This is a genomic window from Variovorax sp. Soil_C_33 (assembly GCF_057656935.1).
On the sequence record NZ_JBDGJK010000016.1, the window covers coordinates 2,974 to 58,644 of the forward strand.

The window sequence follows — 55,671 nt, forward strand, 5'->3', positions numbered from 1 at the left end:
CCGGCGGCGGTGGCGGTGGTCCCGGCGGCGGTGGCGGTGGTCCCGGCGGCGGTGGCGGTGGTCCCGGCGGCGGTGGCGGTGGTCCCGGCGGCGGTGGCGGCCCTGGCAGATAACTGCCAACAGAAACGGCCGCCGCGCCCTGAATCGTGCGCCGGATCGCCGGTCCGTCAGGGCGTCACGTCACGATCTCTCACGGCGCCTATTTCGCCTTCATTCAGATAGGCACGAACCTTGGCCGAGCAACTGCCAACGGCCTTGACGGCTGCACGCAACTCCGCTTCGGTGCAGCCCAGACTCATTGCCCAATCGCAGATCTCATCGTCGTGCTCAAGCGAGATGAGGTTGCCGACGGCCTTCACGGCCTCGCGCAATTCCTCTTCGGTGCAGCCCAGGCTCATCGCCCGCTCGCGGATCTCATGGTCCTGTTCGAGCGAGATGAACTTGCGCTCGTAGCCCGTCGTGGTGGTGTCGTCAGCCATTGGATCTCCCGTTGTTTTAAGCGACTTTCAATCGAATGAAGGCCGCCGAGGTAGACCGTCGACGCTTTTGGCTGAGGGCGACTTTCCTACAGCAGGGTCTTGCGAACATTCTCTCGGTCAACCACCCAAGCCCAACTGCTCGCAAGCGGCCGCTCGACCTGTTCGTTACGCCCTACAACTGGCAGAAGATCAGCTTCATCGCCGAATCGTTCCTCGTGTAGTTGGGCCCGGGCCGTGTGAAGACCTCGTCGAGCAGCACGAGGTCTTGCATCTTCGCCACGTCGAACAAGGGCTCGCGCTGGGCGCCGCCCTCGATCTGGTGCACGCGAAGCAGTTCCGTCCCCTTGGCACCGACGCCGTAGCACTGGGGCTCGGCCAGACGCGTTCGGCCGTGGTAAGAGAAACGCAGTCTTCGCTTCTCCAGGATCGATTGGGCGATGACGGGATTCATGGTCCTGGCTCGGCCGACACTACTTGCGCGCAAACAGCGGCTGCTCGAAATGCGCGACGCGCGTGGTGCGCCCGGCGATGCACAGCTCGCGGAACTGGTAGAGGAAAGCCGCCGTCGGCGCCGCGATCCAGGTGTCTCCGACCGGCATGCGCAGCACCGGGTGCACGCTGTCCTCGATGGGATCGAGCAGCGGCGCATCCGCACGCATGAACTCGGCGACGGGGATGCGATGGATGCTGGCGACCTCCGCTTCGCTCGGCACCAGCTCGCGTGCGGCACCTCCCCAGACGACGACCGGCGTGATCGCGAAGCCGGAGCGGGTGACGAAATCGTCGAGCCGGCCGAGGATCGCGCTCTCGTCGAGCTCGAGGCCGACTTCCTCGTGCAGTTCGCGCAGCGCGGCCTGTTCCGGCGACTCGTCGCCGTCGATGCTGCCGCCGGGCAGCGCCCACTGGCTTGCGTGGTTGCGCATGTGGGACGGGCGCCGGGTCAGGAGCACCGCGGCGTCGCGGCTCCACGTTGCAGGTGCGCGAAGCCCCGGCAGCGCTGCGCCGGTGCCTTCCTCGACGATCGCCAGGGCGACGGCCGCACGCCGGGAGCCGGGCAAGGCGCTCAGTGCCTGCCGCTCGAAGCTGCGAAGCCGTCCGGCGATCAGGGCATGCAGCGTGTCATCGAGCAGCATCGATCACTCCCGAGGTTCCAGCGCGGCCAGCAGCTGCGCCAGTCGCGCATCGAGCGCCGCCAGGTCCGCCGACTTGATCGACGCAAGCAGGCGCTGCTCGTTGTCCACGTGCGCCTCCACGGCGCGATCGATCAGCTTCAGGCCGGCGGGCGTGAGCTGCACCAGCGTGCTGCGCGCGTCCTCGCGGCTGGCCAGGCGCTTCACGAGGCCGCGGGATTCGAGCCCCTTGAGTCGATGCGTCATGGTGCCCGAGCTGATCATGAGCGACGAGAAGAGGGCGGTCGGCGCCAGGCAGTAGGGCGCGCCGGAGCGCCGCAGCGTGGCCAGCACGTCGAATTCCCAGCGCGTCATGCCGAAGTCCGAGAAGCACCGGTCGAGCTCGCGCTGCAGCAACGCCGCGCAGCGCTTGATGCGGCCGATGGTGCCCATCGCGCCCACGTCCAGGTCCGGCCGCTCGCGGCGCCACTGATCGAGGATCGCGTCCACCGCGTCCGCCGGCCGCTTCTTCGCACCCATCGGCAAAGCCCCATTTGTCTTGAAGTCAAGATTATCTGCTAGGCTCCATTTATCTTGAACTGAAGACAAATTCGATGCGCATTGCACAAGGCTCCATCGCCTGGACCGACGTCCTCCTGACCGGCCTGGCCCCGGCGATCTGGGGCTCGACCTACATCGTCGCTACCGAGCTGCTGCCGCCCGACCGGCCCTTCACCGCGGCCCTGCTGCGCGCACTGCCGGCCGGGCTGCTGCTGGCGCTGTACTGCCGCCGCCTGCCGGCACGCGGCGAGTGGGGCCGACTGATCGTGCTGTCCGCGCTCAACATCGGCTTCTTCCAGGCGCTGCTCTTCGTCGCCGCCTACCGGCTGCCCGGCGGACTGGCGGCGGTGGTCGGTGCGATCCAGCCGCTGCTGGTGATGGGCCTCGCCTGGGCGCTCGACCAGCGCCGGCCGCCGCAGCTGGCGGTCGCCGCCGCGCTGCTGGGCATCGCCGGCATGGCGGCCCTGCTGCTGTCGCCGGGCACGGTGTGGGATCCGGTCGGCATCGCCGCGGCCCTGGCCGGCGCGGCCTGCATGGCGGCCGGCACCTACCTCACGCGACGCTGGCAGCCCGCGATGCCGGTGCTGGCGCTCACCGGCTGGCAATTGCTGCTGGGCGGACTGATCCTTGCGCCCATGGCCTGGGCCATCGATCCGCCGCTGCCGGTGCTGAGCCGCACGCACATCGCGGCCTATGCCTATCTCTCGATCGTGGGCGCCTTGCTGGCCTATGCGCTGTGGTTCCGCGGCATCGCGCGGCTGTCGCCGGTGGCGGTGTCATCGCTCGGGCTGCTGAGCCCGCTGACCGCGGTGATCCTGGGCTGGGCGCTGCTGGGCCAGGCGATGCGCGGCCTGTCGCTCGTCGGGCTGGTCGCGGTGCTGGCCAGCATCCTGGCCGTGCAATGGGCCATGAGCCGCCGGGCCCTTCCCAAGGCGAACACCGCAGCGCGCAGCGCGGAGGTGACTTAATGAGCCCGCGTTGCAGGACCCGCGCTGAGTTCAGCTCTCTTCGACGAAGGCTTCCTCGCGCTTGGCCTTGACCGACGGCATGAGCACGATCACGAGCAGCAGCGCCGCCGCGATCAACAGGCCGGCCGAGATCGGACGCGTGACGAACACGCTCCAGGTGCCGCGCGAGAGCAAGAGCGCGCGCCGCAGGTTCTCTTCCATCATCGGCCCGAGGATAAGCCCCAGCAGCAGCGGCGCCGGCTCGCAGCCGAGCTTGATGAAGGCGTAGCCCACGATGCCGAAGACCGCAACCATCCAGACGTCGAAGGTGTTGTTGTTGGTCGAATACACGCCGATCGCGCAGAACAGCACGATGGCGGGGAACAGCCAGCGGTAGGGAATGGACAGGAACTTGATCCAGATGCCGATCAGCGGCAGGTTCAAGATCACGAGCATCGCGTTGCCGATCCACATCGAGGCGATCAGGCCCCAGAACAGCTCGGGGTTGCTGGTCATCACCTGCGGACCGGGCTGGATGTTGTGGATGGTCATCGCGCCGACCATTAGCGCCATCACCGGGTTGCCCGGAATGCCCAGCGTCAGCAGCGGGATGAAGGAGGTCTGCGCGCCGGCATTGTTCGCGGACTCGGGCCCGGCCACGCCGCGGATGTTGCCTTGTCCGAACGGAATTTCTCCCTGCTTGAGCTTGAGTTTCTTCTCGAGCGTGTAGGAGGCGAAGGCCGACAGCAGCGAGCCGCCGCCCGGCAGGATGCCGAGCGAGCAGCCCAGCGTCGTTCCGCGCAGGATCGCCGGCACGATGTTCTTGAAATCTTCCCGGGTCGGCCAGAGCCCATGCACTTCGGCCGTGTAGACCTGTCGATCTTCTTCGGGCTTCGACAGGTTCGAGATGATCTCGCCATAGCCGAACACGCCCATCGCGATCGCGATGAAGCTGATGCCGTCGGTGAGCTCGGGGATGTCGAAGCTGTAGCGCGCCACGCCCGAGTTCACGTCGGTGCCGACCAGGCCCAGCAGCAGGCCGAGGATGATCATGCAGATGGCCTTGAGCAGCGAGCCCGAGGCCAGCACCACCGCGCCGATCAGGCCCAGCACCATCAGCGAGAAGTACTCGGCCGGGCCGAACTTGAAGGCCAGCTCGGTCAAGGGCGGCGCGAAGGCGGCCAGCACCAGCGTGGCCACGCTGCCGGCGAAGAAGGAGCCCAGCCCGGCGGTCGCGAGCGCCGCCCCGGCCCGGCCGCGCTTGGCCATCTGGTGCCCGTCGATCACCGTCACGACCGAGGACGATTCGCCCGGGAGGTTGACCAGGATCGCGGTGGTGGAGCCGCCGTACTGCGAGCCGTAGTAGATGCCCGCCAGCATGATCAGCGCGGCCACCGGCGGCAGCGCGTAGGTCACGGGCAGCAGCATCGCGATGGTGGGCACGGGCCCGATGCCGGGCAGCACCCCGATCAGCGTGCCCAGCAGGCAGCCGACGAAGGCATAGGCGAGGTTCTGCAGCGTGAAGGCGGCTCCGAAGCCGAGCGCCAGATTGTCGAGAAGTTCCATGGTGCTTTCGCTCTCAGCCGCTGACGAAGGTGGGCCAGACCTGGAACTGCAGGCTGAGGCCGAGGATGAAGGTGAGGTAGCTGCCGATGGCCAGCACGGTCGCGAGGATCAGCGCCGACTTGATCGGGAAGTTCTTGGCGGCGCGGCTCGCGACGAGCACCAGCGCATAGATGGCGGCGATCAACCCCATCGCCGGCAATCCGATGGAGGGCAGGCCGCCGAGCAGCACGCCGAAAACCAGATTGGCGCCGATGATGAGCGCGAGCGGCTTCCAGGCGATCCTGCCGATCGGCTCGCCGTCGGCGGTGTCGACGGTCACGGCACTCGCGATGACCAGCAGCCCCAGCAAGGCCAGCAGCGTGCCGAGCATGAGCGGGAAGTAGCCGGGGCCCATGCGGGCGCCGGTGCCGATGTTGTAGTTGGTGGCGCCGATGGCGAAGGCGGCGCCGACGGCGCAGAACATCAGGCCAGAGAAGAGGTCCTTTTGACTCTTGATCTTCATGAATGGATTTCCGTGAGATGAAGCGTTGGAACAAGCCAGCGGCCGGAACCCGGGGGGCACCGGGCAGCCGAGGTCGTTGCGGGCGTGCGCCGGCAACGACCACGCGAGCGCGCACACCGAAGCCATCGAAGCGCGGCCCATTTACATCATGCTATGAGGTTTTATACATCACATCATGAGTAATTACCCTGCCGGCGGGCGCGATCGGCTTGCTACATTCGGCGCATGGAAGAGGAGCAGGTCACCAAGCAGCGCCTGGAAGCGCTTTCCGAGTTCAGGTTCAGGCTGCGCAGCTTTCTGCGTTTCAGCGAGGACGCGGCGCGCGATGCCGGCATCACCGTGCTGCAGTACCAGCTGCTGCTCCATACGCAGGGATTCCCGGGCCGTGAATGGGCCACGGTGAGCGAGATCGCCGAGCGCCTGCAGGCGCAGCCGCATGGCGTGGTCGCGCTGGTCTCGCGCTGCGAGGAGGCCGGGCTGGTGCGGCGCAAGCCGAGCACCGTGGACCGGCGCCAGGTCGAGGTGCACCTGCTGCCCAAGGGCCGCAGGACGCTGGCCAAGCTCGCGACCGCGCATGCGGACGAGCTCGAGGAGCTGGCCGAGGCGGTGCGGCTCGCGAGCGGCCTGCGCGGCGTCGGCGCCAAGCCGTAAAGCGCCCGCGTCCGGGCGCAGCTCAGGCCAGGAGCGTATCGAGCAGCCGCGCCACGTGCAGCGCTTCGCGCTGCGCGCCGTCGGCGATCTGGTGGCGGCAGCTGGTGCCGTCGGCGACGATGATGGCGTCGGGGTTCTTGCGCACCGCGGGAAGCAGGCTGGCCTCGGCCATCTGCATCGACACTTCGTAGTGCGAGGCCTCGTAGCCGAAGCTGCCGGCCATGCCGCAGCAGGAGCTTTCGATCAGCTCCGGCTTTGCATCGGGAATGAGCCCCAGCACATCGAGGATCGGGTTCACGGCGCCGAAGGCCTTCTGGTGGCAGTGGCCGTGCAGCAGGATCGGCTTGCCCGCCGGCTTGAGCGCCAGCTTGAAGCGGCCGGCCTTGGCCTCGCGCGCGATGAACTCCTCGAACAGCAGCGCTTCCTTCGCGACCGTTTCGGCCTTCGCGCCCAGGCCCATCACCAGCGTTTCGTCGCGCAGCGTCAGCAGGCAGGAGGGCTCGAGGCCGACGATCGCGACGCCGGCCTCGGCCAGCGGCAGCAGCGCATCGACGAGCGCGCCGGCGCGGGCCTTGGCCTCGTCCACCATGCCGCTCGCGAGATAGGTGCGGCCGCAGCAGTGGTGGCCGCCGTCCTTCTCGACCGTGTGCAGCAGGTAGCCCGCGGCCTTGAGGACGCGCGCCGCGGCGAAGGCGTTCTCGCTTTCGAAGGTGCCGTTGAAGGTGTCGACGAACAGCACCGCGACCTTGCGTCCCACGCAGGCGGCGGCAATGGCCATGTCGCGGTTCACGAACATCGATGCATCCTCGGCGCGCCAGAAGGTGTCGCTGCGCCATGCGGGCAGCGAGCGCTTGGCCGAGAGGCCCAGCAGCCGCTCGCCGAGCCAGGCCGCGCCCGGCACGCGGTTGCGCAGGTTCATGAGCCAGGGGAAGCGGCTCGCGGCGTGCGCGTAGTCGGGCAGCCTCGCGATCAGCCGGTCCTTGAGCGTGTGGCCATGTCTCTTCTTGTAGTGGGCCAGGAACTCGATCTTCATCTTCGCCATGTCGACCCCGGTCGGGCAGTCGCGCTTGCAGCCTTTGCAGGAGACGCAGAGGTCCATCGTTTCGTACATGGCCTCGCTGGTGAAGGCCTCGGGGCCGAGCTGGCCGGAGACCGCGAGGCGCAGCGTGTTGGCACGGCCGCGCGTGAGGTGCTTTTCGTCGCGCGTGGCGCGGTAGCTGGGGCACATGGTGCCGGCGTCGAACTTGCGGCAGTGGCCGTTGTTGTTGCACATCTCCACCGCCTTGGCGAAGCCGCCGGTGGCGTCGCCGCCGGTGCCGGGCGCAGTGGTCTCCTCCGTCACCGGATCGGCCTGCACGTTCCAAGCCGACCAGTCGAGCACGGGCACGAGTGGGATGCGCCTGTAGGGCCGCGGCGCCGACGGCGGCGCGAAGCGGAACAGGGCGCCGTCGTCCATCTTCGGCGGGTCGATGATCTTGCCGGGGTTGAAGAGGTCGATCGGGTCCAGCTTGTTCTTGATGGCGCGGAAGGCCTCGTTGATCGCGGGGCCGAACTGCCATTCGATCCATTCGCCGCGGCACAGGCCGTCGCCGTGCTCGCCGCTGAAGGCGCCCTTGTACTTGCGCACCAGCTCGCTCGCCTCTTCGGCGATGGCGCGCATCTTCGCGGCGCCGTCGGTGCGCATGTCGAGGATCGGGCGCACGTGCAGCGTGCCGACCGAGGCATGCGCATACCAGGTGCCGCGGGTGCCGTGCTTCGCGAACACCGCGGTCAGGCCGTCGGTGTACTCGGCCAGGTGCTCGAGCGGCACCGCGCAGTCCTCGATGAAGCTCACCGGTTTGCCGTCGCCCTTGAGGCTCATCATGATGTTGAGGCCGGCCTTGCGCACTTCCCACAGGTTCTTCTGCGCCGCGTCGTCGGGCATCTGCACCACGCTGCCGCGCAGGCCGAGGTCGCCCATCAGGTCGGCCAGGTCCTTCAGCTTCGGCAGCAGCCAGGCCTTCTCGCTGCCCGAGAACTCGACCAGGAGGATGGCGGCGGGCCGGCCGATCAGCGCGGTCTCGACGGTGGACTTGAAGGCCGGGTTCGCGAGGCTCAGCTGGATCATCGTGCGGTCGACCAGCTCGACCGCGGTCGGCCCCAGCTTCACGATGTGCTGCGCCGCATCCATCGCGGCATGGAAGCTCGGAAAGTTGACGATGCCGAGCACCTTGGCGCGCGGCAGCTCCGAGAGCTTGAGCGTCAGGCTGCGCGTGTAGGCCAGCGTGCCCTCGGCGCCGATCAGCAGATGCGCAAGATTGACGCTGCCGTCCTGCGTGTAGGGCTTCTCGCTCTGGTTGTCGAAGATGTCCAGGTTGTAGCCGGCGACGCGCCGCATCACCTTGGGCCAGCGCTCGGCGATCTCGCTGCGGTGCTGACGCGCGAGCTGCTGCACGTGCAGCGCGATGTCGCTTGCGCGCGCGCCGAGCGCCGAGACCGGGCCGAAGTCGACCAGCTCGCCGTCGGACAGCCAGGCGCTGGCGCCCGCCACGTTGTGGACCATGTTGCCGTAGGCGATGGAGCGCGAGCCGCAGGAGTTGTTGCCGGCCATGCCGCCCAGCGTGGCCTGTGCGCTGGTCGAGACGTCGACCGGGAACCAGAGCCCATGCGGCTTGAGCTGCGCATTGAGATGGTCGAGCACGATGCCCGGCTCCACCGTGGCGCGGCGTGCCTGGACATCGAGATCGAGCAGGCGCCGGAAGTACTTGCTGTTGTCGATGACCAGCGCGGCGCCCGTGGTCTGGCCGCACTGGCTGGTGCCGCCGCCGCGCGCGAGCACCGGCACCTTGAGATCGCGCGCGATGTCGATCGCCGTCGCGATGTCGCGCTCGGTCTTCGGCACCAGCACGCCGGCCGGCATGATCTGGTAGATCGAGGCGTCGGTCGCGTAGCGGCCGCGCGAGGCGGCGTCGAACAGCACCTCGCCCTCGGTCTCGGCGGCCAGGCGCCGTGCCAGCGCCTCGCACGTTTCGTTGGGCGGCAGGACGGTGCCGGCTGGCTGGAGATGGCTTGCGGGCTCGATGCGCATGAGTTCCGATTCAGTTCTTCGCCGTCTGGATCTTGGCCGGATAGATCTCGCCCGCGCGCAGCAGCTCCAGCACGGTGTCGCGCTTGCGGTTGAGGTGCTCGATCATCAGCGTGCGCATCGCGGCCGCGTCGTGCGCGGCCAGGGCCTCGACCATGCGCTCGTGCTCGGCCACCGCGTTCTTCCACTTGGCCTCGTTCTGGTTGGTGCGAAAGCGCAGCGACTGCACGCGGGCGTTGATCGAACGGTAGGTGCTCGCGAGTACCGGGTTGCGCGCCGCGTCGTTGATCGCGGTATGGATGCGCGCGTTGATGCGGTAGTAGCCCGAGAGGTCGCGGCGCGCGAAGCAGGCCATCATTTCGTAGTGCAGCGCGCGCAGCTCGGCGAGCTCCTCGTCGGTGATGCGCCGGGCCGCGAGTTCGCCCGACATGCCCTCGAGCGCGGCGAGCAGCTCGAAGGTGTTGATCACGTCCGCCTCGGTGAGCTTGACGGCCACCGCGCCGCGGTTCGGCAGCAGGTCCACCAGGCCCTCGGCCGCCAGCAGCTTGATGGCCTCGCGCAGCGGCGTGCGGGAGACGCGCAACTGCGCGCTGAGCTCGCGCTCGTTGAGCTTGGCGCCGGGGGCGATCTGGCCTTCGACCAGCATGGTGCGCAGCCGCGAGGCCACCTGGTCATGCAGCGCGAGGCGGGAGATTTCAATGATTTCGGCCATGGAATGCATTTTGAATGCAAATAGTGACCCACTCAATCGAGGTGACTAGGGGTTACCGAGCACAACAGATTGATTTTTGCATGCAAAACTGAAAAAGAAAGGACAGTCTCGCATGCTTCAACTCGACTTCCATCCCACCGGCAGGCACTTCCTGCAGATCCCCGGCCCGAGCCCGGTGCCCGACCGCATCCTGCGGGCCATGAGCCTGCCCACCATCGACCACCGCGGCCCCGAGTTCGGCGTGCTCGGGCTGCAGGTGCTCTCGGGCATCAAGAAGATCTTCAAGACGAAGCATCCGGTCGTCATCTACCCCTCCTCGGGCACCGGCGCCTGGGAAGCGGCGCTCGCCAACACGCTGAGCCCCGGCGACCACGTGCTGATGTACGAGACCGGCCACTTCGCCTCGCTGTGGCAGAAGATGGCAACGCGCCTGGGCCTCACGACCGAGTTCCTGGCCTGGTCGGGCAGCGACGAGCATCTGCCGCATGCGCCGAGCTGGCGCCGCGGCGTGCAGGCCGACGTGATCGAGGCGCGCCTCGCCAAGGACACGGAGAAGAAGATCAAGGCCGTGTGCGTGGTGCACAACGAGACCTCGACCGGCGTCACTTCCGACATCGCCGCCGTCCGCAAGGCCATCGACGCGGCGGGCCATCCGGCGCTCTTGATGGTGGACAGCATCTCGGGCCTTGCGAGCGCCGATTTCCGCCACGATGAGTGGGGCGTGGACGTCACGATCAGCGGCTCGCAGAAGGGCCTGATGCTGCCGCCGGGCATCAGCTTCAACGCGCTCTCGCCGCGCGCGCTGGAAGCATCGAAGAGCGCCAAGCTGCCGCGCGCCTTCTGGGCCTGGGACGAGATCGTGGAGATGAACAAGGACGGCTACTGGCCCTACACGCCCAACACCAACCTGCTCTACGGCCTGGCCGAGTCGCTGGACATGCTGCTCGGCGAAGGCCTGGACAAGGTGTTCGCGCGGCACCAGCGCTGGGCCGCCGGCGTGCGCGCCGCGGTCGAGGCCTGGGGCCTGCCGATCCAGTGCGCGGACCCGGCCGTGTACTCGCCGGTGCTGACCGGCGTGATCACGCCCGAGGGGGTCGATGCGGATGCGCTGCGGCGCCTGATCCACCAGCGCTTCGACCTCTCGCTCGGCACGGGACTCGGCAAGCTCAAGGGCCGCATGTTCCGCATGGGCCACCTGGGCGACAGCAACGACCTCACGCTGGTCGCGATGGTGGCCGGCGTCGAGATGGGACTGAAGCTCTCGGGCGTGAAGCTCGCGGCGAGCGGCGTGCAGGCCACGATGGACCACTTCGCGAGCCACGCGGCGCCGGCGGCATTGCAGAAGGCCGCCTGAGCCCATTCATTCACCCAAAAGGAGACCGACAGATGCAACGACGTTCCCTCATCCAGGCCGCGGGCGCGGCCGCGGCGGTCACGCTCGGCGTGCCGCGCGTGTTCGCACAGGAATGGCCCAACGGACCGGTGCGCATCGTGGTCGGCTTTCCGCCGGGCGGCGGCACCGATGCGCTGGCGCGCGTGGTGGCGACCAAGCTGTCGACGATGTGGAACCAGTCGGTCATCGTCGAGAACAAGGGCGGCGTGGCGGGCGTGCTCGCGGCCGAGTACGTCTCCACGCAGCCGAGCGACGGCAGCACGCTGCTGATGGCGCACATCAACAGCCATGCGCTCGCCCCCACCCTGCAGCCCAAGCTGCGCTACAGCGTGGAACGCGACTTCGTGCCCATCGTGCTGGTCGGCGTCACGCCCAACCTGCTGATCGCGAGCCCGACGCAGAAAGCGGTGACGGTGAAGGACATCGTGGCGCTCTGCAGCGCGGAGCCGGGCAAGGTGAGCTTCGGCTCGGCCGGTGCTGGCTCGGCGCAGCACCTGGCACTGGAGATGTTCAAGCTGCAGGCCAAGGTCGATGCGCTGCACGTGCCCTACAAGGGCAGCGGGCCGCTGCTGGCGGACCTCATGGGCAGCCAGATCCAGTACAGCTTCGAAACCATGACCGCGGCCACGCCGCATGTGAAGAGCGGCAAGGTGATCGGCGTGGCGCAGACGCGCATGAAGCGCGCCAAGGGCCACCCGGCCATTCCGACCATGCAGGAGCAGGGCTTCGACGGCTTCGAGGCCACCACCTGGTACGGCCTCGCCGGCCCCGGCAAGCTGCCGGCCGGCATCGCCGACAAGATCAACCGCGACGTCAACACGGTGCTCGCGATGCCCGACGTGCAGGAACGGCTCGACACCTACGGCGCCGAGGACGGCGGCGGCTCGCGCGAGAAGTTCAGGCAGTTCATCGCCAGCGAGATCACGAAATGGGCCAAGGTCGTCAAGGACGGCAAGGTCAAGGTCGACGCATGACGGGGCTGGCAGAGGCGCTGGCCTCGGCCTGGCGCGAGGGCCGCGCGCTGGAGGCCGTCGCATGGCAAGACAGCGTGAGCGATGCCGCAGGGGCCTACCGCGTGCAGGAGCACGTGGCGGCGGCGATGGGGTGGTTCGACGATGCGGCCGTGCCGGGCCACTGGAAATCGGGCGGCCCCTCGCGCGACGCCGCGCTCACGCATGCGCCGTTGCCGCCGGCCGGCGTGCGCGCGAGCCCCGCGCAATTCGCAGACATGCACTTCAACGCGCCGGGCATCGAGGCCGAGATCGCATTGCGGCTGGGCGAAAGCGTGACGCCCGAACGCGCTGCGGCGCTCACGCCGCAGAACGCTTCAGCAGTGGTCGATGCGATGGCCGTCTCGATCGAAATCGTCGACTCGCGCTGGAAGGACCCGGCGCAGGCGTCGGCCTGGCTGCGTCTCGCCGATCAGCAGTCGCACGGCGCGCTGGTGCTCGGCACATGGATTCCCTACGCCGCGCGCGACTGGGCGGCGCAACGCTGCGAGACGCGCATCGGCGCGCGCGAGCCGGTGCTGCGCACCGGGACCCATCCGCTGGGCGACCCCGTCTGGCTGCTGCCGGTCTGGCTCCAGCACGCGACGCGCGACGGCACCACGGTACCCGCCGGCACCGTGGTCACGACGGGTTCGTGGGTCGGCGTGCTGCCGGTTGCGCGCGGCGAGGCTGTGGCCGTCGAATTTCCCGGCATCGGTCGCGCCGAGGCCAGGCTCTGAGACCCCCCTTGCTCAGCCCAGCTCGAAGCTCGTGATGCCGTAGAGGCGCTGCAGCTCGCAGGCCGGCGCAGGTCCTGCGTACATGCGTGCCGTCTCGAACACGCTGCGCAAGCCTTCGGCCCGTGCCAGCGCCAATGCGTCGGCATTGGGCACGGGCACGTCGAGGTAGACGATGTCGCCCTCCGGCACGCTGTCGCACAGCGCGGCATAGAGGGCGCTCGCGACCGACGGGCTGTCCGCCGCCAGCGGGCCGATCTTGTGGCCCTCGCGGCAGCGCCGCACCAGGCCCCATCCGGCGAGCCAGCCCTGTTCCATCCACGCCAAGCCGGTCGCGTCAGGCACCGCGATCCAGGCGCGCAGGAAGGCCTCGCGCGGCGCCGGAAAGATGCGGCGGTCGTCGGCGCAGAGTGCCGCGAAGTCAACTTCGCCAAGCCCGACGATCGGCGCGTCCCCGGTGCGGGCGGTGCGCCGGGCCGCGCCGGCGAAACGGATGTTCTGCCATGCCAGCGAAAAGCCGCTCTTGCGGTAGTTGTGCTGCTGCGCGGGCACGCCGTCGAGCCCGACTACATGGCCCGCCAGGCGCGCCATGCCCTTGGCCCAGAGCCGGCGGCCGATGCCGCGTCCGCGCCAGTCCGGTGCCACGATGTACAGGCCGATGAAGCCGAAGCGCCCCACATAGGAGACGGCGCCGATGCAGCCGACCGCCTCGCCTCGATGCTCAGCGACCAGGAAGCCGCCCGGGTCCGCCGCGTGGAAGCATCCGGCGTCGTGCAGCCCCGGGTTCCAGCCCTCGCGCGCAGCGAACTCGATGACGAGCGGCATCTCGCTCTGCCGCAGGGTGCGGATCGCGATGTCCATTCAGTGCCCGAGGCGTGTCAAGCCGGAGGCTCTTCGTTCCAGGTGGCGGGGTCGACGGCCTTGGGCTCGCTCCACAGGCAGGGGCCGCACATGGTGGCGAGATAAACCAGCCTCTCGGACTTCATGCCGGCCACCACCGGCGTGGTGCCGCACACCTCGCAGGCGTGCGCGTAGTCGGGGACGTAGCGATCGATGGAGGTGATGGGATCCATGGCGCGGATGATCGCGCATTTCGCGCCGCGCTGTCACTGCGTCGGAGGGCGTACGGCCCGGTGCCGGCGCGTTAGGATCGCCCATGAAAAAGACATTCCAGCTTCACATCGAAGGCAAGAACCCCGACCGGGTTCTGGACGCCGTCAAGCACGAGCTTCGCAAATACGTCAAGCGCGAACGGCGGCGCGATCTGCCCGAGGGCGCGGACTTCTGGGACTTCGACTGCAGGTTCGGTGCGACGCCCGAAGCGGCCGAGCCGGTTCACCTGTCGGCACTCACGGCGCTGGTCGACGGCGTGGCGAAGGAGGGCGGTGCGCAGTTCTATGTCGAGATCCTGGCCAAGCCCGGCCATCGGCGCAGCCGGCCAGCGGACGCGAAGGACGCAGAACCCGACCCGGCCGCCCCATGACGACCATCCAGGCGCGGCGCCGCTTGATCGTGGTCGCGCTGCTGTGCGTGGCCGTCGGCGGCGCGCTGCTGCGGCAGTTCGCGGCGCCGGGATCGACCGCGCGCGACATCGGCACGCTGCTGATGGTGCTGTGGCTGCCGGTGATTGGCAGCGTCATCGCCTGGCTCATGGCGAAGCGGCGGCGCAAGGCTCCCGCGGCCGATCCGTCGGGTTTCGAGGCCAAAGGCGTATTCCATCCGCACGCCCTGGTCGAACTCACGCTGCGCACATCGCAACTGCCTTCGGAAGACACGCCCATCGCCGAAGGGGAGCACCGTTGCGCGCTGGTGGTGGACAACGAAGGCTTCTCGGCCCGGTGGTTCGTGGCGCCCGGCAGCGCATTCCGGCGCGGGACGGCGCAGACGCTCGAGATCGAGTTCCTGGCACCGGCACTCGCGCTGCCGCGCTTCCAGCGCGACGCCGCGTTCCGGATGCTGGTCGGCGAATCCTTCGTCGGCGATGGGCGCGTGCTACGGCTGCTCGATCGCGCCTGAGCTCCCTAGCGGCCCTTCAAAGTAGGCCTCGGCCTACGCCGGCACGGGATGGCGAGGCGTGACATTCCGCTGCACCGCAACATAATGACGCGAGCTTTGGTACTCATCGGCACGACCCCCTCCCCCTGGGCCCAATCCATCCATGTTTCATTCTTCGACCGAGACCGCCTTGTCCGCGGCTGCGCCAAGCGTGTTGGCCGAAACGCTGGCGTCGCTGTTCGACGTGCAGTGCGAGGCGCATGCGAACAAGCTGGCCTACGGCTTTCTCAAGGATGACCTGAGCGTCGCGCAGGAGAGCAGCTACGGGCGGCTCCAGGCCGATGTCCACGCGATCGCCGCCTGGCTCTCGACCCAGACCCACGCCGGCGACCGGGTGCTGCTCGCCTTTGCGCCCGGACTGGACTTCGTGCGCGTGTTCTGGGCCTGCCTGCTCTCGGGGCGGGTCGCGGTGCCGGTTCCTGCGCCCGATCCGGTCCGGCTGCACCACGCGGCGCCGCGCCTGCGCAGCCTGATCGCGGATTCGCGCGCCGCGCTGGTGCTGACCAGCGCATCGCTGCTCGATGCCGCGGCCGCCACGCTGGATCCGGCCACCTTCGCGATGGCGCGCTGGATGGCGCTGCCCGATCCGGCGACGCTGGCCGGCGCCGGAACCCAAGCCTTCGCGCCGCCGGCGCCCGAGCCCACCAGCCTCGCCTACCTGCAGTACACCTCGGGCTCCACCTCCGCGCCGCGCGGCGTGCGCCTGACGCATGCCAACGTGATCGCCAACATCCGCGCCGTGGTCGCGACGACGCATGGCAACGACACCAGCCGGGCGCTCTGCTGGCTGCCCCACTTCCACGACTACGGCCTGGTGTTCGGCGTGCTGGCGCCCGCGATCACGGGCGCGACCAGCTACCTGATGTCGCCCATCGCTTTTCTGCGCCGGCCGCTGCGTTGGCTGGAGGCCGTGGCGGCCCACCGCATCACGCACAGCGGCGCGCCCGAATCGGCCTACGCGGCCTGCCTGCAGGCACTGGGCGACAAGCCGCTCGGCGTGCGCCTCGACAGCCTGGTGTCGCTGACCTGCGGCGCCGAGCCGATCCGCGCCGCGACGGTCGAGCGCGTGCTGACGGTGTTCGGCGCCGCCGGCCTGCGCCCGAATGTCTTCGCGCCCTCGTATGGCCTCGCCGAGGCCGTGCTGGGCGTGAGCTCGGGGATGCTCGATGCGCCGCCGCGCATCGTCTCGGCGGATGCGGTCGCATTGCTGGCCCATCGCTTCGAACCCGTCGCGGACACGTCAGGCGAGGTGCGTCGCCTGGTCGGCTGCGGGCGGGCGATGCCGAACACCGAGATCCTGGTCGTCGAAGACGGCCGCCCCTGCGCCGACGGCGAGGTCGGCGAGATATGGGTGAGCTCGCCGAGCGTGGGCGAAGGCTACTGGATGCAGCCCGAGGCCAGCGAAGCCGTCTTCGGCGGCCACCTGGCCAACGGCGCCGGGCCCTTTCTGCGCACCGGCGACCTCGGCTTTTTCGACCGCGGCGAGCTGTTCGTCACCGGGCGCCTGAAGGACCTGGTCATCGTCCATGGCGAAAACCACTATCCGCAAGACCTCGAATGGAGCGCGGAGCGCGCCCATCCCGATCTGCGCGTGGGCCACGGCGCCGCCTTCGCGGTCGATACGCCGAGCGGCGAAGCGGTGGTGCTGGCGCTGGAACTCGAGCGGCGCGCCGAACCTGTCGACGCCGAGGCGGTCTTCCGCGCGGTGCGCCGCGCCATCGCGGTGGAGCACGGCCTGCCGGTGCACGCGGTGGCGCTGGTGCGCGCCGGCGCCTTGCCGCGCACCTCGAGCGGCAAGATCCAGCGGCAGCGCTGTCGCGACGCCTTTCTCGCGAACGAGCTCGCGCTGGCGGCGCCGGTCGATACCGGCGGCGACGAGGCGATGGCGCTCGACGCCGAGGCCGGCCCCGAGGAGCGGCCCGGCGCCGTGATGCCGCGCGACGCGCGCGAGCAAGCGGTGTGGGACATCTGGCGCGAGGTGCTCGGCACGCGCGCCTTCGGTGTGCACGAGAGCTTCTTCGAGCTCGGCGGCAACTCGCTGCGGATGACGCAGGTGCTCTCGCGCATCGAGGCGCGCTTCGACGTGGCCCTGCCGCTGTCGGAGTTGTTCGAGCATGCGAGCGTCGCTGCAATGGCCGCGCAGGTGCAGCGGCAGCGTGCATCGGGCGAGACGGCCGCCGCGCAGGGCAGCAGCATCGAGCGCGTGCCGCGCGGCGCACCCCTGCCGGCCTCGCTCTCGCAGCGTCGCATGTGGGTGATCCAGCACTTCGACCCGGCATCGACCGCCTACAACGTGCCGATCGCGATCCGGCTGCGCGGCGCGCTCGACCCGCTGCTGTGCCAACAGGCGCTCGACCTCATGGTCGAGCGCCACGAAGGCCTGCGCACGGCTTTCGTGATGGGCGAGAGCGAGCCCATGCAATCGATCGCGCCGAAGCTCGCGGTGCCAATCGAGTTCATCGACCTGAGCCATCTGCCCGTCCGCGAGCGCAACGAAGAGGCGCGCGCGTTGCTGGCGCATCGCCTCGCGCAGCCCTTCGATCTCTCGCAGGCGCCGCTGCACCGGCCGACGCTCATCCGGCTCGGCGAGCGCGATCACGTGCTGTTCTGGCTGCTGCACCACGCGATCACCGACAACTGGGCCGGCGCGCTGCTCATGCGCGAGGCGCTCGCGGCCTACGGCGCCCTGGCGGCCGGACGCAAGCCCGAATCGGCGCCGCCCGCCATCGCCTATGCCGACTACGCCGCCTGGCAGCGCCGGCCCGAATCGGTCGAGGCCAGGCGCCCGCACCTGGCGTACTGGCTCGAACGCCTGCGCGATCTGCCGGAGCTCGACCTGCCCACCGACTTCCCGCGCCCGGCCAAGGCCAGCTTCAAGGGCGCGCGCGTGTCGGCGGAGCTGCCGCCGCGGCTGCGCGAAGCGATGCGCGAGTACGGCGGCCGCGAGGCCGTCACGCCCTTCGTCATCTACCTGTCGGCCTTCGTGCTGATGCTCGCGCGGCAGGCGAAGACGGAAGACGTCGCGATCGGCATGCCGATCGCGAACCGGCACCGCTTCGCCGCCGAGCAGCTGGTCGGCACGCTGGTCAATACGCTGGTAATGCGCACCGACCTCGGGGGCGACCCCAGCTTCACGCAGCTCGTGCACCGCGTGCGCAAGAACGCCCTCGAAGCCTTTGCGCACCAGGAGGCGCCCTTCGACGAGCTGATCGATGCGCTGGGGCACGACCGCACGCTGCGTCCCGAAGGGCCGGTGCGCGTGCTCTTCAACGTGCTCAATGCGCCGGTCGGCAAGCCGGAGCTGTTCGGCCTCGAGGTGGACGAGTTCGATTTCGAGCGCACGGCCGCGCAGTTCGATCTGTCGATGCACATCGACACCGAGTTCTCGCACCGCATCCATCTCGAATACGCGACCGACCTCTACAGCGAGGCCAGCGCCGCGCGCATGCTCGAGAACTACTTGGCGCTGGTCGAGCGCCTGCTCACGCAGCCCGAGCGCCACCTGTCCGAATACGAGATGCTGTCGCCGGCGCAGATGAGCCTCTTGCGCCACGGCTGGAACGGCGCCAAGGCGCCGCTGCCCGCGCAGCAGCTGGTGCACCGCTATCTGGACCTGGGCGCGCCCGAGATCCGCACGCGCGTGGCCGTCATCGACGCCGAGGGCGGCACGCTCAGCTACGGCGAGATCGAAGCGCAGTCGAACCGGCTGGCGCACATGCTGCGCGCGCGCGGCATCGCACGCGGCCAGCGCGTCGGGCTGTGCATCGAGCGCAGCCCCGAAATGCTGATCGCGCAGCTGGCGGTGATGAAGGCCGGCGCGGCCTATGTGCCGCTCGACCCCGACTATCCCGTCGACCGGCTGCGCTACATGGCGGCCGACGCGGACCTGTCCGCCATCCTCACGCAGCGCAGCGCGAGCGCCATCCTCGACGGGCTGAACGTGCCGATGCTGGCGGTGGACGACGCGCACCTGGCGGCCGGCCACCCGAGCAACGCGCTCGAGCCGCAGCCGGAGCTCGATGCCACGCCGGCCGACGAGGCCTACCTGATCTACACCTCGGGCTCCACCGGCCAGCCCAAGGGCGTGCGCGTGCCGCACCGCGGCGTGGTCAATTTCCTGGCCGGCATGGTGAAGATGCCCGGGCTCGCGGCCGATGACTGCGTGCTGGCGATCACCAGCCCGTCCTTCGACCCCTCGGTGCTCGACCTGCTGCTGCCGCTGGTGGTGCGCGCGAAGGTGGTCATCGCCTCGCAGCAGCAGGTGCACGAGCCGGCCGCCCTGCGCGCGCTGCTCGAACAGCATGGCGCGACGCTGCTGCAGGCCACGCCCTCCGCCTGGCGCGCGCTGATCGAAACCGGCTGGAGCGGTTCGCCCGGCTTCCGCGCGCTGATCGGCGGCGAATCTCTGCCTCCGGTCCTGGCCGAGCGGCTGATGGAACGCACAGCCGAGCTCTGGAACATCTACGGACCCACCGAGACCACCGTCTGGACCACGGCCTGGAAGGTCGAGTCGCCGCGCCAGGGCATCGCCATCGGGCGGCCGATCGACAACACCACGGTCTGGGTGCTCGACGAGCACGGCCATGCCTGCCCGATCGGCGTGCCGGGCGAGCTCTACGTCGGCGGCGCCGGCGTCACCCTCGGCTACTACCACCGCGACGCGCTGACGGCCGAGCGCTTCGTGCCGGATCCTTTCAGCGACGATGCAGGCGCGCAGCTCTACCGCAGCGGCGACCTCGGCCGCTGGCGCCACGACGGCCTGCTCGAGCACCTCGGCCGCGCCGATCACCAGGTCAAGCTGCGCGGCTACCGCATCGAGATGGGCGAGATCGAGTCCGCGCTGCTGGACCATCCGGATCTTGCGCATTGCGTCGCCGTGACGCACGCGCAGAGCGAAGAAGACGTGCGGCTGGTGGCCTACAGCGTGGCGCGCATCGGCACGGCGCCGACGCCCTTCTTGCTCAGAGAGCACCTGCGCACGCGCCTGCCGCACTACATGATCCCGCAGCATTTCGTCGCCCTCGACGCGATGCCGATGCTGCCCAACGGCAAGGTCGACCGCGCTTCGCTGCCGGCCCCGGTGATCGACATCGTGCTGGCCGACGGGCGCAGCTACGTGCCGCCGGTCACCCACAGCGAGCAGGTCATCGCCGGCATCTGGTCGGAGCTGCTCGGGGTCGAGAAGATCGGCCGCACCGACAACTTCTTCGATCTCGGCGGGCACTCGCTCATGGCCATGCGCTCGGTGGCGGCCATCGAGGCGCTGCTCGGGTGGAAAGTCGCGCCGCGCCGGCTCATCTACGAGAGCCTGCAGCAGGTCGCCCGCGAGGAGAACCTGGGCTCGCACTGATCGCGCCGCGTGCTGCCGGACGGAAAGGCTTGCTCAGAAAACGCGAGCCGCGCTCGCCGAAGCGCCATGGCACGTCGGCCGCCCTGGAGATGCCGATGCGCGGCCCGGCCTCGACCAGCACGGCCGGATGATCGTCCGCGGCGGCCAGCAGCACGAAGGGCGGCCGGTCCAGCGACTTGCCGTTGAAGCTGCCGTCGATGCCCAGCGCCTGGGCGACGCGACCGGGTCCGGCGCAGAGCAGGCGGATGTCCTCGAGCCCGCGGCGCTCGCGCATGCGCTCGAGCCCCATCGAAGGCGCCAGCGCGCGGATCAGCACCCCGGCGCCGTGCCCTTCCTCGCGGCAGACGAAGTTGAGGCACCAGTGGATGCCGTAGGAGCGGTAGACATAGGCGCGCCCCGGCGGCCCGAACATCGCCGCGTTGCGCAGGGTCGGGCCGCCGAAGCTGTGCGAGGCCGGGTCGTCGCGGTCGTAAGCCTCGGTCTCGACGATGCGGCCCCCGACGCCGTCGACCAGCAGCGTGAGGCCGATCAGCGCACGCGCGACCTCGTGCGAGGGCGCGGCGAAGTCGATGGCGGCAGCCGCGGCAAGCGGGCGATGGGGTTTCACGCGGCGTAGCCCTCCAGCGCGCCGAAGCGCTCCGCATACACGCGCGTCACCCAGTCGACGAACACCCGCACGCGCGGCGAGAGCTGGCGGTGGTGCGGATAGAGCACCGAATAGACCATCGGCGGGCAGGGCGTGTCGGGCAGGATCTCGACCAGCGTGCCCGCGCGCAATTGCGCCTCGACGTGGTATCGCGGCAGCTGGATGATGCCGCAGCCCTGCTCCACGGCGGCGAGGTAGGTGTTGGCGCTGTTGACGGAGATCCAGTCCTTCAGCATGTACTCCTTCGTTTCGCCGTCCACCAGGAAGGCGAAGGGAAAGACATCGGGCCGCGACGCCGAGAAGAAGTTGACGGCCAGGTGCTGCGCCAGGTCGTCCGGCGAGAGCGGCGTGCCGCGCTCCGCCAGGTAGGCCGGGCTGGCGCAGGTGACCTGCGGCAGCAGCGCCAGGCGCCGCGTGACCAGCGACGAATCCTTGGGCTCGCCGGCGCGCACCACGCAGTCGACGCCTTCGCGCACCAGGTCCACCAGCCGGTCGCCGCTGCCGAGGGCGAGCTCGATGTTCGGGTACTGGCGATGGAACTCGCCGATGCGGGGCAGCACAATTTGGGTCGCCGCCTCGCCGTGGATATCCAGTCGCAGCCGCCCGCGCGGGTTGGCCGCGACGTGGGCCAGCGAGGACTCGGCGTCTTCCAGGTCGTCCAGCACCTGCCGGCAGCGCACATAGAAGGTCTGGCCGTCGACGGTGGTGCGCACCTGGCGCGTGGTGCGCTCCAGCAGGCGTACGCGCACGCGCGCTTCCAGTTCCTTGATCGAGTGGGTGGCGGTCGCGCGCGGAATACCCAGGGCGGCGGCGGCCTGGGTGAAGCTGCCGAGCTCCACGATGCGCACGAACAGCTGCAGGGCATCGAGACGGTCCATCCGGGTCCTATTGTTGAGTGGCGTTGAACAGTATTGGCAATGCTTGCACATTTATCCGCGCATAGGGAACAGACAGACTTCGGGCACTGCTTTCCACCCGAGGAGTGTTCCCATGAGTTCGACGGCCCTTGCGCCCGCCCTGATCGTTCCACGCCTGCGCGCCTTCTTCGAACGGCTCGAGCCGCTGGCGTACCTGCTGCTGCGCATCGGCTTCGGCCTGACGCTCATGACCCATGGCGTGCCGAAGCTGCTGGGTCGCAGCCATGGGTCGATGGCCGACCCGATGGCGGCATCGACGAACCTGATCGCCAACGTGCTGCAGCTGCCCGGCGCGCCGCTGATCGCCTGGGCGGTCGCGCTGCTCGAAGGTGTGGGCGGGCTCATGCTCGCGGTCGGGCTGCTGTCGCGGCTGGTGGCGCCGCTGGTGCTGGTGCAGATGCTGGTGATCTGCTACCTGCTCGGGCCGACCTATCCCTGGATCGACCGCGGCATCGAGTACCCGGTGGTGCTGGCCCTGCTCGCCTTCTACATCGCCTGCCGAGGCAGCGGCCGCGGCGCGCTGGACGTACGATGAACAAGAACCCGAACACGGCCGCCCACGACGCAGTGGCTTTCAACCGCCGCACCTTCATGGCCGGCACGGCCTCGGTGGGCATGGCCGCCGCCGGCGCAGGCTGCGCCGCGGTGAGCGAGGAGGCCCGCCCGGCCGCGGCCGCCGCGCGCGTCACGGTCAACGGCCGCGTGCACCGGCTCAGGCTGGAGCCGCGCGCCTCGCTCCTCGACGTGCTGCGCGAGCAACTCGATCTGACCGGCGCCAAGAAAGGCTGCGACCACGGCCAGTGCGGCGCCTGCACGGTGCACGTGGACGGCCGGCGCGTCGCCTCGTGCCTCACGCTGGCGGTCAAGACCGACGGCCGCGCGGTCACCACCATCGAGGGCATCGAGTCGGCCGACGGCACGCTGCATCCGATGCAGCAGGCCTTCATCGACCACGATGCGCTGCAGTGCGGCTACTGCACGCCGGGCCAGATCATGGCGGCGATCGCCTGCGTGCGCGAAGGCCATGCGGCGAGCGACGAGCAGATCCGCGAGTACATGAGCGGCAACATCTGCCGCTGCGGCGCTTATGCAGGAATCCTCGAAGCGATTCGCGATGCGGCGGCGCGTATGCCGAAGGAGAACGGCCTTGCGTGACTTCGCCTACCTCCGGCCGCGCAGCACCGATGAAGCGGTGCAGCTCTTGGCGCGCCATCAGCCCGGCGCCCGCTACTTCGCCGGCGGCACCACGCTCTACGACCTGATGAAGCTGGGCGTGGAAGCGCCGGCCACGGTGGTCGACATCACCGGCATCGACGGCCTGCGCAACATCGACACCTCCGACCGGCGCGAGCTGCGCATCGGCGCGCTCGCACCGATGAGCGACGTGGCGGAGCACGCGGTGCTGAAGGCCGAGTTCCCGGCGCTTTCGGAGTCGCTCTGGAAAGCCGCCTCGCAGCAACTGCGCAACATGGCGACGGTGGGCGGCAACCTGCTGCAGCGCACGCGCTGCGCCTACTTCCGCGGCGGGCCGGAGTTCGCCTGCAACAAGCGCACGCCGGGCAGCGGCTGTGCGGCGCTCGCGGGCCAGAATCGCGGCCACGCGCTCTTCGGCGGCAGCGAGGCCTGCGTCGCGGTCTATCCGGGCGACTGGGCGGTGGCGCTCACGGCCTTCGATGCCGAGGTCGACACGGTCGGTCCGCGCGGCGCGCGCACGGTCCCGTTGCGCGAGCTGCATCGCGCGCCGGGCGCCACGCCGCACCTGGAGACCGTGCTGGCGGCCGACGAGCTGATCGTGCGCATCCGCGTGCCGCGCGTGCCGGCCGGGCGCGCCTCCACGTACCACAAGATCCGCGATCGCGAGTCCTATGCCTTCGCGCTGGCGTCGGCGGCGGTCGGGGTGCAGATCGAGGGCAACCGCGTGCTCGATGCGCGCATCGCGCTCGGCGGCGTGGCCACCACGCCGTGGCGCGCCGGCGAGGCCGAGCGCAGCCTGTTCGGCCAGCCGCTCACACGCTCCACCGCGCGGCGCGCGGCGGAGCTGGCCTTTGCCGGCGCGAAGCCGCTGGAACACAACGGCTTCAAGGTCGCGCTCGGCATCGAGACCGTGACCGACGCACTCATGCTGGCCAAGGACAGGAGTTGATCCCATGGCAACGACAACAACGAACCCCACGAGGGCAGGCGCCGAACGGGTCGACGCGCGCGACAAAGTGCGCGGCGCCACGCGCTACGCGGCCGACGACACGCGTGCCGGGCTGCTGCACGCGATGCTCGTACCCTCGCGCATCGCGCGCGGCCGCGTCCTGCGCATCGACAGCGCCGCCGCGCAGCGCGTGCGCGGCGTGCGGCTGGTGCTCACGCACGAGAACATCGGCGCCTTCGAGAGCGGCGGCTTCCTGATGAGCGGCAGCGGCTTCGGCTTCCAGAGCTTCCAGCCGCTGCGCTCGGCCGAGATCGCCTATCGCGGCCAGGCGCTCGCGCTGGTGGTGGCCGACACGCTCGAAGCGGCGCGCGAGGCGGTGGCACTGGTGGCGGTCGAGGTCGAGGCGAGCGCCTTCGCAGCGACCATCGGCGGGCCCGGCGCACAGACCGTCGCGCAGGCCTCGGCGCTTCCGCAGCCGGCCTTCGCCGACAAGCGCGCGGGCGATGCCGATGCCGCGCTGGCGCGCGCCGCCGTCACGGTCGATGCGCGCTACGAGCTGCCGGCGCAGCACCAGAACCCGATGGAGCTGATCGCCACCGTGGCCGAGTGGAAGGATGGTTCGCTCACCGTGCGCGAGCCGACCCAGAACGCCGAGGGCGTGCGGCACGGGCTCGCGCGCCAGCTCGGCATCGACGCGGCCAAGGTGCGCGTGCTCTCGCCGACCATCGGCGGCGGCTTCGGCCAGAAGAACTCGCTGCAGTCGCAAACGGTGCTGGTCGCGATCGCCGCGCGCATGCTGGAGCGGCCGGTGAAGCTGGTGGTGCCGCGCAGTCAGCTCTTCCATTCCGCGAGCTTCCGGCCGGCGAGCCGCCACCGCGTGCGCCTCGGCGCCGATCGCGAAGGGCGCATGCTGGCGGCGATCCACGAGACCGAGCAGCAGACCTCGCGCCACGACCTGTTTCCCTCGACCGGCACCGACATGACGTCGCGGCTCTACGGCATCGCCAACTTCCGCGGCCGCGAGCAGCTGGTGCGCACCGACGTGCAGACGCCCGGCTACATGCGGGCGCCGCACGAGCACCCGGCCGGCTTCGCCTTCGAATGCGCGGTCGACGAGCTGGCCTACGCACTCGGCAAGGACCCGGTGGCGCTGCGGCTCGCTAACGACACGCAGAGCGATCCGATCACAGGCAAGCCTTTTTCATCGCGCCACGTGGCCGAGTGCCTGAGGCAAGGCGCGCAGCGCTTCGGCTGGGCGCGCCGCTCGATGGCGCCGGGCTCGATGCGCGCGCCGGACGGCAGCCTCATCGGCTGGGGCGTCGCCATCGGCGCCTACAAGGCGGCCGTCGCGCCGGCCGTGGCCAAGGTGCGGCTCGAGGCCGACGGGCGGGTGCGCGTCGCGGTCGGCGGCCACGAGATGGGGCAGGGCATTCGCACGGCCATCGCGCTCGCGGTGGCGAGTGCGCTCGGCGCGCCGGTGGCGGCGATCGAGATCGCGATCGGCGACACGCAGGCCGCGCCGCAGCACCTGACCGCCGGCTCCTGGGGCACGGCGACGGTGCTGCCGCCGGTGCAGGACGCCGCGGCGCGGCTGATGGAGGACCTGCGCCAGCAGGCGGGCGACAGCAGCGCCACGGCGCTCGCCCTGCTGCGCGCCTCGGGCCGCCCTTTTGCCGAGGCCGAGAGCCGCCGGCGCGCGCCGGGCCAGCCGGAGCAGGTCTACGGCCGACTCACGGGCGGCCTGCCGGCGGCGGGCGGGCCGGTGTATCCGGACTACGTGGCCTACAGCTTCATCGCGCACTTCGTCGAAGTGCGCGTGGAGCCCACCGCGCGCCGCATCCGCGTGCCGCGCGTCGTCAGCATCGCGGACTGCGGCACGGTGGCGAGCCCGCGCACGGCGCGCAGCCAGGTCGAGGGCGGCGTGGTCTGGGGCATCGGCGCCGCGCTGCGCGAAGTGAGCGAGGTCGATCCGCGCCATGGCGGCTTTCTCAACGCCGACCTGGCGGAGTACGTGCTGCCGGTGGCCGCGGACATCGGCCGCATCGAGGTCGACTTCGTCGGCACGCCGGACCCGCTGCTCAACCCGCTGGGCGTGAAGGGCCTGGGCGAGGTCGCCATGGTGGGCGTGGCGCCGGCGATCGTGAATGCCGTGTTCCACGCGACCGGCAAGCGGCTGCGCCAACTGCCGGTGCGGATCGAGGACTTGCTGCGGGCATGAGACGAAACAGCACCGCAGCGCATAGCGCGGAGGTTGCCGAGTGAAGCAAGGCGGCTGCTAGAGGCCCTTTTCGACCATGTCCAGCAATTGCCGGCCCAGCACATCCGTCTGCTCGCGCGGCATGCCGCGCAACGGCCCGTCGATGATGAGCAGTGCCAGCCCGTGCACCGCCGACCACGCCAGGAACTCGGCACCTGGTCGGCGCTCGGGCGGCAGCGCGCCGGCCGCGACCAGCTGATCGAGCGCAGCGCCCAGCAGCTCGAAGGGATTCAGCCCGCTCCGGCCGCCCTTGGCCTCGTCCGGCGCGCCTTCCACGTCCAGCGGCGGACCGAAGGCGGTGCGGAACAGGCCGGTCTCGGTCTGGGCGAAGCGCAGGTAGCCGGCGCCGATGGCGCGCACCGCCGCGCGCGCGACTTCAGCGGGATCGCCATCGGTCTTCAGCGCCGCGAGCTCGGCTTCCATCGCGGTCGCGGCCGCCGCCAGTGCGGCAGCGCGCACCGCCTGCAAGAGCGCCTGCCGGCTCGCGAAGTGCCGGTAGGCCGCATTGGGCACCACGCCGGCACGCCGCGTGGCCTCGCGCAGCACCACCGCTTCCGGCCCGCCGGCGCGCGCCAGTTCGACCCCCGCCTCCAGCAGCGCACGCCGCAGATCGCCATGGCGATAGGTGCTGCGTACGGGCGGGACGAGGCTGGGAACACTCATTTTCGATTCCATGTGGACAGCGTCCATTATGTCTGCTATCTTCTTGTGGACGTTGTACACAACGTGTGACTTTTCCCCAACCCCACCGCACTTTCCCCAAGGAGAAGACATGGCGACCCAGATCTACGTGAACCTGCCCATCAAGAACCTCGACAAATCGGTCGCGTTCTTCACGGCGCTGGGTTTCAAGTTCAACCCGCAGTTCACCAACGAGAACGCCACCTGCATGATCGTCAGCGAGAACATCTACGTGATGCTCTTGGTCGAGAGCTTCTTCAAGACCTTCACGCCCAAGGCCATCGCCGACGCCAAGAAGAGCACCGAGGTGCTGCTGTGCCTTTCGTGCGACAGCCGCGCCGAGGTCGATGCACAGGTCGCCAAGGCGGTGGCCGCCGGCGGCAGCACGCCCACCAAGGCGCAGGACCACGGCTTCATGTACCAGCATGGCTTCGAAGACCTGGACGGTCACCTCTGGGAGCTGGCGTACATGGACATGAGCGCTTTTCCCAAGAGCTGAAGCCGGAATCGGCGATATCCCCACCCACCCCCAAGGAGATCCGAAATGAAAGTCCAGTCCTATCTGTTTTTCGACGGCCGCTGCGAAGAGGCGCTCGAGTTCTACGGCAGCAAGCTGGGCGCCAAGGTGAAGGACCTGATGCGCTTCAAGGACAACCCCGACCCGCAGGGCGCCGCCGAGGGATGCGGCAACGGCACGGGCGCGCCCATCTCGCCGGACAAGGTGATGCACGCCTCCTTCCAGATCGGCGACACCGAGCTGCTGGCCTCCGACGGCATGGCCGCGGGACGACCCAAGTTCGAGGGCATTTCGCTCGCGCTCACCGCAAAGGACGAAGCCGAAGCCCGCCGCCTCTTCGCGGCCCTGAGCGACGGCGGCCAGGTCCAGATGCCGATGGCCAAGACCTTCTTCTCACCGGCCTTCGGCATGGTGGCCGACCGCTTCGGCGTGTCGTGGATGGTGCTGGCGCAGTGAGCTGATCCGGCGTCAGTGGCTGGTGTGCCTGCGGGCACTCCAGCGCGAGCGCGCCAGGGCGACCACTTCGACCACGCCCCAGACGAGGGCGCCGCCGAGCGCGCGGAGGGAATGGCTTGTGGTGGGCCAGAGCATGTGAGGCATGGCTCCACCCTAAGAGCGGTGTGTGACACGTTGATGGCATGCAATGCCGCTATCCTGGTTTCACCCGACTTCCATTTGACGAGTGAATCCGACGGACCTGCCCGAACTGCTCGAACTGCAGAAGCTCGCCGAGCTGGCAGGGCCGCTGATGGAACAGCGCGTGCTGTGCGAGGTGGCGGCAGGGGAGCGGCGCTTCCCGGTGCAGGCCTTCGTGCTCGGCAGCGCGCGCGCCGATGCGCCGGCGGTGGGCTTCTTCGGCGGCGTGCACGGCCTGGAGCGCATCGGCGCCGAGGTGACGATCGCCTACCTGCGCAGCATCGTGATGCGGCTCGCATGGGACGAGACACTGCACCGGCAACTGGAGGCCATGCGCCTGGTCTTCATGCCGCTGGTCAATCCGGGCGGGCTGTGGCTCGGCACGCGCGCCAATCCCAACGGCGTCGACCTGATGCGCAATGCGCCGGTTGAGTCGAAGGAGCGGGTGCCTTTCCTGGTCGGCGGCCAGCGCATCAGTTCCGGCCTGCCGTGGTACCGCGGTGCCCAGGGCCGAGCGATGGAATGCGAGAGCGCAGCGCTGTGCGCGCTGGTCGAGACCGAGCTGCTGGGCCGGCCCCTGAGCGTGGCTGTGGATTGCCATTCCGGCTTCGGCCTGACCGACCGCATATGGTTTCCCTATGCGCATACCGCCCGCCCGATCGCCCATCTTCCCGAGATGCATGCCCTGTGCGAAATCCTCGACCAGACGCTGCTTCATCACCGCTACAAGCTGGAACCGCAGAGCCGCCAGTACCTGGCCCATGGCGACCTGTGGGACCACCTGTACCTGGACGCCGCCGGCCGGCCGGACACGGTGTTCCTGCCGGTGACGCTCGAGATGGGCTCGTGGCTGTGGATCAAGAAGAACCCGCGCCAGATCTTCTCGCGCCACGGCATCTTCAATCCGATGATCGAGCACCGGCAGCAGCGCGTGCTGCGCCGGCACATCGGCTGGCTGGACTTCGTCACCCGCGCCGTCTGCAGCTACGAACGATGGCTGCCGGCCGGCGAACAGAGAGCGCATCACCGACAGCAGGCGATGGCCAGGTGGTACGGACGACAACTCTTATGAGCACCTGGATCCTGCTGCGCGGGTTGACGCGTGAGAGCGGGCACTGGGGGCACTTCCCCGCGCTTCTGCAGGATCGCCTGCCGGGGGCCCGCATCGTGGCGCTCGACCTTCCCGGCAACGGGCGATTGAACCAGGCACGCAGCCCGGCGCGGATCGAGGCGACGATGGAAAGCTGCCGCCAGCAATTGCAAGCCCTGGCCATCGAGCCGCCCTTCCATCTGCTCGCCATGTCGCTCGGTGCGATGGTCGCAGTGGACTGGGCCGCGAAGCATCCCCAGGAGCTTGCCGGCTGCGTGCTGATCAACACCAGCCTGCGCCCCTTCAGTCCCTGGTACCGGCGCCTGCGCACAGCGAACTACGGCGCCTTGCTCGGCCTTCTGTTCGCGCGCCGGACGGCGCGACAGCGCGAAGAAACCATCCTGCGCCTGACCAGCCGCCACCTGCAGCCCCGCGCGCCCGTGGTCGACCACTGGACGGCGCTGCGCCAAGCCCGTCCGGTGTCGCCATCCAACGCCTTGCGGCAACTGCTGGCCGCGGCGCGCTACCGTGCGCCGTCACAGGCGCCAGCCGTGCCCTTGCTGGCGCTGGCAAGCGCGCGCGACGCATTGGTTGACGTGCGCTGCTCGCGGCGCCTGGCGCGGCAGTGGGGCGTCGAGCTGGTCGAACACCCCACCGCCGGCCATGACCTGCCGCTGGACGATGGCCCCTGGCTGGCGGAGCAGGTCGGCCGCTGGGCCGGCCCTTAGGCGGTCATGCGCCGGAGAGAGCGCCGGCGAGGGCTGCTGAAAGAATCGACAGGCGAGCCGGCTTCTCGAAGAACTTCAGACGGTATTTCGTCATGGCGGCCGCGATGTCGGCTTCGTCGGCGATCCCTGTTCGTACTTCGCCTGTCAGGACAATGATTGGGCAGTGTGCATCGCGTGAGCGAATTGACGCGATCAGGCCTACGCGGAGACCCTTTCTCCGCCCCTGACGAGGATCCAGTCGAGCACGTAGCCGTCGAAACGGTCGGTCGTGGCGGCTGCGGTGATCCGGTCCAGGCTTGTGAACTTGACGGGGTCGAACCCGCCGGCGTCGCATGTGGAAGAAGATGGGCGCCGCGCAACGGCTCGAGCAGCTCGCGCTGACCCAGGGGATCCCGGTGTACGAGCCCTTCGCGGGCGCGCTTATCGGGCCGTTCACCGTGCTCTCGCCGCGATGGCAGTGGTATGCCGATACCCTGCTGCCGGCGTTCGGCGCGCGTCTGCCGCGAACAGCTGGGCTCACCCTGGCCGACGTGGCGCGATGGGTTCGCCTGGCAGGCGCGGGGGTCGGCGGCCGTCCGTGGGCCGCGATGCGCTGTCCTTCGACCACAAGATCGTGACCGTCGCGCTTCGGCGCCGCGGCGTCATGAGCTTCGCGACGCAAGGCATGCAGCTCCACCACGCCCACGAGATGCCCGAGCGCCGCTGGTGCCGGCCGGGCTGCTGGGCGCCAGGGCTTGACAGGGGCCGCCCCCGACGCGACAGGCGCGAACGGCTTCCTGGCTCTAAATTCGACGCTCCATTGCAAAGGAGCACCTGTCCATGATTCACGTCGTCGCCGTCATCACGGCCAAGCCCGGCCAACGCGATCGGATCCTCGAAGCCTTCCGTGCCAACCGGCCCGCGGTGCTGGCCGAGCAGGGCTGCATCGAATACGCCGCTACGGTGGATGCCGCCGGCACGCCGCCCTCGCGCGGCTCCTTCGGCGCCGACACCTTCGTCGTGATCGAGAAGTGGGAAACGCTGGGAGCGCTGCAGGCCCATGCCGCTGCGCCGCACATGGCGGCCTACGGCGCCAAGGTCAAGGACTGGACCGAGAACCGGGTCATCCACGTGCTGGAGCCGGTGTAGACCCAGAAAGCAGAACGCGCCCGAAGGCGCGTCTGTCGCTGGGCAGAGCGGCGATTTACTTCGCCACAACCCGCACCATCTCCAGGCACTTGTTCGAGTAGCCCCACTCGTTGTCGTACCAGCTCACGAGCTTGATGAAGGTGCCGTCCAGCGCAATGCCGGCCTCGGCGTCGAAGATCGAGGTGCGCGGGTCGCCGCGGAAGTCGGTGGCGACCACCTTGTCCTCGGTGTAGCCCAGCACGCCCTTGAGCGCGCCTTCGCTCTGCGCTTTCATCTCGGCGCAGATTTCCTTGTAGGTGGCTTCCTTGACCAGCTCCACCGTGAGGTCGACCACCGAGACGTCGGAGGTCGGCACGCGGAAGCTCATGCCGGTGAGCTTCTTGTTGAGCTCGGGGATCACCACGCCCACCGCCTTGGCCGCGCCGGTGCTGGAGGGAATGATGTTTTCCAGGATGCCGCGGCCGCCGCGCCAGTCCTTGTTGCTCGGGCCGTCGACGGTCTTCTGGGTGGCGGTGGCGGCGTGCACGGTGGTCATCAGGCCGCGCTTGATGCCCCACTTGTCGTTCAGCACCTTGGCCAGTGGCGCCAGGCAGTTGGTGGTGCAGCTGGCGTTGCTGATGATGGCCTCGCCGGCGTACTTCTTGTCGTTCACGCCGTAGACGAACATGGGCGTGTCGTCCTTGCTGGGCGCGGACAGGATCACCTTCTTGGCGCCGGCATCGATGTGCTTCTGCGCGGTTTCCTTGGTCAGGAAGAGACCGGTGGATTCGAGCACGATGTCGGCACCGACGTCGCTCCACTTGAGTTGCGCCGGGTCGCGCTCCTGCGTGAGGCGGATCTTCTTGCCGTTGACGATGAGCGTGTTGCCCTCGACGTTGATCTCGCCCTGGAAGCGGCCGTGCACCGAGTCGTACTGGAGCATGTAAGCCAGGTAGTCGGGCTCGAGCAGGTCGTTGATCGCAACGATCTCGATGTCGTTCTTGAAGTTCTGCACCGCTGCGCGGAGAACGTTGCGACCGATGCGACCGAAGCCATTGATGCCGAGTTTGATAGCCATGTGCTTTGCTCCTGGAGGGTTGAAAACTGGGTGATGCGGTCGATGGTCAGCGCTTGAGCGCCGCCTCGACCGTGGCAGCGACGTTCTCTGCCGTGAATCCGAAATGCTTGAACAGCACGCCGGCGGGTGCCGACTCGCCGTAGGTGTCGATGCCGACGACGGCCGCGACGCCGTACTTCCACCAGCCGTCGGTGGCGCCCATTTCGACCGCGATGCGCGGGCATCCCTTGGGCAGCACGCTCTTCTTATACGCCACGTCCTGGCGGTCGAAGGTGGTGGTGGACGGCATGGAGACGACGCGAACGCCGATGTTCCTGGCGGCCAGCAGTTCCTGTGCTTTCAGCGCGAGCTGCACTTCGGAGCCGGTGGCAATGATGACGGCCTTGAGCTTCTTGTTCTTGATGCCGACGGCCTCCGGCTCGGCCAGCACGTAGGCGCCTCGGCTGATGTCGCCCAGCTCCTTCTTCGGCGAATAAGGCAGGTTCTGGCGCGACAGCAGCAGCGCGGTGGGGCGGTCGGCGTTCTGCAACGCGATGGCCCAGGCCACCGCGGTCTCGGCGGTGTCGCCGGGACGCCAGACGTCGAGGTTCGGGATCAGGCGCAGCGAGGCGGCATGCTCGATCGACTGGTGCGTCGGGCCGTCTTCGCCGAGGCCGATGGAGTCGTGCGTGAAGACGTGGATCACGCGCTGCTTCATCAGCGCCGCCATGCGGATCGCGTTGCGGCTGTAGTCGCTGAAGGTCAGGAAGGTGCCGCCGTAGGGAATGAAGCCGCCGTGCAGCGCCACGCCGTTCATGATGGCCGCCATGCCGAATTCGCGCACGCCGTAGTTGATGTGGCGGCCCGGCAGGCCGTCGGGAAGCTGCTCGTTGCCCTCGGTGCGGACCACGGCGCCGTCCTTGTCAAAGCGCAGGGCGGGCGTGCTCTTGGTGTTGGTGAGGTTGGAGCCGGTCAGGTCGGCGCTGCCGCCCAGCAGTTCGGGCAGGGCGGCGGTGAAGGCTTCGAGCGCGAGCTGCGAGGCCTTGCGCGAAGCCACGGTCTCGCCCTTGGTGTGGGCGGCGACGACGGTGTCGAAGGCGGTCTGGTGGAAGTTCTTCGGCAGCTCGCCCTTCATGCGGCGCGTGAACTCGGCTGCCAGGTCGGGGTACTGCGTCGCGTAGGCGGCGAACTTGTCGTTCCATGCGGCTTCACGCTGCGCGCCGGCGGCCTTGGCATCCCACTCTTCGTACACGGCGTGCGGCAGTTCGAAGGGCTCGTGCGCCCATTGCAGCGCCGTGCGCGTGAGGCCGATCTCGTCGGCGCCCAGCGGCTCGCCGTGCGCCTTGGCGGTGTTGGCGCGGTTCGGGCTGCCCTTGCCGATCTGCGTCTTGCAGATGATCAGCGTCGGCCGGTCGGTGTGCTTCTTGGCCTTCTCGATCGCCTTGGACACGTCCTTCACGTCATGGCCGTCGATCGGTCCGATCACGTTCCAGCCGTAGGCCTTGAAGCGCTCTTCGGTGTTGTCGATGAACCAGGGCTTGACGGGGCCGTCGATCGAGATGCCGTTGTCGTCGTAAAGCGCGATCAGCTTGCCGAGCTTCCAGGCGCCGGCCAGCGCGGCGGCCTCGTGGCTGATGCCTTCCATCAGGCAACCGTCGCCAAGGAAGGCGTAGGTGTAGTGGTCGACGATCGCGTGGTGCTTGCGATTGAACTCGGCGGCCAGCAGCTTTTCGGCCAGCGCAAAGCCGACCGCGTTGGTGATGCCCTGGCCCAGCGGGCCGGTGGTGGTTTCGACGCCGGGCGTCACGCCGGTTTCGGGGTGGCCGGCGGTCTTGCTGTGCAGCTGGCGGAAGCGCTTGAGCTCCTCGACCGGCAGCGCATAGCCCGTGAGATGCAGCACCGCGTAGATGAGCATCGAAGCATGGCCGTTGGACAGCACGAAGCGGTCGCGGTCGAACCATTGCGGATTGACGGGGTTGTGCTGCAGGTGCTCGCCCCACAGCGCGACCGCCATGTCGGCCATGCCCATCGGTGCGCCCGGATGCCCCGAGTTTGCAAGTTGAACGGCATCCATTGCCAGCGCGCGAATCGCGTTGGCCATCAAGGCTTGGTTGGCCATCTGATCGGCTTTCTGGGGGGCAGGTTAGGGGGAACCCGGTATTTTAACGGGCGCGCTTCGGGGGTCGTCCGAAGCACAGCTTGGGGCTGCTAGAGTGCCGCCCATGCATGGCTTGCACCTCACCGCCGACCTTCACGATTGCCGCTGCGGGACGCATTGGCTGGTGGACGCCCACGCCATCGGCGCGGCCTGCGTCAAGGCGGTGGAGGCTGCCGGGCTGCAGGCGGTCGGCACGCTGTTGCATGCCTTTCCGGCCACGCCGCTGGGGCCGGGCGGCGTGACAGCGACCGTGCTGCTGGCGGAGTCGCACCTGTGCGTCCACACCTGGCCCGAGCAGCGCGGCGTGACGCTCGACGTCTATGTGTGCAACTTCGGCGCCGACCACTCGGCCAAGGCGAAGGCGGTGATCGAGGCGCTGGAGGCGCTGTTCTCGCCGGGCCGCGCGGAAAGGCACGCATTGACGCGCGGCGCGATCAGGAAGGCCGAGCCGGCGTGAGTATCCAGGCAATGATCCTCGCCGCCGGGCGCGGCGAGCGCATGCGGCCGCTGACCGATCTCACGCCCAAGCCCTTGCTCGAGGTTCAGGGCAAGCCGCTGATGCAATGGCCGATGGAGGCGCTGGCGGCGGGCGGCTTCACCGAGCTCGTGGTCAATACCGACTGGCTGGGTGAGCAGATTCCGCTTCGCTTCGGGTCCCGCCATGCGTCTTCCGACATTGCCTATTCCCACGAGGGCCGCGATTTCGGCGGTGCGCTCGAGACGGCGGGCGGCATCGTGCGTGCGCTGCCGCTCCTGGGGGACATCTTCTGGGTGCTGGCGGGCGACGTGTTCGCGCCGGAGTTCGAGTTCACGCAGCAGGCCGTCGAGCGCTTCGCAGCCAGCGGCCGGCTCGCGCATCTGTGGCTGGTGCCGAATCCGCCACACAATCCGCGCGGCGATTTCGGAATCTCGCCCACGGGGCTGGCGCTGAGCGACGCGACCGAGAAGTACACCTTCTCGACCATCGGCCTCTACCGCGCGGCGCTTTTCGCGCCGCCGTACTGCGCCATTGCGGCGGGCAACCCCGACGGCACGAAGGCGCCCCTCGCGCCCCTGTTGCGTGCCGCCATGAAGGATGGACAGGTCGGCGCCGAGCTCTACGCCGGCGCCTGGACCGACGTCGGCACGCCCGAGCGCCTGGCCGCGCTGAACCAAGAAAAACGGCCCGCACAAGGCGGGCCGTCAACAGGCTAGATCACAGTCGGACGATCAGGGCACGTTGGCCGTCCTGATGTGGAAGGGCCGGCCTTCCATCGCGAAGCTGCCGCCGAACTCCATGTTCATGCCGCCGGTGCCCTGCACCGGGCAACCGGTGGGCGGCTGGCAAGCCCAGGAGCCACCCCGGTCGGCGAAGATGACCGAACCATAGCGATAGTTCGACACCTGCTTGCCGGTGTAGTCCGCGATGCTCAGCACCATGTTGTTGGTGGCGAAGTTGTCGGCATCCTCCACCGCGATCGGATCGACGATGCGCGAGTCCTGCAGGGTGCGAACCACGCTGCCGCTGTTGCCGTCGGCGGCGAAGCGCACCCACTGGATCTTGCGATCGCCGCGCGAGGCCACCAGCACCTGCTGGTTGTTCGCATCGACGCCGCTGTCCGGATCGATCTTCGAGAGTGCCAGCGAGGTCGGGTTCTTCCCGATCGCGACACGGCTCCTCTCGACGACGTCCGTCGCGGTGGTGCCCGTCGGCACGTTGCCCAGGCCGTAGATGCGCAGCGAACCTTCTTCGGTCGCGACCCAGGCGCGGTGCACGTTGCCGAAGACCGTGGTCTTGACCGCGGTCGGCTTGCTGTCCAGCGACACGGTCGAGATCACCGTCGGCGTCTGCTGCGGCTTGTTGGCGAAGGTGTACGGCCACTGGTTGTCGGCCTGACCCAGGTTCGTGAACTCCGTCGGACCGGTGCCGAAGTAGACGCTGTTGACATAGCTGAACAGCGGCTTCAGGTCGATGAAGGCGGCCTTCTTCTCCGACTTGGAGATGACCACTGCCACGCCCGCCTTGGCATACCGATTCGCGTTCTTGCCGGAACCCGAGAAGGTCGCGCGCTTGGCCGGATCGGTCAGGGGCGAGTAGGTCCGCCCCATGAACTCGCCGTACTGCTCGGGCAGCGCCGTCTGGAACGGGTCGAAGCCGGTGGTCACCGCGATCTCGGTCGGCGCATTCATGCCCGGCAGGTCGACATAGCCCAGCACCTTCATGAAGGCGATGTTGCCCATGTTCGGCAGGCCCGGGTACACCGCGTCCCACTCATGCCACCAGTCGTACCAGGCGTCGTAGCTGCCGTTCTTCGACCGGTCGTAGGGATTGCAGTTGTTGCACAGCCCCGCCAGCGAGATCACCGCCACCTGGCCCTTGAGTGCCGTCGTGTCCCACACCGTCACCAGCGCGTATTCGCTGGTGTTGGTGATCGCCATGCCGGTCGGCACCTTGTTGGCGGGCAGCTTGACCGACGCCTTGTTGTTGGCGGTGTTGGTGCCGGCGGTGGCGATCAGGCCGTTGTTGAAGGCCACCAGCGAGACCGCGCAGAAGCCCACGCGACCGCCGCAACGCGACACCGCCACCGGCTCGCCGGTGGTGAGGCCGGCGGTCTTGTAGGTGGTGACGTTGTAGTTGTTGCGTCCGGCGCTGCCGTCCCACGCGGCCGCTTCCTGCCAGGGCAGCTGCGGCGCTTGCGCGAAGGTGTTGTGGTCGATCGCCGAGATCTGCAGGTCGCCCACGCCCATGCGCACTGCGGTGTTGTCGGCGACGAAGCCGACATGCGCCTGGTTGGTCATGTACAGGCCGGACTCGCTCAGGACCGGGCCACCGACCTGCCAGGTGCCGGAGTGGTAGCTCATGGTCTGGTCCGCGCGCTTGAACAGCGTCGGGATGCCGGTGTTGTTCACGGTCGGGGCATTGCCGTAGCGGTAGGCGATGCCTTCTGCCTTGGCGAGGACCGGTGCCATGGCACGGTACGCGCTGGCCTGCACGTTGCCGGCGCTGTCGACGACGTCGCCGGAGACGGGGGCCGGAGCCGGGGCCGGAGCTGGAGCCGGGGCCGGAGCTGGAGCCGGGGCCGGAGCTGGTGCCGGGGCGGGCGCCGGAGCAGGCGCAGGCGCGGGGGCCGGTGCCGGGGCGGGCGCGGGAGCCGGCGCGGTTGCTGCACCGAGCGAATAGCAAGCCTTCACGACGAAAGGCAGGGGGTCGCGGCCGAAGAAATCATTGGTGCAGCTGCCAGTGCCGCTGACCGTCTTCTGGACCCACGACGAACCGGACCCGTATTGCACCAGGGTGGCAGAGGCAACGCTGAATGACGAACCCTCGCCAGCGAGCCGCGTTCCTGCTACAGGTGCGGGGGCGGGGGCGGGGGCGGGGGCGGGTGCCGGTGCAGGTGCAGGTGCAGGTGCAGGTGCAGGTGCAGGTGCAGGTGCCGTGGCAGTCTGGGTGTAGCACGCCTTCGCCACGTAGGGCGTCGGGTCGCCAAACGTCGCGTTGCTGCACGCCACGGTGCCCGAAAGCGATTTATTGGCATAGGTGTCGTTCGCGCCGTATTGCACGACTGTCGCGGAACCGAGCGTGAACGACTGATTCTCATCCGCGACCTTGATCCAGCTCGCATCGAGCTTGCTGACCGGTGCTGCCTCCTTCGTGGCGGCGGTTTCAGGTGCAGTGGTGGTCGAAGCGGAAGACGACTCCGCCAGCCCGACGAATCCGCCGCCGCCGTTACTGCCGCCGCTACCACCACCCCCGCAACCTGCGAGTGCGCTTGCTGCAACAAGCAGCAGAAGCGCGCTTTTGTCTGTGACTTTCAAGCAAATCCCTCCAAATTGGTTAAGTCCGGGTTTTTACGGGGGATGCGCGATGCGAGCAACCTCTCTTGCACTTCCTTTCCTGTGTGTTTCCGGCCTCCTCGAGCGGTGTTACCAAGGTTGTGCTTGGTGACGACTTCAACGCAAATTCGAACACTGGGCTGTTGTCTTACTTCTTACTGTCATATGGCACAGCTCAAAGAGAGAGGAAGCTTGATTTCGCCGCGACGAGGCAAAAAAAAGCGGCCCGCATAAGCGGGCCGCAAGTTTCAACTTGATCGCAGTTCGCAGCGGATCAAGGCACGTTGGCGGTCTTGAGCTGGAAGGGCTTGCCTTCCATGGCATAGCTGCCTCCGAACTCCATCTTCACGTCGCCGGTCGCCTGGACGGGGCAACCCCCTGGCGGCTGACAAGTCCAAGAGCCACCACGGTCGGAGAAGAACACCGGACCATAGCGATAGTTCGATACCTTTTTGCCGCTGTAATCCGCGATTGTCAGCACATGTCCGACGTTCGAGAAATTGTCGGCATCTTCAACCGCAACGGGGTCGACGATGCGCGAGTCCTGCAAGGTGCGAACCACGCTGCCGCTGTTGCCGTCGGCGGCGAAGCGCACCCACTGGATCTTGCGATCGCCGCGCGAGGCCACCAGCACCTGGCGGTTCAACGGTTCGAAGCTGGTGTCGTCCGGATCGATCTTCGAGATCGCCAGCGAGGTCGGGTTCTTGCCGATCGCGACACGGCTCTTCTCGACGACGTCCCCCGCCGTGGTGCCGGCGGGCACGTTGCCCAGGCCGTAGATGCGCAGCGAGCCGCTCTCGGTGGCAATCCAGGCGCGGTGCACGCTGCCGAACAGCGTGGTGCGCACCGCCGTCGGCCGGTCATCCAGCGCCACCGTGCTGATCACCGTCGGCATCTGCTGCGGCTTGTTGGCGAAGGTGTACGGCCACTGGTTGTCGGCCTGACCCAGGTTCGTGAACTCCGTCGGACCGCTGCCGAAGTAGACGCTGTTGACGTAGCTGAACAGCGGCTTCAGGTCGATGAAGGCGGCCTTCTTCTCCGACTTGGAGATGACCACCGCCACACCTGCCTTGGCGTACCGATTGGCATTGGAGCCGGAGCCGCTGAAGCTTGCCCGCTTGGCCGCATCGGTCAGGGGCGAGTAGGTCTGGCCCATGAACTCGCCATTCTTCTCCGGCAAGGAAGTCTGGAATTGATCGAAGCCGGTGGTGACCGCGATCTCGGTCGGCGCATTCATGCCCGGCAGGTCAACATAGCCCAACACCTTCATGAAGGCGATGTTGCCCATGTTCGGCAGCCCGGGATAGACGCCAAACCATTCATGCCACCAGTCGTACCAGGCGCTGTACTTCGTATCGCGAATGCCCGTCGCGTTTCCGCCATTGGGGTTGTAGGGATCGCAGTTGTTGCACAGCCCCGCCAGCGAGATCACCGCCACCTGGCCCTTGAGTGCCGTCGTGTCCCACACCGTCACCAACGCGTATTCGCTGGTGTTGGTCATGGCGATGCCGGTCGGCACCTTGTTGGCGGGCAGCTTGACCGAGACACGGTTGTTGGCGGTGTTGGTGCCAGCGGTGCCGATCAGGCCGTTCTGGAACGCCACGAGGGAAGTTGCGCAGAAGCCCACGCGGCCGCCGCAACGCGCCACCGCCACCGGCTCGCCGGTCACCTGGCCGGCTGCCTTGTAGGTGCTGATGTTGTAGTTGTCGCGCCCGGCGCTACCGTCCCACGCGGCCGCTTCCTGCCAGGGCAGCTGCGGCGCCTGCGAGAAGGTGTTGTGATCGATCGCGGTAATCTGCAGATCGCCCACGCCAACGCGCGCAGCCGGGTTGTCGGCGACGAAGCCGACGTGCGCCTGGTTGGTCGAATAGAGGCCGGCGTCCGGCAGGACGGGGCCGCCGACCTGCCAAGTGCCGGCGTGGTAGCTCATCGTCTGGTCTGCGCGGCCTGCCAGGGTCGGGATGCCGGTGTTGTTCACCGCCGGGGCGTTGCCATAGCGGTAGGCAATGCCTGCATCTTTCGCGAACTGGGCAGCGGTCGACCTGTAGGCATCGGCCGACGGATTGCCGGCGCTGTCGAGCACATCATTCGGAATTGGCGTGCCGGCGGACGTTGTGCCCGTACCCGGATCACTCACAGCAGCGAGGCCAGCGAAGCCGCCGCCGCCGCCTCCTCCCCCTCCACCTCCACAAGCTGATAACGCGCCCGTGGCAACAACCAGGAGAAGCGCGCTTTTATGGATAAATTTCAACAAAAACACCTCCAATTTGACAAAGATGTGCGTTTGTACGTGGGCGCAGTCCTACTGGGCAACCCTTCTTGCAAATCTTTTCCTTATGTGTTTCCACTCTCCCCTAGGGGAGTTACAAAGGTATTGCATAGTGACGTTATGACCGCAACTCATCTAGCCGCACGCCGTGTACGTCTTTCTACTTATTTGGGTACCGACGGAATCGCCATCATTCCCACCGCGCCCGAGCGGCAGCGCAATCGGGACAGCGATTTCCTGTACCGCCACGACAGCTATTTCTATTACCTGACGGGCTTCACGGAGCCGAATGCCTGGCTGGTCCTCACAAGCGAAGGTCGTGCCACCCTGTTCTGCGCGCCCAAGGACCTGGAGCGGGAAATCTGGGACGGCTACCGGCTGGGACCGGAAGCAGCGCCGGCCGCGCTCGGCATCGACGAAGCCTTTGCCATCGACGAACTTGACGACCGTTTGCCTCGATTGCTGGAAAACAGGTCGACCGTCTGGTATCCGTTCGCGACGCACAAGGGGCTGGAATCTCGCATCGACGGCTGGCTGTCGGCGGTGCGCGCCCGGGTGCGCTATGGCGCGCTGTGCCCGGAGGAGCAACGCGATCTGTGCGGCCCGCTCGACGAGATGCGGCTCGTCAAGGATGCGCAGGAGCAGGACACCATGCGCCGCGCCGCGCAGATCAGCGCCCGGGGTCATATCCGAGCCATGCAGCTGTCGGCGCGCATGCTGCGCGAGGGCAAGGACGTGCGCGAGTACCACCTCGACGCCGAGCTGCTGCACGAATTCCGCCTCGGCGGCTCCCAATACCCGGCCTACAGCTCGATCGTGGCCGCCGGCGCCAATGCCTGCGTGCTGCACTACCGCGCCGATGCGGCGCCGGTGCGCGACGGCGAGCTGGTGCTGATCGACGCCGGCTGCGAGCTCGACGGCTACGCCAGCGACATCACGCGGACCTTTCCGGCCAACGGCAAGTTCACCGGACCGCAGCGCGCCTTGTACGACCTGGTGCTCGCGAGCCAGGACGCGGCGGTCGCGGCCACCCGGGCCGGACAGCGCTTCAACGATCCGCACGACGCCACCGTGAAGGTGCTGGCGCAGGGGATGCTGGACCTGGGTCTGCTCGACGCCAACAAGGTCGGCAGCGTCGACGACGTGATCGAGCAGCGCGCCTACTTCCCTTTCTATATGCACCGCACCGGCCACTGGCTGGGCATGGACGTGCACGACTGCGGCAGCTACGTCGAGCCGACCCAGGTGGGCGAGGTGAGCGAACGCAAGGACCCGCTGTCCAACGAAGTCATCAAGAACCGGCCCAGCCGCATCCTGAAGCCGGGCATGGTGCTGACCATCGAGCCGGGCATCTACGTGCGCCCGGGCGAAGGCGTGCCGGAGCAGTTCCACAACATCGGCATCCGCATCGAGGACGACGCGATCGTCACCGAGACCGGCTGCGAGCTGATCTCACGCGGCGTGCCGGTCACGGCCGACGAAATCGAGGCGCTGATGCGGCCCTAAGCCGCATCGACCGGCCGGCTCAGCACCCTGTGCGCCCAGGCAGGCAGCCAGGGCCCGTGCGGCTGGAGCTGGCCCGCGACGACCGAGGCGACGAGGTGCGGTCCGCCGGCGTCAGTATCCGTCGCGTCGAACAGCATCGCGAGCTGCACCTCGCGCACCGCCTGTCGCAGGTTCTCGAGCGTGCGCGGGTAGCGCGCCAGGATCTTGTTCGCAGGCACGCTGTGGCCGCCTTCGTGGACGCGCTGCTGCACGCGCTCCAGCAGCCGGCGCGGCTCGTCCAGGCACACGATGTACAGCGCCACCTCGAAGCCGAGCGCACGCGCATCGGCAATGAGCTGCAGCTTGGAAGGATGCGAAAAAACGGTTTCGCTGACGAAGGACTGTCCGGCGCCCAGATGCGCCTCGCGTTGCGCATCGGCCCAGGCCCGGGCGGCCTCGGAGCGCCGGACCGCATGGCGGACATGACCGAGCTGCTCACGCTCGTACAGATCGGCGTTGACGAAGGGCAGCTGCGGGTAGCGCGGCTGGATCAGGTAACGGTAAAGCGTCGACTTGCCGGCGCCGTTGGGGCCGGCGATCAGGTGCAAAACCGGCATCAGGCCGCGTTGCGGCCACGCGCACGGGGCGCTGCCTTGGCGCGGTTCTCGGCCACCGCCACCTTGGCACGCTCGGCCAACGCGCCGGACTGCGCCAATGCCAGCACGTGGCCATGCAACGCGTCGAGTTCGGGCGAGAGGTCGGGCTGCACGTTGACCTCGACGGCGTAGGCCGCCGATTCCTCGCGCGCAATCAGTGCTTGGCTATCCTGCGTGGACAGGCCCGCCTGCTCCAGCGCGCGGCCCAGGGTGGCCCAGTATTCGATCTGGCTGGCCACCGAGCGGCGCATGGGTTGCGCCGCGTCGCGCGCCTTGTCGACCAGCGCGGCCGGAAGCTTGACGGAAGCAAAGGGGGTTGCCGTGGACATGGTTTCGCTCCTGATTGGCGCATTTTGCGCCAATCAGCAAAATCCCGCAACGCGTGGACTCAACCCGCAAGCCGTGGTCGGCGAGAAGCCAGCCCCTTCGGGAAACACCGCGGAACCGGCTTCGCCGGGCCGCTGGTGTTGCCCCCCTGCAAGGGGTTGGCGTGCCGACACGAAGTGCGCGAAGCCTGGGGGTGGGTTCAGATTGCGAGATGGCCGCGCGTGAACGCTTCTTCGAAGATCGAATAGCCCGACCAGTCGCTGTGCGCGAAGGCCAGCCGGCCAGCAACGACGCGCTCTCGCGCGCCGAGCTGGGAGAGCAGGCCGGGCGCCGGTATCGTCATCGCATGGCCGTAACGCGTGATCTCGATGCGGGTGGCGAGCCCGGCGAGGTCTGCGTGGGGCAGCGAGAGTTCGGCCAGCAAGTCGTCGCGCCAGGCCGTCCATGGACGATCGAGCAGCCGGCGGCGGCCGTCCGGCCCGTCATAGGCGCTGGGGCCGAGCGGGCGGTACCAGCTCAAGACGGTGGCGCCGGGCGTCGGGTCCAGCGCCTGGTGGCGCGCGTCGACATAGCCGAGCCCGCGCGTGCCGTAGATCACGTTGTCCCAGCTCGGCGCCGCGCCGGGCCGGTCGGCCAGCGGGCCGCGCAGATGCACGTTGGCGACCAGCCAGGGCGCGTAGCCCAGGTGCGCGGCCGTATGGCGCAGCAGTTCGGGCGGGTTCTCCACCACGCGCGCGGCGATGAACACCGGCAACGCGACGATGCAGCGCTCGGCCTGCCAGCGCACGCGCGACCGGCTGGCGACATCGAAGGCATCGACCTCAACCCCGGACCGGGTGTCCGCGATGCGCACCACGGCATGGCCCGCTTTCAAGCGATCGCCGAGCGGATCGGCGAGCCGGCGCGCGAGCCAGCCGTTGCCCTCGGGCCAGGTCAGCACCGCATCGCGCTCGGCGCTGTCCTCGCCGGGCGCATGGAAGCCATGGCGGCTGGCGAAGTAGTGGATGCCGGCCCAGGCGGAGACCTGGCCGATGCCGGCTCCGTAGTCGTCGCGGCAGCTGTAGTCGAGGTACCAGCGCAGCTGCGGGTCGGTAAAGCCTTCGCGGTCGAGCCAGACGCCGAAGGACACGCCGTCCAGCGCCAACAAGAGCGGCGTGGGCTGCGCCCGCAGCACGGGAATCGAGAAACGCGCCGCGTGACGCAAGGCCTCCACACGCTGCGCGAAGCGGCGGTACTGCGCCAGCGTGGCCTCGCCCACGCCCTGCACGGGCAACAGGCCGTCCTGCCAGGTGCCCTGGAAGAACAGGCGCTCCTGCGGGCTGTGGCAGAGGTAGCGCTCCTCGTATTCCCAGCGGCCCGCCACGCGCCGGCGCAGGCCCAGCTCTTCGAGCAGGTCCTGCACTTCGCGCGCCTCGTCTCCCGGCACCGGCAGGTAGTGCGCGCCAAGCGGGCAGGCGATGCCGCCGACCTGGCCGCCGCGGCTGTTGCCGCCGGCCGTGTCCTCGAGTTCGAGCAGCACGAAGTCCTCGACGCCGGTGAGCCGCAATGCGCGTGCGGCGGCGAGGCCGGCCACGCCGCCGCCGGCGATGACGACGCGCGTGCGACGCACGCTGGCTGGCGCGCCGGCGCGCCAGGCGCCATCGCGCAACGCGTGACCGCGCTCGACATCGATGCCGGTGAAGCCGCCTTCGATGCGGCGCGGCGCCTCGCAGCCCGCAACAGCGGCAGCACCCGCTGCCGCTGCGCCGAGGAATTCACGGCGTTTCATCTAGTGGCCCGTGACCTTGCCCCATTCCTGCTCGTAGGTGGTGACCAGCGTCTGGTTCGACAGCCGGTTCACTTCGACCGGCAGGCGCGTCATGTCGCGCGGGAACTCGAACAGCTGCGGCACCGCAGGCAGCGCGAGAAAGCGCAGCCCCTCGGGCAAGGCGTCGGGCAGCCGATAGGGCCGCCGGCTCGCGATGATGTAGCCCCACTCGCCGAAGCTCGGCACGTGGGCGTGATAGGGCGTCGCGAGCAGGCCCACCGACTCGACGGTGGCGGCCACGGTCCAGAAGCTCTTGCGCGCCACCAGCGGCGAGGTGGTCTGGATCACGGCATAACCGCTGGCGGCCAGCCGCTTGTCGAGCAGTGCATAGAAGGAGTTGGTGTAGAGCTTGCCGATCGCGAAGTTGGTCGGGTCGGGGAAATCGACCACGATGACGTCGAAGATCTCGCCGGCCTGCTGCAGCCACTGGAAGGCGTCGGTGTTGACAATGCGGACCTTCGACGACTTCAGCGCGCCGCCGTTCAATGCGGCCAAGGTCTCGTGCCCGCTGAAGAGCCGCGTCATGTTCGGATCGAGCTCGACCAGCGTGACGCTTTCCACCGACGGGTACTTGAGGATCTCGCGCACCGCCATGCCGTCGCCGCCGCCAAGCACGGCGACTTTCTTCGGCGCGCCGTGCGCGGCCATCACCGGATGCACCAGCGCCTCGTGATAGCGGTACTCGTCGCGCTCGGCGAACTGAAGGTTGCCGTTGAGGAACAGGCGATGCCCGGCGCTGCCGCGCGTGACCACGATGCGCTGGTAGGGCGAGCTCGCGCTGAACACGATGCGATCCTGGTAGAACTTGTCTTCCGCCAGCGTCGTGATGTGCTCGGAGAACACGAAGGCGCCGGCCAGCGCGGCCAGCGCCAGCAGACAGGCCAGCGCATGCGCGCCGACGCGGCGCAGTTCGTGGCGAAACAGCCAGAGCGCCCACAGCGCCACCGCCGCGTTCATGAGGCCGAACAGCAGGCCGGTGCGGATCATGCCGAGCTGCGGCACCAGCAACATCGGAAAAGCGACCGACACCGCGAGCGCGCCGAGGTAGTCGAAGGTCAGGACCTGCGAGACCAGGTCCTTGAGCGCCACGTTGCGCCGCAGGATGCGCATCACGAGCGGGATCTCGAGCCCGACCAGCGTGCCGACCACCAGCACCAGCCCGTAGAGCAGCAGGCGGAATGCGCCCGGAACGTAGGCGTTGGCGATGAAGAGCAAGGCTGGCAGCGCGCCGCCGACGAGCGCCACCATCAGTTCGATGCGCAGGAAATGCGCCGGCAGCTGGCGTTCGAAGTAGCGCGAGAGCCAGGAGCCCACGCCCATCGCGAACAGGTAGGTGCCGATGATGGTGCTGAACTGCAGCACCGAATCGCCGAGAAGGTAGGAGCTCAGCGCCGCCGCGCTCAGCTCGTAGACCAGCCCGCAGGCCGCGACCACGAACACGCTGGCGAGCAGCGCGATCTCGACGGGCTGCGGCGGGCCGCCCGCAGCGGCAGGGCGCGCGGACAAGGCCGCCTCGCTCAATGGATCGCTGCGGCGACGATGACGCAGATGCCCAGACTCATCGCAGCCACCACAAGCCCCAGCGCCACGTTCTGCTTCTCGACGATCTCCTGCCACAGGTCATAGGGCGTGAACTTGTCGATGAGCAGGAAGGTGATCCAGAACATCAGCACGCCGATGACCGCGTAGAGGATCGAGCCCAGGAAGGCCGCGGGCCGTAACCATTCAATTCCCAACATAAGGACCTCCGGAAAAAAACGTCATTTGTGGCCGCCGCCACTCGAATAGCCGCCGTAGGAGCCGCCCGAGCTGCGCGAACCGCCGCTCGAACTGCTGCAGGTGCTCAGGATGATCAGCAGGATGATGATCACCACGATGATCAGGATGATCGTGCCGCAGCCCAGCTTGCCCGCCGAGCTGATCGGCAAAGCGTCGCCGCGCTTGAACATGTCCTTCTTGCCGTCGAGCTTGAACGCGGCGGCCACGGCCGCGCTGTCGACCTTGCTGCCCGAGGACCAGGTCAGCTCCTTGGCCGAACGCTCCATCGACAACAGCGCGCTGCCGCTGGCGAAATCGCGGTTGAAAGTCTTCTGCCCGCGCTCGACCTGGCAGTAGAACTCGCCCGCCACGTAGCCGGTCTCGGCGTTGTAGGCGTATTGCTGCTGATAGACCTTGCCGAGGTAGGTGGCCCTGGAACCGTTCTCGGCCATGGTCGGCGCGCCGGTGGTGGGCTTGACCATGCTCCAGCCGTCTTCGGCATCGACCAGGAAGCTGAAGCCCCGCTTCTTGTTGTAGAGCAGGTACTCGTTCCAGCCGAAATGTTCGTCGTCGCCGGGCGCCACGCCCATGCGGTGCTGGAAGCCGACGACCTGCCACTGCGCACCCTGGAACTGGCCCACGGTGCCGATCGGAATCAGCGGCTGGACCGGCTCGTCCTGGACGGCATGCTTCAGCTCGCCGCCGATGCCCTGCGTCAGGTCGATGATGCTGTCGCAGGCGCGGCAGGTGATGCTCTTGCTGTCCGACAGGTTGACGGTGACCGGCGAGCCGCAGTTCGGGCAATTGAAGCTGCGGCCCTTCTCGTCCTTGGCCGACTCGTCGCGCAGGCCGGTGAGCTGCAGGTCTTCGAGCTGCACCGCGCGGCCGAGGTAGGCGCCCGGCGGCTGGCTGTCGTACTCGAGGCTGAGCACCAGGCCCTTGTCGCTGCGCAACTCGACCACCGCGAAGGGCCGGCCGAGCTCGGGCAGCCGCGGCAGCTCGCCCTGCGCCGAGACCAGCCGGACCTGCTCGTTGGAAGCCACCGTGTAGCTCTGGCCGTTGAAGGCGGTGGTGGCGCCGACGCGCAGCTCGGCCGGATGCGGGGCCTCGCGCTGCAGCTCGAAGGGCAGCGAAAATACGAAGGCGCCGTTGTCCTCGCTCAGGATGCCGGTGCGCTCGTCGTCGAGCGCCGCGATCCACTCGGTCCAGCGCCCGCCGTCGTGGCTGTATTGCAGGCGCCCGATCAGGGTGAAGGGCTGGTCCTGGATGCGGCCGGCGGCGAACAGCTGCAGCGGGCTGAAGTCGTCGAACAGCTCCGCCATCTTGCCGGTGCGCGCGAGCGTATCGCCCTGGCGCACCACGGTGCTCTGGCAATAGGGGCAGACGGCGTGCGTCGACTGCGCCGAGCGGAATTCGACAGGCGCGCCGCAGCCGGGGCAGGGCGCGCGGTAGTAGCGCTGCTGGGAGGAGTCGGTGGCCACGAAAGGCGACGGGCAGAGATCCGCTCGCCCCGGACCGGTCGAAAGGCTTCGACAGGCTCAGCGCAAGCGGAAGCGGCTCAGACCAGCTTTTTCAGCAGATCCGCCTTCTTGGCGTCGAATTCTTCCTGCGTGAGGATGCCCTTGGTCTTCAGCTCGCCGAGCTTTTCGAGCGTGGTCATCACGTCGGCCGGGCTGACCACGGCGACGGAAGGCGGCTGCTGCGCCGCCGGTGCGCCCGCTGCCGCCGCAGGGTTGCTCTGGCTGAGCCCCTGCGAGAGGTTCTGGGCCAGCACCTGGCCCAGCGCCACGCCGGCGCCCAGACCCATCGCATCGCCCGCGATGCCGCTGCCGCCGCCGGCGCCCTCGGCGAACTTGGGGATCGCCTGCGCCGTCTGGTATTGCATGAACTTGCCCATGTCGTTGCCGACCATGCCCATGCCGATCTTCTGGTCGAGGATCTTCTGCAGCTCTTCCGGCAGCGAGACGTTCTGGACCGTGATGGCCTCGAGCTTGATGCCGATCTTGGCGAACTCCGGCACCAGCTGCGCGGCAAGCGCCTGCGCGAACTGGACCTGGTTGGCTGCCAGGTCGAGAAAAGGCACGCCGCTGGAGGCGATCGCGTTGCTGATGTTCTGCAGCACCAGGCCGCGCAGCTGGCCGTCGAGATCGGCCACCGAATAGATGTCGCGCGTGCCCGAGATCTCGGTGTGGAACAGCTTGGCGTCGCCGATGCGGAAGCTGTAGTTGCCGAAGGCGCGCAGCCGCACGGCGCCGAAGTCCTTGTCACGGATCGTGATCGGCTGGGGCGTGCCCCACTTCTGGTCGACCTGCTGGCGCGTGCTGAAGAAGTAGACGTCACTCTTGAACGGGGACTCGAAGAGCTTGTCCCAGTTCTTGAGGTAGGTGAGCACGGGCAGCGTCTGCGTCGTGAGCTTGTACATGCCGGGGCCGAACACGTCGGCCACCTGGCCCTCGTTGACGAACACCGCGATCTGCGACTCGCGCACGGTGAGCGAGGCGCCGTTCTGGATTTCCATCTCGGCCATCGGGAAGCGCCAGGCCAGTGTTCCGTCGCCGGTCTCGGTCCACTGGATGATGTCGATGAACTGCTTCTTGATGAAATCCATCAGCGCCATGGTCGCTCCTCGTCAGGTTTTTCTAAGCTGGGCATATTGCCACATCGGGTTGGCGCTTCCGGCGCTTTTTGCGCCTCGCGCCGCCCTGCCCGTGCCCTTGAAGCCCGAGGTCTACAATCGGCGCCCCTCACAAGAAGCGTTGCACGGAGCCAAGGCACATGTCAGATCTGACCTCCCCGATTTCCACGCCCGAAGACAAGCGCGCCGAATTGCGCCGGGCCGCGCTCGAGTACCACGAGCTTCCGGTCCCGGGCAAGATCGCGATCGCGGCGACCAAGCAGATGCTCAACCAGCGCGACCTGGCGCTGGCCTATTCGCCCGGAGTGGCGGCACCTTGCGAGGAGATCGTCAAGGACCCGGTCAACGCCTTCAAGTACACCGCGCGCGGCAACCTGGTCGCGGTCATCACCAACGGCACCGCCGTGCTGGGTCTCGGCGACATCGGGCCGCTGGCCGCCAAGCCGGTGATGGAAGGCAAGGGCGTCCTGTTCAAGAAGTTCGCCGGCGTCGACGTGTTCGACATCGAGATCGACGAGAAGGACCCGGCCAAGCTGGTGGAGGTCATTGCCGCGCTGGAGCCGACCTTCGGCGCCATCAACCTCGAAGACATCAAGGCGCCGGACTGCTTCTACGTCGAGCGCGAGCTGCGCAAGCGCATGAAGATCCCGGTCTTCCACGACGACCAGCACGGCACGGCGATCACGGTGGCCGCCGCCATGCTCAACGGCCTGAAGGTGGTGGGCAAGGACATTTCGCAGGTCAAGCTGGTCGCCTCCGGCGCCGGCGCCGCGGCACTGGCCTGCCTCAACCTGCTGCTGAAGGTCGGCCTGAAGCGCGAGAACGTGTTCGTGACCGATCTCGCGGGCGTGGTCTACGAAGGCCGCACCGAGCTGATGGACGACGACAAGCGCCAGTTCATGCAGAAGACGGCCGCGCGCACGCTGGGCGAGGTGATCGAAGGGGCCGACGTGTTCCTCGGCCTCTCGGCCGGCGGCGTGCTCAAGCCGGCGATGGTGGAGAAGATGGCGGCCAAGCCGGTGATCTTCGCGCTGGCCAATCCCAATCCGGAGATCACGCCCGAGGACGCCCATGCCGTGCGCGGCGACGTGGTCATGGCGACCGGGCGCACCGACTATCCGAACCAGGTCAACAACGTCCTGTGCTTCCCCTACATCTTCCGCGGCGCGCTCGATTGCGGCGCGACCACCATCACCGACGAGATGGAAGTCGCGGCGGTGCATGCCATCGCCGACCTCGCGCAGGCCGAGCAGAGCGAGCGCGTGGCCGCTGCCTACGTGGGTGAAAAGCTCAGCTTCGGGCCCGAATACCTGATTCCCAAGCCTTTCGATCCGCGGCTCATGATGAAGATCGCGCCGGCCGTGGCCAAGGCGGCGGCCGAAAGCGGCGTCGCGCTGCGCCCGATCGCGGACCTCGACGCCTACCGCGACAAGCTGCAGAGCTTCGTCTACGCCTCCGGCACCACGATGAAGCCGATCTTCGATGCCGCCAAGCGCGCACCGAGGAAGCGGGTCGCCTACTGCGAGGGCGAGGAAGAGCGCGTGCTGCGTGCGGCGCAGATCGTGGTGGACGAAGGCCTCGCGCGGCCCACGCTCATCGGCCGGCCCGCGATCATTGCCCAGCGCATCGAAAAGTTCGGCCTGCGTCTCAAGGAAGAGCTGGACTACGACATCGTGAACGTCGAGCACGACCACCGCTACCGCGACTTCTGGCAGACCTACCACCGCATGACCGAGCGCAAGGGGACGACGGTGCAGACGGCCAAGATCGAGATGCGCCGCCGCCTGACGCTGATCGGCGCCATGCTGCTGCACAAGGGCGACGTGGACGGCATGATCTGCGGCACCTGGGGCACCACCGCCATCCACCTGCACTACATCGACCAGGTGATCGGCAAGCGCCCGGGCGGCTGTCCCAACACGCCGCAGGACGTGCCGATCTATGCCTGCATGAACGGCCTGCTTCTGCCCGACCGGCAGGTGTTCCTGGTCGACACGCACGTCAACTACGACCCAACGCCCGAGGAGCTCGCCGAAATCACCACCATGGCGGCCGAGGAGATGATGCGCTTCGGCCTCAAGCCGAAGGCTGCGCTGCTGTCGCATTCCAACTTCGGCAGCAGCAACCAGCCCAGCGCGGTCAAGATGCGCCAGACCCTCGATCTGCTGCGCGTCCAGGCGCCCTGGCTGGAAGTCGACGGCGAAATGCACGGCGACGTCGCTTTGGACGGCAAGCAGCGTGCCGCCGTCATGCCGCACAGCGCGCTGGCCGGCAACGCCAACCTGCTGGTCTTCCCGAACATCGATGCGGCCAATATTTCCTACAACCTGCTCAAGACGGCGGCAGGCGGCAACATCGCCATTGGCCCGGTCCTGCTCGGAGCGGCCAAACCTGTACATATTCTCACCGCGAGCGCAACGGTTCGCCGGATCGTGAATATGACAGCGCTCACCGTCGCCGACGCAAACGCAGAGCGATAGGCGCCAACGCGACAGCGGCCACTAACTTCAAAGACTCGGTTAGACCCTGGCGTCTGCTCAAAGATTGAGCAGACGCTTGCTATTTGCGCGCCCCTGGTGCACACTTGCGGCCTTGAATTTGCGGGTTAACCCCAAGGTTGCCCCCCGATTCGGCCCCTCGCTCTTTTCCTTCTGGTGCCCCATGGCGGCTTACGCCTCGATCACGTCCCGCGTCTCCAAGTTTGCGCTCACTAGCTTAGTGCTGGTAGCCCTCACTGCCGGAGCCCAGGCCCGTGAATGGTCCAGCACCCGCGCCGTTCAGCCGGCACAGGAAACGATCGCTCTGGCCGAATTGCCGGTGCAGGGCCAGCGCACTTATGGGGCCATATTGAACGGTGGTCCCTTCCGGCATGAGAAAGACGGCACGGTGTTCGGCAATCGCGAACGCCTGTTGCCGCGAGAGCGACGAGGCCACTACCGAGAGTACACGGTCGATACACCCGGCTCGCGTGACCGTGGTGCACGGCGCATCGTCTGCGGAGGCGAGCGCACGGCGCCGGCGACGTGCTGGTACACGGCGGACCACTATGCAAGTTTCAGACGGATCGTGCCATGAGCAATGAATTGGATTGGAGCGGCGCACCCAAGCGTCCAGAAGAAATGATGACGACGACAACTATGGAAAGACCAGCGGAGATGACCCTATCCCTTCGTTCCGTGCGACCTAATATCGTGCAGTCGATTCGCGCCTTTCGCGTGAGCGACTTGCAGGAAGCGGCGCATGCGGCGGGCCAGCACTTCCTCTATGCCAACCTGGGCAACGCCCAGACCAAGCAGGACGTGCTCGATCTGATCGCTCAGCAGTTCACCTTTCCGCAGCATTTCGGCAAGAATTTCGACGCGCTGTACGACTGCATGACCGACCCGTTGCATAAATCGGGCCCGCAGCCCGGCTTCGTCATCGTGCTCGAGCAGATTCCGGCCAATGCCAAGTTCGACAAGGAAGCCCGCGAGCAACTGCTCGACATCTTCCGCGACGCCGCCGACTACTGGGGGGATCGGAAGATACCGTTCAGGTGCTTCTATTCTTTTCTGTAGCCCGTTCTGCACACACCAGCCAAGCAGAACGGGCGAACGAGGCTCAACAGAACGCTGCCGCTCCGGTTTCCGGCATCGATCTCCCACCCACCGACCCGGCGGCCGAAAAGATGCCGACCGACAAACTGGTCGACGTGTCGCCGCTGGCGCTGCGCATGAGCAGCCCCTTCAACGCCGGGTATTGGCTCGCCGCAGCCTGACGGCATCACGCTGAAGAAAGAAAGCCCGTCCCCGGACGGGCTTTTTTCATGGCGCAACGGCCTGTGCGAGCGCAACGTATTCGTCAACCGGCACTTCCTCGGCGCGGCGCTGCGTGTCGAAGGTCCCGCCAAAGCCATGCTGCTGCAGCCACCTGCCAAGGGTATGGCGCAGCAGCTTGCGGCGCTGGCTGAAAGCGACCTGAACGATCTCGCCCAGCCGCGCCGCATCGACCTGCGGAGGCGCAGCAAAGGGCACCATGCGCACCACCGCGCTGTCGACGCGCGGTGGCGGCTCGAAGCTCTCCGGCGGCACGAACAGCACGTTGTCCATCGCATAGCGCCACTGCAGCATCACGCTGAGGCGGCTGTAGTCCGAAGTGGCCGGTTTCGCGACCATGCGGTCGATGACTTCCTTCTGCAGCATGAAATGCTGGTCGGCAATCAGATGCGCAAAGCCCAGCAGATGGAACAGGATCGGCGTCGAGATGTTGTAGGGCAGATTGCCCACGACGCGCAGCGCTGTTGCAGGGGCCGCGACCAGCCTGGCGGCCAAGGCGGCAAAGTCCACCTTCAGCACGTCGGACTCGATCACCTCGAGCTGGCCGTGGGCGCGCAGCCGCTGCGCCAGGTCGCGGTCGAGTTCGATCACCGTGAGCCGCCCCAGGCGCTCCACCAGCGGCTGGGTCAGCGCCGCGAGGCCCGGCCCGATCTCGACCATGGCATCGCCCGGCTGGGGCGCGATCTCGCGCACGATCGCATCGATGATCCCGGCGTCAGACAGAAAATGCTGTCCGAAGCGCTTGCGCGCGATGTGCTTCACCCCTGGCCGCCGCGGCGTTTCAGGATTGAGGCGGTTCGCGGAACTCGACGTAGGCCCGCGCCCGGATTTCCTGGGCCCAGGTTTCGAAGGCCTCCTCGACTTTCTTCTCGCGCAGCACGGCCCGGGCGGCTTCGCGCTGTTCGGCCTGGCTCAGCTTGGCGTCGCGCCGCGCGACCACCTGGATCAGGTGCACGCCGAAGCGCGAAACGACAGGATCGCTCACCTGGCCCGGCGCCAGCCGGCTCATCGCCTCTTCGAACTCGGGCACGAACTGGCCGGGACGCGACCAGCCCAGGTCCCCGCCCTCCTTGGCGCTGGCATCCTGCGAGTTGTCCCGTGCCAGGCCGGCGAAGTCGGCAGTGCCCTTCTGGATCCGCTCCTTGAACTCGGCCAGCTGAGCGACCGCTTGCGCCGTGCTGCGCTTGGCATCGCTGCGCAGCAGGATGTGGCGCACCTGGGTCTGCGTCACGACGGCATCGTCCGCGCCAGGCTGGCTCTTGGCCAGCACCTTGAGCACGTGGAAGCCGGCGCCCGAGCGGATCGGCCCTGCAATTCCGTTGACCGCCGTCGATTGCGTCGCGTCGACGAACAGGGTCGGGTAGCGGTCGGCGCTGCGCATGCCCAACGCGCCGCCGACGGCGCGATCCGGCGAATCGGAGAACTCCTGCGCGAGCTTGGCGAAGTCCTCGCCGGCACGGGCACGCTGCGCGACGCCCTGCGCCCGCTGCTGCAGCGTGGCGACTTGCGCATCGCTCGCGCTCTCGGGCACGGCGATCAGCACCTGCGCGATATTGATGTTCTGCGTTGCGGCATTGGGTGAGGTCCGCTGGTCGCGAATGAACTGGTCGACCTCGATGTCGCTGACCTTGACCTTGGCCTCGACCTCTCGGTCGCGCAGGCGCGTCAGCAGCAGCTGGTCGCGCAGGTCGTTGCGGAAGGCCTGCGGCGAGATGCCCTCGGCCGCGACGCGGCTGCGCAGCTCGGCCAGGCTGATCTGGTTCTGGCGCGCCACCGTCTGCTCGGCCTGGTCGATCGCGAGTTCGTCGACCTTGATGCCGGCTTCCTTGGCCTGTTGCAGCTGCGCGCGTTCGGAGATGAGGCGTTCGAGCACCAGGCGCGTGAGCTCGGCGCGCGGCACGCGCTGCGCCTCGGCGTTCTCCTTCAGGATTCGCTCGACCCGCGTCTGCACCTCGGTGTTGGTGATGGGCTCCGAATTGACCAGCGCCACGATGTACTCGGCCGAGCGCTGCACCGGCGCGGCCGGCGGGGTGGCGCGCGGGGCGGCAGGCGCCGGCGCGAGGCGCGGGCCGGCGCGCATGATGTCGGTGATGCCGAGGCCGGCGCCGGAACGTGGACCTTGCCCCTGCGCGCCGGCCGCCGCGGCCAGCGTTGCGAGGCACGCCAGGGTGAGGATGGAGCGGATGTGGTTCATGGCGAAGAAGCTCAGTCGTAATTGGTGAAGCGGCTCGGTGCAGCAATCGGTTGACGCAGGGGCTGGTAGCGCTGGATGTTCTGTGTCAGCGTGCGCTTCGGGCTCGACCCGATGGCGGCGAATCCGACGAACTCGAGTTGGAACATGATGCGCGTCGCGGCCGTGATCTGGCCGGTGCTGATGCGTTCCAGCACCACGCGTCCGATCCAGCAGCAGCCGTCGTATTCGAAGCCGATCACGCCGTCGGTAAGCTTGCGATCCTGCAGACTGTAGTTGAGACGGCCGACGGCGTACCAGCGCCCGCCGCCCTGGCCTCGGCCCGGACCGAGGTCTTGGCCCTTGTCGCCCCACAGGTCGTTCAGCGGCCATTGCCAGCTCACGTCGATCGACTTGTTCCCGTCAGTGGCCGTCGGCGTGCTGTTGGCCTGGTAGCGGTAGGCCGCGCTGATGTTGCGGTACGAGCCGGGGTTGTAGCGTGCGCTGATCGCCGTTCGCGTCGACTTTTGGTCGTCGGGGTTGTATTGCAGCGTGGTGTCCACGCTCCATTTCGGCGTCCAGTTGATCTGGGCACCGAGCAGCACGTCGCTTAGCCGGTCGGTCACCGCGGTGGTATTGGGCAGCGTGACGCGCTGGTCGCTGAAGCGCAGGCGCTGGGCAATGCCGAAGCGCGCGGCTTCGGCGCCGCTTTCGGGGTCGATCAGGCGCGTCGTCACGCCCAGCGTGAGCAGGTTGCTGTCGGAGATGCGGTCGTGGCCGGAGAACGCGTTCTCCGTGTAGACGGTCGCGAAGTTGAAGTCGTTGGACGCCGAGTCGTAGTTCGGCAGCAGGCTCTGGTCGCGATAGGGCGTATAGACGTAGAA

General features: G+C 68.2%; 52 protein-coding genes (1 of these 52 only partly in view). 24 read left to right on the forward strand and 28 right to left on the reverse strand.

Features of this window, described 5'->3' with window-relative positions:
• Positions 1-167 precede the first annotated feature (167 nt).
• From AC3A6B_RS22285 to AC3A6B_RS22300, 4 genes are all read right to left on the reverse strand, one after another.
• Positions 168-479 (reverse strand): DUF3606 domain-containing protein, encoded by a 312-nt coding sequence (locus AC3A6B_RS22285; protein ID WP_487838831.1) that lies wholly within the window; start codon positions 477-479, stop codon positions 168-170.
• Between the two features lie 172 nt (positions 480-651).
• Positions 652-930 carry a WYL domain-containing protein gene (locus tag AC3A6B_RS22290; RefSeq protein ID WP_487838832.1) on the reverse strand — a complete coding sequence of 93 codons (279 nt, stop codon included), beginning with the start codon at positions 928-930 and terminating at the stop codon, positions 652-654.
• A gap of 19 nt (positions 931-949) precedes the next feature.
• Positions 950-1,612, reverse strand: a complete 663-nt coding sequence (locus AC3A6B_RS22295; protein ID WP_487838833.1) for an NUDIX hydrolase — start codon at positions 1,610-1,612, stop codon at positions 950-952.
• A gap of 3 nt (positions 1,613-1,615) precedes the next feature.
• Entirely contained in the window at positions 1,616-2,128 is a 513-nt protein-coding gene (locus AC3A6B_RS22300) for a MarR family winged helix-turn-helix transcriptional regulator (protein ID WP_487838834.1), read from the reverse strand.
• A 74-nt stretch (positions 2,129-2,202) separates the two neighbouring features.
• On the opposite strand from AC3A6B_RS22300, the gene AC3A6B_RS22305 reads away from it, so the two are divergent.
• Positions 2,203-3,117, forward strand: a complete 915-nt coding sequence (locus tag AC3A6B_RS22305) for an EamA family transporter (RefSeq protein WP_487838835.1) — start codon at positions 2,203-2,205, stop codon at positions 3,115-3,117.
• Between the two features lie 30 nt (positions 3,118-3,147).
• On the opposite strand, the gene AC3A6B_RS22310 is transcribed toward AC3A6B_RS22305, so the two are convergent.
• Together AC3A6B_RS22310 and AC3A6B_RS22315 are read right to left on the reverse strand one after the other, a co-directional pair.
• Positions 3,148-4,662: a tripartite tricarboxylate transporter permease gene (locus AC3A6B_RS22310; protein WP_487838836.1), complete on the reverse strand. Its 1,515-nt coding sequence runs from the start codon at positions 4,660-4,662 to the stop codon at positions 3,148-3,150.
• Between the two features lie 13 nt (positions 4,663-4,675).
• Complete coding sequence (locus AC3A6B_RS22315) at positions 4,676-5,164, reverse strand: tripartite tricarboxylate transporter TctB family protein (RefSeq protein WP_487838837.1); 489 nt, start codon at positions 5,162-5,164, stop codon at positions 4,676-4,678.
• A gap of 225 nt (positions 5,165-5,389) precedes the next feature.
• On the opposite strand from AC3A6B_RS22315, the gene AC3A6B_RS22320 reads away from it, so the two are divergent.
• Positions 5,390-5,815, forward strand: coding sequence for a MarR family winged helix-turn-helix transcriptional regulator (locus AC3A6B_RS22320; protein WP_487838838.1), 426 nt, complete (start codon positions 5,390-5,392; stop codon positions 5,813-5,815).
• A 22-nt stretch (positions 5,816-5,837) separates the two neighbouring features.
• Here the strand turns inward: AC3A6B_RS22320 and AC3A6B_RS22325 are convergent, their stop codons facing one another.
• Together AC3A6B_RS22325 and AC3A6B_RS22330 are read right to left on the reverse strand one after the other, a co-directional pair.
• Positions 5,838-8,882, reverse strand: coding sequence for an FAD-binding and (Fe-S)-binding domain-containing protein (locus tag AC3A6B_RS22325; RefSeq protein ID WP_487838839.1), 3,045 nt, complete (start codon positions 8,880-8,882; stop codon positions 5,838-5,840).
• A gap of 10 nt (positions 8,883-8,892) precedes the next feature.
• Positions 8,893-9,591, reverse strand: a complete 699-nt coding sequence (locus AC3A6B_RS22330; RefSeq protein WP_487838840.1) for a GntR family transcriptional regulator — start codon at positions 9,589-9,591, stop codon at positions 8,893-8,895.
• Between the two features lie 112 nt (positions 9,592-9,703).
• Between AC3A6B_RS22330 and AC3A6B_RS22335 the strand changes: the two genes are divergently transcribed.
• The 3 genes from AC3A6B_RS22335 to AC3A6B_RS22345 are packed head-to-tail and all read left to right on the forward strand — an operon-like array spanning position 9,704 to position 12,713.
• A complete protein-coding gene (locus tag AC3A6B_RS22335) occupies positions 9,704-10,945 on the forward strand; it encodes a pyridoxal-phosphate-dependent aminotransferase family protein (protein WP_487838841.1) in 1,242 nt (413 codons plus the stop codon).
• Between the two features lie 32 nt (positions 10,946-10,977).
• Positions 10,978-11,958, forward strand: a complete 981-nt coding sequence (locus tag AC3A6B_RS22340) for a tripartite tricarboxylate transporter substrate binding protein (protein WP_487838842.1) — start codon at positions 10,978-10,980, stop codon at positions 11,956-11,958.
• On the forward strand, positions 11,955-12,713 hold the full coding sequence (locus tag AC3A6B_RS22345; protein WP_487838843.1) for a fumarylacetoacetate hydrolase family protein: 759 nt from the start codon (positions 11,955-11,957) through the stop codon (positions 12,711-12,713). Before AC3A6B_RS22340 ends, AC3A6B_RS22345 begins: the two co-directional genes overlap by 4 nt.
• Before the next feature lie 12 nt (positions 12,714-12,725).
• On the opposite strand, the gene AC3A6B_RS22350 is transcribed toward AC3A6B_RS22345, so the two are convergent.
• Entirely contained in the window at positions 12,726-13,571 is an 846-nt protein-coding gene (locus AC3A6B_RS22350; RefSeq protein ID WP_487838844.1) for a GNAT family N-acetyltransferase, read from the reverse strand.
• 17 nt (positions 13,572-13,588) lie between these two features.
• On the reverse strand, positions 13,589-13,783 hold the full coding sequence (locus AC3A6B_RS22355) for a hypothetical protein (protein ID WP_487838845.1): 195 nt from the start codon (positions 13,781-13,783) through the stop codon (positions 13,589-13,591).
• 83 nt (positions 13,784-13,866) lie between these two features.
• Here AC3A6B_RS22355 and AC3A6B_RS22360 point away from each other — a divergent pair, with 83 nt between their 5' ends.
• The 3 genes from AC3A6B_RS22360 to AC3A6B_RS22370 all read left to right on the forward strand — a co-directional run bounded on the left by AC3A6B_RS22360 (position 13,867) and on the right by AC3A6B_RS22370 (position 20,115).
• Positions 13,867-14,193, forward strand: a complete 327-nt coding sequence (locus tag AC3A6B_RS22360; RefSeq protein ID WP_487838846.1) for a DUF6172 family protein — start codon at positions 13,867-13,869, stop codon at positions 14,191-14,193.
• Complete coding sequence (locus AC3A6B_RS22365; protein ID WP_487838847.1) at positions 14,190-14,726, forward strand: hypothetical protein; 537 nt, start codon at positions 14,190-14,192, stop codon at positions 14,724-14,726. Before AC3A6B_RS22360 ends, AC3A6B_RS22365 begins: the two co-directional genes overlap by 4 nt.
• 142 nt (positions 14,727-14,868) lie before the next feature.
• Positions 14,869-20,115 (forward strand): amino acid adenylation domain-containing protein, encoded by a 5,247-nt coding sequence (locus AC3A6B_RS22370; protein ID WP_487838848.1) that lies wholly within the window; start codon positions 14,869-14,871, stop codon positions 20,113-20,115.
• Here AC3A6B_RS22370 and AC3A6B_RS22375 read toward each other — a convergent pair.
• Complete coding sequence (locus AC3A6B_RS22375) at positions 20,060-20,722, reverse strand: DNA-3-methyladenine glycosylase (protein WP_487838849.1); 663 nt, start codon at positions 20,720-20,722, stop codon at positions 20,060-20,062. The two genes, AC3A6B_RS22370 and AC3A6B_RS22375, sit on opposite strands and share 56 nt — an antisense overlap.
• Complete coding sequence (locus AC3A6B_RS22380; protein ID WP_487838850.1) at positions 20,719-21,639, reverse strand: LysR family transcriptional regulator; 921 nt, start codon at positions 21,637-21,639, stop codon at positions 20,719-20,721. The genes AC3A6B_RS22375 and AC3A6B_RS22380 overlap by 4 nt, the downstream gene beginning before the upstream one ends.
• A 112-nt stretch (positions 21,640-21,751) precedes the next feature.
• Between AC3A6B_RS22380 and AC3A6B_RS22385 the strand changes: the two genes are divergently transcribed.
• The 4 genes from AC3A6B_RS22385 to AC3A6B_RS22400 are packed head-to-tail and all read left to right on the forward strand — an operon-like array spanning position 21,752 to position 26,039.
• Positions 21,752-22,213 (forward strand): DoxX family protein, encoded by a 462-nt coding sequence (locus AC3A6B_RS22385; RefSeq protein ID WP_487838851.1) that lies wholly within the window; start codon positions 21,752-21,754, stop codon positions 22,211-22,213.
• On the forward strand, positions 22,210-22,833 hold the full coding sequence (locus tag AC3A6B_RS22390) for a (2Fe-2S)-binding protein (protein WP_487838852.1): 624 nt from the start codon (positions 22,210-22,212) through the stop codon (positions 22,831-22,833). Before AC3A6B_RS22385 ends, AC3A6B_RS22390 begins: the two co-directional genes overlap by 4 nt.
• Complete coding sequence (locus tag AC3A6B_RS22395; protein WP_487838853.1) at positions 22,793-23,821, forward strand: FAD binding domain-containing protein; 1,029 nt, start codon at positions 22,793-22,795, stop codon at positions 23,819-23,821. Before AC3A6B_RS22390 ends, AC3A6B_RS22395 begins: the two co-directional genes overlap by 41 nt.
• A gap of 4 nt (positions 23,822-23,825) precedes the next feature.
• Positions 23,826-26,039, forward strand: a complete 2,214-nt coding sequence (locus tag AC3A6B_RS22400) for a xanthine dehydrogenase family protein molybdopterin-binding subunit (protein WP_487838854.1) — start codon at positions 23,826-23,828, stop codon at positions 26,037-26,039.
• Positions 26,040-26,096: 57 nt separating this feature from the next.
• Here AC3A6B_RS22400 and AC3A6B_RS22405 read toward each other — a convergent pair whose 3' ends face one another.
• A complete protein-coding gene (locus AC3A6B_RS22405; RefSeq protein WP_487838855.1) occupies positions 26,097-26,741 on the reverse strand; it encodes a TetR/AcrR family transcriptional regulator in 645 nt (214 codons plus the stop codon).
• Positions 26,742-26,850: 109 nt separating this feature from the next.
• On the opposite strand from AC3A6B_RS22405, the gene AC3A6B_RS22410 reads away from it, so the two are divergent.
• Positions 26,851-27,258 carry a VOC family protein gene (locus AC3A6B_RS22410; RefSeq protein WP_487838856.1) on the forward strand — a complete coding sequence of 136 codons (408 nt, stop codon included), beginning with the start codon at positions 26,851-26,853 and terminating at the stop codon, positions 27,256-27,258.
• Positions 27,259-27,303: 45 nt separating this feature from the next.
• The gene (locus AC3A6B_RS22415; protein ID WP_487838857.1) at positions 27,304-27,732 is read left to right on the forward strand and encodes a VOC family protein; all 429 of its coding nucleotides are present in this window, start codon (positions 27,304-27,306) and stop codon (positions 27,730-27,732) included.
• Between the two features lie 12 nt (positions 27,733-27,744).
• Here AC3A6B_RS22415 and AC3A6B_RS22420 read toward each other — a convergent pair whose 3' ends face one another.
• Positions 27,745-27,876: a hypothetical protein gene (locus AC3A6B_RS22420; RefSeq protein WP_487838858.1), complete on the reverse strand. Its 132-nt coding sequence runs from the start codon at positions 27,874-27,876 to the stop codon at positions 27,745-27,747.
• An 82-nt stretch (positions 27,877-27,958) separates the two neighbouring features.
• On the opposite strand from AC3A6B_RS22420, the gene AC3A6B_RS22425 reads away from it, so the two are divergent.
• The 4 genes from AC3A6B_RS22425 (at position 27,959) to AC3A6B_RS22440 (ending at position 30,858) form a co-directional block, all read left to right on the forward strand.
• Entirely contained in the window at positions 27,959-28,984 is a 1,026-nt protein-coding gene (locus AC3A6B_RS22425) for a M14 family zinc carboxypeptidase (RefSeq protein WP_487838859.1), read from the forward strand.
• Entirely contained in the window at positions 28,981-29,730 is a 750-nt protein-coding gene (locus tag AC3A6B_RS22430; RefSeq protein WP_487838860.1) for an alpha/beta fold hydrolase, read from the forward strand. The genes AC3A6B_RS22425 and AC3A6B_RS22430 overlap by 4 nt, the downstream gene beginning before the upstream one ends.
• A 332-nt stretch (positions 29,731-30,062) precedes the next feature.
• Complete coding sequence (locus AC3A6B_RS22435; protein ID WP_487838861.1) at positions 30,063-30,347, forward strand: hypothetical protein; 285 nt, start codon at positions 30,063-30,065, stop codon at positions 30,345-30,347.
• A gap of 202 nt (positions 30,348-30,549) precedes the next feature.
• Complete coding sequence (locus tag AC3A6B_RS22440; RefSeq protein WP_487838862.1) at positions 30,550-30,858, forward strand: putative quinol monooxygenase; 309 nt, start codon at positions 30,550-30,552, stop codon at positions 30,856-30,858.
• Positions 30,859-30,913: 55 nt separating this feature from the next.
• Here AC3A6B_RS22440 and gap read toward each other — a convergent pair whose 3' ends face one another.
• Positions 30,914-31,915 (reverse strand): type I glyceraldehyde-3-phosphate dehydrogenase, encoded by a 1,002-nt coding sequence (gene gap, locus AC3A6B_RS22445; protein WP_093107137.1) that lies wholly within the window; start codon positions 31,913-31,915, stop codon positions 30,914-30,916.
• A gap of 46 nt (positions 31,916-31,961) precedes the next feature.
• Positions 31,962-34,013: a transketolase gene (tkt, locus tag AC3A6B_RS22450; RefSeq protein WP_487838863.1), complete on the reverse strand. Its 2,052-nt coding sequence runs from the start codon at positions 34,011-34,013 to the stop codon at positions 31,962-31,964.
• 103 nt (positions 34,014-34,116) lie between these two features.
• Between tkt and AC3A6B_RS22455 the strand changes: the two genes are divergently transcribed.
• Both AC3A6B_RS22455 and AC3A6B_RS22460 read left to right on the forward strand, forming a co-directional pair.
• Complete coding sequence (locus AC3A6B_RS22455) at positions 34,117-34,509, forward strand: S-adenosylmethionine decarboxylase family protein (RefSeq protein ID WP_487838864.1); 393 nt, start codon at positions 34,117-34,119, stop codon at positions 34,507-34,509.
• Between the two features lie 11 nt (positions 34,510-34,520).
• The gene (locus AC3A6B_RS22460; RefSeq protein ID WP_487838974.1) at positions 34,521-35,246 is read left to right on the forward strand and encodes a nucleotidyltransferase family protein; all 726 of its coding nucleotides are present in this window, start codon (positions 34,521-34,523) and stop codon (positions 35,244-35,246) included.
• A 15-nt stretch (positions 35,247-35,261) separates the two neighbouring features.
• On the opposite strand, the gene AC3A6B_RS22465 is transcribed toward AC3A6B_RS22460, so the two are convergent.
• Both AC3A6B_RS22465 and AC3A6B_RS22470 read right to left on the reverse strand, forming a co-directional pair.
• Complete coding sequence (locus AC3A6B_RS22465) at positions 35,262-37,847, reverse strand: hypothetical protein (RefSeq protein ID WP_487838865.1); 2,586 nt, start codon at positions 37,845-37,847, stop codon at positions 35,262-35,264.
• A 292-nt stretch (positions 37,848-38,139) separates the two neighbouring features.
• Positions 38,140-39,948 carry a hypothetical protein gene (locus tag AC3A6B_RS22470; protein WP_487838866.1) on the reverse strand — a complete coding sequence of 603 codons (1,809 nt, stop codon included), beginning with the start codon at positions 39,946-39,948 and terminating at the stop codon, positions 38,140-38,142.
• Between the two features lie 306 nt (positions 39,949-40,254).
• On the opposite strand from AC3A6B_RS22470, the gene AC3A6B_RS22475 reads away from it, so the two are divergent.
• Positions 40,255-41,640 carry an aminopeptidase P N-terminal domain-containing protein gene (locus tag AC3A6B_RS22475; protein ID WP_487838867.1) on the forward strand — a complete coding sequence of 462 codons (1,386 nt, stop codon included), beginning with the start codon at positions 40,255-40,257 and terminating at the stop codon, positions 41,638-41,640.
• On the opposite strand, the gene AC3A6B_RS22480 is transcribed toward AC3A6B_RS22475, so the two are convergent.
• The 7 genes from AC3A6B_RS22480 to AC3A6B_RS22510 form a co-directional block, all read right to left on the reverse strand.
• Complete coding sequence (locus AC3A6B_RS22480) at positions 41,637-42,236, reverse strand: ATPase (protein WP_487838868.1); 600 nt, start codon at positions 42,234-42,236, stop codon at positions 41,637-41,639. The two genes, AC3A6B_RS22475 and AC3A6B_RS22480, sit on opposite strands and share 4 nt — an antisense overlap.
• Positions 42,236-42,604: a TA system antitoxin ParD family protein gene (locus AC3A6B_RS22485; RefSeq protein ID WP_487838869.1), complete on the reverse strand. Its 369-nt coding sequence runs from the start codon at positions 42,602-42,604 to the stop codon at positions 42,236-42,238. Before AC3A6B_RS22485 ends, AC3A6B_RS22480 begins: the two co-directional genes overlap by 1 nt.
• 197 nt (positions 42,605-42,801) lie before the next feature.
• Positions 42,802-44,370 (reverse strand): FAD-dependent oxidoreductase, encoded by a 1,569-nt coding sequence (locus AC3A6B_RS22490; protein ID WP_487838870.1) that lies wholly within the window; start codon positions 44,368-44,370, stop codon positions 42,802-42,804.
• Complete coding sequence (locus tag AC3A6B_RS22495) at positions 44,371-45,915, reverse strand: polyamine aminopropyltransferase (protein ID WP_487838871.1); 1,545 nt, start codon at positions 45,913-45,915, stop codon at positions 44,371-44,373.
• 11 nt (positions 45,916-45,926) lie between these two features.
• Positions 45,927-46,148, reverse strand: a complete 222-nt coding sequence (locus AC3A6B_RS22500) for a DUF350 domain-containing protein (RefSeq protein WP_214695794.1) — start codon at positions 46,146-46,148, stop codon at positions 45,927-45,929.
• A 21-nt stretch (positions 46,149-46,169) separates the two neighbouring features.
• Complete coding sequence (locus AC3A6B_RS22505) at positions 46,170-47,648, reverse strand: DUF4178 domain-containing protein (RefSeq protein WP_487838872.1); 1,479 nt, start codon at positions 47,646-47,648, stop codon at positions 46,170-46,172.
• Between the two features lie 77 nt (positions 47,649-47,725).
• On the reverse strand, positions 47,726-48,784 hold the full coding sequence (locus AC3A6B_RS22510) for an SPFH domain-containing protein (protein ID WP_487838873.1): 1,059 nt from the start codon (positions 48,782-48,784) through the stop codon (positions 47,726-47,728).
• A gap of 158 nt (positions 48,785-48,942) precedes the next feature.
• On the opposite strand from AC3A6B_RS22510, the gene AC3A6B_RS22515 reads away from it, so the two are divergent.
• From AC3A6B_RS22515 to AC3A6B_RS22525, 3 genes are all read left to right on the forward strand, one after another.
• The gene (locus tag AC3A6B_RS22515) at positions 48,943-51,282 is read left to right on the forward strand and encodes an NADP-dependent malic enzyme (RefSeq protein WP_487838874.1); all 2,340 of its coding nucleotides are present in this window, start codon (positions 48,943-48,945) and stop codon (positions 51,280-51,282) included.
• A gap of 181 nt (positions 51,283-51,463) precedes the next feature.
• A complete protein-coding gene (locus AC3A6B_RS22520) occupies positions 51,464-51,877 on the forward strand; it encodes a guanyl-specific ribonuclease (RefSeq protein WP_487838875.1) in 414 nt (137 codons plus the stop codon).
• A 47-nt stretch (positions 51,878-51,924) separates the two neighbouring features.
• Complete coding sequence (locus tag AC3A6B_RS22525; RefSeq protein WP_093107358.1) at positions 51,925-52,359, forward strand: barstar family protein; 435 nt, start codon at positions 51,925-51,927, stop codon at positions 52,357-52,359.
• A gap of 246 nt (positions 52,360-52,605) precedes the next feature.
• Here AC3A6B_RS22525 and rsmA read toward each other — a convergent pair whose 3' ends face one another.
• The 3 genes in view from rsmA to AC3A6B_RS22540 are tightly spaced (at most 19 nt apart) and all read right to left on the reverse strand, a layout consistent with a single transcriptional unit that may run on beyond the window.
• A complete protein-coding gene (rsmA, locus tag AC3A6B_RS22530) occupies positions 52,606-53,379 on the reverse strand; it encodes a 16S rRNA (adenine(1518)-N(6)/adenine(1519)-N(6))-dimethyltransferase RsmA (protein WP_487838876.1) in 774 nt (257 codons plus the stop codon).
• Between the two features lie 19 nt (positions 53,380-53,398).
• The gene (locus AC3A6B_RS22535; protein WP_487838877.1) at positions 53,399-54,811 is read right to left on the reverse strand and encodes a peptidylprolyl isomerase; all 1,413 of its coding nucleotides are present in this window, start codon (positions 54,809-54,811) and stop codon (positions 53,399-53,401) included.
• An 11-nt stretch (positions 54,812-54,822) separates the two neighbouring features.
• Positions 54,823-55,671, reverse strand: the 3' end of a protein-coding gene (locus AC3A6B_RS22540) for an LPS-assembly protein LptD (RefSeq protein WP_487838878.1). Its footprint extends 1,542 nt past the window's final position; only the last 849 of its 2,391 coding nucleotides appear in the window; its start codon lies beyond the right edge, outside the window; its stop codon occupies positions 54,823-54,825.

Coding starts and splice junctions, on each gene's coding strand:
- AC3A6B_RS22285 (WP_487838831.1), bottom strand. CDS start 479: ATGGCTGACGACACCACCACGACGGGCTACGAGCGCAAGTTCATCTCG.
- AC3A6B_RS22290 (WP_487838832.1), bottom strand. CDS start 930: ATGAATCCCGTCATCGCCCAATCGATCCTGGAGAAGCGAAGACTGCGT.
- AC3A6B_RS22295 (WP_487838833.1), bottom strand. CDS start 1,612: ATGCTGCTCGATGACACGCTGCATGCCCTGATCGCCGGACGGCTTCGC.
- AC3A6B_RS22300 (WP_487838834.1), bottom strand. CDS start 2,128: ATGGGTGCGAAGAAGCGGCCGGCGGACGCGGTGGACGCGATCCTCGAT.
- AC3A6B_RS22305 (WP_487838835.1), top strand. CDS start 2,203: ATGCGCATTGCACAAGGCTCCATCGCCTGGACCGACGTCCTCCTGACC.
- AC3A6B_RS22310 (WP_487838836.1), bottom strand. CDS start 4,662: ATGGAACTTCTCGACAATCTGGCGCTCGGCTTCGGAGCCGCCTTCACG.
- AC3A6B_RS22315 (WP_487838837.1), bottom strand. CDS start 5,164: ATGAAGATCAAGAGTCAAAAGGACCTCTTCTCTGGCCTGATGTTCTGC.
- AC3A6B_RS22320 (WP_487838838.1), top strand. CDS start 5,390: ATGGAAGAGGAGCAGGTCACCAAGCAGCGCCTGGAAGCGCTTTCCGAG.
- AC3A6B_RS22325 (WP_487838839.1), bottom strand. CDS start 8,882: ATGCGCATCGAGCCCGCAAGCCATCTCCAGCCAGCCGGCACCGTCCTG.
- AC3A6B_RS22330 (WP_487838840.1), bottom strand. CDS start 9,591: ATGGCCGAAATCATTGAAATCTCCCGCCTCGCGCTGCATGACCAGGTG.
- AC3A6B_RS22335 (WP_487838841.1), top strand. CDS start 9,704: ATGCTTCAACTCGACTTCCATCCCACCGGCAGGCACTTCCTGCAGATC.
- AC3A6B_RS22340 (WP_487838842.1), top strand. CDS start 10,978: ATGCAACGACGTTCCCTCATCCAGGCCGCGGGCGCGGCCGCGGCGGTC.
- AC3A6B_RS22345 (WP_487838843.1), top strand. CDS start 11,955: ATGACGGGGCTGGCAGAGGCGCTGGCCTCGGCCTGGCGCGAGGGCCGC.
- AC3A6B_RS22350 (WP_487838844.1), bottom strand. CDS start 13,571: ATGGACATCGCGATCCGCACCCTGCGGCAGAGCGAGATGCCGCTCGTC.
- AC3A6B_RS22355 (WP_487838845.1), bottom strand. CDS start 13,783: ATGGATCCCATCACCTCCATCGATCGCTACGTCCCCGACTACGCGCAC.
- AC3A6B_RS22360 (WP_487838846.1), top strand. CDS start 13,867: ATGAAAAAGACATTCCAGCTTCACATCGAAGGCAAGAACCCCGACCGG.
- AC3A6B_RS22365 (WP_487838847.1), top strand. CDS start 14,190: ATGACGACCATCCAGGCGCGGCGCCGCTTGATCGTGGTCGCGCTGCTG.
- AC3A6B_RS22370 (WP_487838848.1), top strand. CDS start 14,869: ATGTTTCATTCTTCGACCGAGACCGCCTTGTCCGCGGCTGCGCCAAGC.
- AC3A6B_RS22380 (WP_487838850.1), bottom strand. CDS start 21,639: ATGGACCGTCTCGATGCCCTGCAGCTGTTCGTGCGCATCGTGGAGCTC.
- AC3A6B_RS22385 (WP_487838851.1), top strand. CDS start 21,752: ATGAGTTCGACGGCCCTTGCGCCCGCCCTGATCGTTCCACGCCTGCGC.
- AC3A6B_RS22390 (WP_487838852.1), top strand. CDS start 22,210: ATGAACAAGAACCCGAACACGGCCGCCCACGACGCAGTGGCTTTCAAC.
- AC3A6B_RS22395 (WP_487838853.1), top strand. CDS start 22,793: ATGCGGCGGCGCGTATGCCGAAGGAGAACGGCCTTGCGTGACTTCGCC.
- AC3A6B_RS22400 (WP_487838854.1), top strand. CDS start 23,826: ATGGCAACGACAACAACGAACCCCACGAGGGCAGGCGCCGAACGGGTC.
- AC3A6B_RS22405 (WP_487838855.1), bottom strand. CDS start 26,741: ATGAGTGTTCCCAGCCTCGTCCCGCCCGTACGCAGCACCTATCGCCAT.
- AC3A6B_RS22410 (WP_487838856.1), top strand. CDS start 26,851: ATGGCGACCCAGATCTACGTGAACCTGCCCATCAAGAACCTCGACAAA.
- AC3A6B_RS22415 (WP_487838857.1), top strand. CDS start 27,304: ATGAAAGTCCAGTCCTATCTGTTTTTCGACGGCCGCTGCGAAGAGGCG.
- AC3A6B_RS22420 (WP_487838858.1), bottom strand. CDS start 27,876: ATGCCTCACATGCTCTGGCCCACCACAAGCCATTCCCTCCGCGCGCTC.
- AC3A6B_RS22430 (WP_487838860.1), top strand. CDS start 28,981: ATGAGCACCTGGATCCTGCTGCGCGGGTTGACGCGTGAGAGCGGGCAC.
- AC3A6B_RS22435 (WP_487838861.1), top strand. CDS start 30,063: ATGTGGAAGAAGATGGGCGCCGCGCAACGGCTCGAGCAGCTCGCGCTG.
- AC3A6B_RS22440 (WP_487838862.1), top strand. CDS start 30,550: ATGATTCACGTCGTCGCCGTCATCACGGCCAAGCCCGGCCAACGCGAT.
- gap (WP_093107137.1), bottom strand. CDS start 31,915: ATGGCTATCAAACTCGGCATCAATGGCTTCGGTCGCATCGGTCGCAAC.
- tkt (WP_487838863.1), bottom strand. CDS start 34,013: ATGGCCAACCAAGCCTTGATGGCCAACGCGATTCGCGCGCTGGCAATG.
- AC3A6B_RS22455 (WP_487838864.1), top strand. CDS start 34,117: ATGCATGGCTTGCACCTCACCGCCGACCTTCACGATTGCCGCTGCGGG.
- AC3A6B_RS22460 (WP_487838974.1), top strand. CDS start 34,521: ATGATCCTCGCCGCCGGGCGCGGCGAGCGCATGCGGCCGCTGACCGAT.
- AC3A6B_RS22475 (WP_487838867.1), top strand. CDS start 40,255: ATGACCGCAACTCATCTAGCCGCACGCCGTGTACGTCTTTCTACTTAT.
- AC3A6B_RS22480 (WP_487838868.1), bottom strand. CDS start 42,236: ATGCCGGTTTTGCACCTGATCGCCGGCCCCAACGGCGCCGGCAAGTCG.
- AC3A6B_RS22485 (WP_487838869.1), bottom strand. CDS start 42,604: ATGTCCACGGCAACCCCCTTTGCTTCCGTCAAGCTTCCGGCCGCGCTG.
- AC3A6B_RS22490 (WP_487838870.1), bottom strand. CDS start 44,370: ATGAAACGCCGTGAATTCCTCGGCGCAGCGGCAGCGGGTGCTGCCGCT.
- AC3A6B_RS22500 (WP_214695794.1), bottom strand. CDS start 46,148: ATGTTGGGAATTGAATGGTTACGGCCCGCGGCCTTCCTGGGCTCGATC.
- AC3A6B_RS22510 (WP_487838873.1), bottom strand. CDS start 48,784: ATGGCGCTGATGGATTTCATCAAGAAGCAGTTCATCGACATCATCCAG.
- AC3A6B_RS22515 (WP_487838874.1), top strand. CDS start 48,943: ATGTCAGATCTGACCTCCCCGATTTCCACGCCCGAAGACAAGCGCGCC.
- AC3A6B_RS22520 (WP_487838875.1), top strand. CDS start 51,464: ATGGCGGCTTACGCCTCGATCACGTCCCGCGTCTCCAAGTTTGCGCTC.
- AC3A6B_RS22525 (WP_093107358.1), top strand. CDS start 51,925: ATGACGACGACAACTATGGAAAGACCAGCGGAGATGACCCTATCCCTT.
- AC3A6B_RS22535 (WP_487838877.1), bottom strand. CDS start 54,811: ATGAACCACATCCGCTCCATCCTCACCCTGGCGTGCCTCGCAACGCTG.